Here is a 57,671-nt window from a genome sequence, read left to right on the forward strand (position 1 = left end):
CGACGGCGTGCACGTGACAGTGCTCGGGGCGGCGTTCAAACCGGACAGCGACGACACGCGCGACTCTCCGGCCCTGGCCGTCGCCGCCGCGCTCCGGGACCGCGGCGCGATCGTCACCGTCACGGACCCGGAGGCGATCGAGAACGCCAGCAGGCGGGAGCCGGACCTCACTTTCGAACCGGACCTCACGACGGCACTCCGCGGTGCGGGCCTCGTGCTCCTCCTCACTGAGTGGACACAGTATCGTGAGCTCGACCCCCACAGCGTGGCCGACCTTGTGGACCGACCGCGGATCCTCGACGGCAGGAACGTCCTCGACCCCGCACGGTGGCGCGGTGCGGGGTGGACCTACCGAGCGCTCGGACGCCCGTGAGCGCCGCCGGGCGCGGCACGCGCGGTCGACGGCCGGGGGAGGACGACACGGATTCGGAGATCGGCCTCGTCGTCGACTCGACGGTCCTCCTCACGGAGGGGGAGAAGCAGCGCATCGAGGCTGCGCTGAACGGGCGGTTCGCCGTCGTCCCGCTCTCCATCATCGTCGACGACGTCGAGCACGCGGACGGCCACCTGGCACCGTCCGAACTCTGCGCGGCCATGACCGCGGGTGCACAGGTGAGCACGTCTATGCCCACGACCACCGCGTTCCGGGAGGCGTACGCGGAACTGCGGGCGCGCGGCTGCGATCACATCCTCGTCCTCACCCTGTCCGCAGCGCTGTCGGGCACATACGACTCCGCAGTGTCCGCCGCGAAGGACGCCGAGGTCTCCGTCACCGTCGTCGACTCCCGGACGACGTCTGCGGCGGCCGGTGGCGCAGCGCTGCTCATGGCGGACGGCGCGGCGGAAGGCCGCGGAGTCGCCGCCCTGCGGGCCGCCGGGGAGGACTACCTGCGGGAGGAGACGTTCGTCGTCTTCTGCCCCGCCACGCTCGAGCATCTGGAGCGCGGCGGCCGGATCGGTCGCGCCGCGTCCCTGCTGGGCCGGGCGCTGTCGATCGTCCCCGTGCTCGGACTCACCGACGGTGTCGTCGACTCGATCGCCCGCGTCCGCACCGTGCGCAAGGCGCACGCCCGCATGATCACGGAATCCCTCACGGTCGCGAGAAGCCTGGCCGACTGCGAGATCACCGTGCTCGTGTCGGAGGGGTCGCTCGACGACGCCGACGGAGGGGCGGGCGCAGTCCACGCAGAGCTCGAGGAGGCAGCGCGCGCCGAAGGCTGGGGACTGAGTGCGGGGGTACTCTCACCGGTCCTCACGGCACACGTGGGGCCCGGAGCCGTCGGCATCGTCGTACGAGGTCGCAGCTGACCCACTGGCGGTCACAGCGAGGCCCCGTGCACGCAGTGGGATGCGAACGGGTTCCTGTGGACCCGCCTGCTGCCGTCCTCAGCTGACATCACCCCGATCACAGGACTGCACAGCGTGTCGAACATGAGTGCATGAGTCCCTCACCCGCCGAACGGTTCTCCGCACTCCTCGCCCGCAGCGGTGAGAAGGGCTGGTCGCCCGACGACGACCTCGGCGACGAGGGCGGAATCCACGACGACCGCCCTCCCGCCGACCGCAGGAACGTCCACCATCGGCACATCGACGTCGACGAGGACGATGTGGATGACGAGGACGGCGACCGTGTGCCGACAGGGGTGCGTCCGGGGCTGTCCCGGACGCTGCTGCTGTGCCTGCTGGGGGTGGCGCTCACCGCGGTCCTCGTCCTGGTGCTCGCTCCGTCACTGCTGCGGGGCGAGAGCCCGCTCGCAGGTCCGGAGGAGGGCTCCGGCTGGGAATCCACGCACGCGGAAAACACCAGTGACCCCACGGACGCCGCCGCGTCGCACGGAGCGGACCCGGACGACGCGGAGGCCACGGCCGTCTATGTGCACGTCGTCGGCGCGGTGAACAGTCCCGGCGTAGTCGACCTGCCCCCATCCTCCCGCGTGTCGGATGCCGTCGAGGCGGCCGGCGGGGCAGTGGCGGACGCGGACATCGACGCCCTCAACCTCGCACGCGAGCTGGTCGACGGCGAGCAGATCCGTGTTCTCCGGGTGGGCGAGGAACCCGCTCCCGCGGCAGAAGACGGCGGTGCCGGAGCCCCCGGAGTCGGAGTCGGAGGCGGGGGAGGGGATGGAACGGATGCGACCGCGGCCGGCGGGGGTCTCATCGATCTGAATGCGGCGGACGCCGCGCAGCTCGAGACGCTGCCGGGGGTCGGCCCCGTGACGGCGCAGTCGATCATCGACCACCGGGAGGCGATCGGCAGGTTCGGTTCGGTGGACGAGCTGCTGGACGTGACCGGCATCGGCGACGCGACGCTGGCCAGGATCCGCGAGAGCGTCACGGTCGGGTGAGGCGTCGACTGCGGGCAGCTCGGACGCGCGGTGAAGAGCTGCTGACGGCGCGCATCGGGACGGCACGGGCGCTTGCCGCCGCCGCGGCGACGTGGGTGAGCGTCGTCGCGGCGGGGATCCCGGTACTGGTCGCGGCGCTCGCGTGCGTGCTCTCCGGCGCCGCACTCCTGATGCGTCACAGCCGGACCTCCGGGCCGGCCGTTCAGCGTCGTGCGGGGCGGGCCACTCGGCGTCGTGCCAGCCGGGCCGTGATGGTGGGAGGTCTCCTGTGTGCGGCGGGTCTGCCGGCATTGCTGGCAGGCGCCCACGCGCTGAACCGTGCCGAGGCCCCGCGCCCGGAGGAGACTGTCGTCAGGATCGTCGCGGATGCGCAGGAGACGGAATCCGGACGGTGGCGCACGATCGGGGTGGGCGAATTCGGGCGGTCGACGCTCGTGGCGGACACGCCCCCGCCGGAAGCCGGCTCCGTCGTGCGCGCAACACTGGACTGGTGGGGCGAGGACATCGCGGGGATCGACGATGTCCAGGTGGTGGGCGTGCCAGCCGCGCAGTGGCAGGTGCGGTCCGCCTTGCGCACGGGACTCAGGGACGCCGCGGGTGTCGGAGCGCACCCGGGTGCGGACCTCCTCCCCGGGCTCGTCATCGGGGACGTCGCACACGTCGACGCGGAACTCACCGACGCGATGCGGACGGTGTCGCTCACGCACCTCACGGCGGTGTCTGGATCGAACATCCTCATCGTGGCCGGCGTGGTCGTCTTCCTCTGCGCGCGCCTCCGGAGCCCCTGGTGGGTGCGGATCCTCCCCGCAGCAGCTGTGACGGCGGGCTACGTCTTCGTCGTCGGACCGGAGCCCAGCGTCATGCGCGCCACCGCGATGGCCGCGCTCGTCGCGGTGGGACTGCTGCGGCCCGCGGGCACCCCCACACTCGCGGTGCTCTCCTCCGCGGTCACCGTCCTGCTCCTCGTGCGTCCGCACCTCGCGACTGAGATCGGCTTCGGCCTCTCGGTGTGTGCGACGGCTGCGATCGTCATGCTCGCCCCACCCCTCACACGTGCGCTCACCGACAGGCGGGTGCCGCGGCTCATCGCCGTGGCGATCGCCGTGCCGACGGCGGCCCAGCTTGGGTGCACACCCCTGCTCGTCGTCATGGACCCCAGGATGAGCCCGTGGGCGGTCCTCGCCAACGTCGCGGCCGCACCCGCTGTGGCCCCCGCGACCGTCCTGGGGCTGGCGGGCCTCGCCGGTGAAGGGGTCGCGACAGGGCTCACGATTCTTGCGGAACCTGCCGCAGGGTCCGGATCGCGGGCGGGAGCAGCAGTCGTGTTCCACATCGTCGCGCGAAGTGTGGGGGCGATGGGTGCCGCAGCCGCCTGGTGGATCACGGTCGTCGCCCGCGTCTGTGCGGTGCTGCCCGGAGCCGGTCTCGGATGGCCCGCAGGAGCCGCGGGCGTCGCCGTGGCCGTCGGCCTCGCGGTGGGGGTGGCGTGCGCACTCCTGGGGCGGCGCAGCCTGCGCGGGGTCGGCGCGGTCACCGCAAGCGCGTGCCTCGTCGCGGGGCTGGCGGCCCCCGTACTCACGGCGACGGGCCGCGGCTCCTGGTCCGCGATCGTGTGCGACGTGGGGCAGGGCAGCGCCGCTCTGTTCCGCAGCCGGGACGGACCCCGCGACCACGCGCTCCTAGTCGACACGGGGGACGATCCGGCGAAGCTCGCCTCCTGCATGGAGGGTGCGGGCATCAGTCGCCTCACCATCGCGCTCTCCCACTTCGACTCCGACCACGTCGCGGCGCTCCCCGAAGCGGTCGCCTCCGTCGACGAAGCACTGGTCATCCACCCCCTGGCGCTGGACGGCACCGCAGACGCAGCGCGGACGCGGCAGAGTGCGACCGTCGCCCCACCCGTGTCCGCCGGACAGGAGATCCCCTCCGACCTCCTGCCGACCGGGGTGACCGTCGACGTGCTGTGGCCGCCGCCCGACGCGCGGTCCGCGGACGACGGAAATGCGGCATCGCTGGTCCTGCTCGTCACCGTGGACGGTCTGCGTGTGCTCCTGCCCGGCGACGTCGGGGAGGCACAGCAGCTGCGCCTCGTGGCGGACCTCGCCCACCGCGAACCGATCGACGTCCTCGTCGCTCCCCACCACGGCAGTGCGGACACGTCACCGGCGTTCTTCCGGGCCGCCCGGCCTCGGGTGGGCGTCGTGTCGGTCGGCGCGGACAACACGTACGGACATCCGACCGCCCGAGCACTGGATGCATACGGATCCGTGCCGGTGCTGCGGACGGATCGCTGCGGCAGTGTCAGCTTCTCCGCGGAGCTCACGCTGCTGGGAGACGTCGCGGAGACCTGTGTGCCCCACGGACGATAGTGTTGATGCGTGGCAGCGAAGAAGACGGCAGTGGCGTGGCACCGGGCGGCACCGGCGCCTCTCGTGCTCCTGTCAGGCGGAGAAGACGTCCTCATCCGGAACGCGCGGACGCGGATCGTCCAGGCGGTGAAGAGGAAGCACCCGGACGTCGAGGCAGTGGGCCTCAGTGCGTCCGCATATGAGGCGGGAGCACTGTCCGGCGCTGCGGCACCGTCGCTGTTCTCCTCGCACGGTCTCATCCTCGTGAGCGATCTCGCGTCGATGAGCGACGATTTCCTCAAGGACGCCCTCGCCTACGTCGATGACCCGAACCCGGACATGGTCGTCGTCCTCGAGCACCGGGGCGGCCAGCGGGGTGCACGTCTGCTCAAGGCCCTCACCGCTGCAGGAGCCCCCACGGTGGACGTGGGAGTGCTGAAGAGCGAGGCGGATCGCTCCGCGTATGCGAAGGACGCGTTCGCGCGGGCGAAGCGGACGATCACCTCCGACGGACTCGCAGCGCTCATGAACGCGCTGGGTGCCGACCTGTCGGAACTGGACGCCGGGGTGCGTCAGCTCCTCACGGACACGGACGGGAGCATCGACGCGGACATCGTCGACGCGTACTACGGCGGCCGGATCGAGGCGACCGGCTTCAAGGTCGCGGACGCGGCGTGCACGGGCAGGACGGGGGACGCACTCTCGCTCCTCCGCCACGCGCTCGCGACAGGAGCGGACCCCGTCCCGGTCGTCGCCGCGGTCGCGATGAAGCTGCGGAACCTCGCGAAGGTCGAGGGGCTGTCCGGGTCGCCGGGGTCACTCGCAGCGGAACTGGGGATGGCCCCGTGGCAGGTGGATCGTGCGCGACGCGAATCCCGCGCGTGGAACCCCGTGGCGCTGGGCAGGGCGATCCTCGCTGCCGCGGACGCGGATGCCGCAGTGAAGGGCGGAGGCCGCGACCCCGTGTACGCGGTCGAGCACCTGGTGGCCTACGTCTGCCGCCAATCACGCGTGCGGTGAGTGGGCGTGCGGGCAGCGCACGCGGACAGCAGAAGGGCCGCTCCTCCGAAGAGGAGCGGCCCTTCTGACCGCGCGTCAGACGCTCAGCCGATCACGCTCCGAGAGCGTTGACCTGCTTCGCGAGGTTCGACTTGCGGTTGGCTGCGTTGTTCTTGTGCAGAACGCCCTTCGACACAGCCTTGTCCAGCCTGCGTGAAGCGTGCTGGAGGGCGGTCTGAGCGGAAGCGGCGTCGCCGGACGCGATCTGCTCACGGACGGAGCGGATCGCGGTCCTCACCTCGCTGCGGACCTCGCGATTGCGAAGCCTTGCCTTCTCGTTCGTGAGGTTCCGCTTGATCTGCGACTTGATGTTTGCCAACGTCAATACTCTTTCCTGCGGTGATCATGGTCGTGAGGGCTCTCCCACCGTCGACGTCGGACCAGCGGGGAAACACTGGCCGACCACAGTGAGAGGTAACGTCCGCCCGACCATCGATGAGACACTCACCACGGCGGACGTACAGCAGATGATCCTACAGGATCGGGAGCGGGCTGCGCGACCCGTCCCGCGGTCCGCCGGCCCCGACGCCGTCGTAAGACACCGGGTGAGAGGACTGAGGGATCGAGAGGTCGTCTCAGTGCGCGGCGAACCTCAGTGCGCGTCGATCGCGTCGACGACCGAGGAGAAGCGGTCCATCGGCATCACCGCGCCCTCGCGACGGACCGCGGACTGCTCGACGCGGATGATGCGGTCCAGACGCACCTCGGACGGTCGGCCCTGAGCATCCCAGCCGCCCGAGCCGATGTTGATGTACGGCGTGCCGTGCTCGTCGGTGTGGACGTCCCCCACCCCGCCGGGGATGTTGTCCTTGCTGGTGAGCATGAGGGCCAGCAGCCATCTGCCGTCACGGCCGATGACGAGCACCGGCCGGTCCTTGCCCCGGGTGTGGTCCTCCTCGTAGGGCACCCAGGCCCAGACGATCTCGCCCGGGTCGGCCTTGCCGTCCAGGTCCGGGGCGTAGACGGGCTTGATCGGCCCGCGGTAGTCGCCCGGGTAGCCGCCGTCCGGCCGCTTGGGGAACCGCTGGGCCGGCTTGGGACGGGTCGCCGAGCGCGAACGGTCGAACTCCGCACGCGTGTCGTCTGCGGCCTCCTCCGTCGTTCCAGGGAGGTCCTTCCGCTCCGCACCGCGGTCTCTACGCGTCGACGGCGCCGCGTCAGGGGTGCGGCGGCCGGGGGAGTGCGGGGGCGCTGTGCGCCGATCCTCCGACAGGAGCGAATCCACGACGCGCAGCGCGGTCGTGTCCTTCCCCGAACGACGCATGTAGCCGATGCCCTGGCGCACTCCCGTGCGCACGGCCTTCTGGGCGAGACGCTTCCAATCCATAGGGGAAGACTACTCGGCGGACGGGTCCTCCGACCCGGCGCGGTGGGGAGGCGAAACGTCCACGTCGGCACTCCATGCGAGCAGTGCCTGAACGGGGAAGTGGTCGCTGGGGAATCGGCCGGCGCGCGTGAATGTGTTGGTGACCACCGCGAGGGGAGCGAAGCCCTCGGTGTGAAGGATCCAGTCGATCCGGCGGCCTCCTCTCCTCACCCCCCGGTAGAAGTGGAAGGTGTCGACGTCCTCGTCGACCACCGTTCCCGGTGCGGCGGTCTCGATCGCGTCCGCGAGAAGCGGCCCCTTCGTCAGCAGACTCCAGAGGCGGTGGTGCTGATCGACGTTGAAGTCACCCACGACGACGGCCTCGGAGCCCGCATCGCGGGCTGTCCTCGCCTCCTCCCCGAGCATCCGGGCGGCATGGGGCCGCGCCCTGTCCGAGCGGTGGTCGACGTGGACGTTGACGAACCGGAACCGATGGCCCCCCACGCGGTCGCGGAAGTCGACGGATGTGATCGTGCGCGGGTGGGAGGATCCCCAGGAGCGGGAGCCCGCGACCTCCGGAGTCTCGGAGATCCAGCGGATTGCGACGGCCTCCGCATCGAGCCTGCGGGAGTCGAAGACGACCGCGGTGAATTCTCCGGCATCGCCGCCCGCACGCCCCTCACCGGTCCACACGTAGCGTTCGGGCAAGAGGTCGACGAGTGCGTCGAGCTGCTCGACGGTCCCCTCCTGTGTGCCGATGACGTGGGGCGTCTCCTCCCTCAGGAGCTCCGCCCACAGTGGCAGCCGTTCGGACCACGGGTGCTCATCGCGCGCCGGGTAGCGGAGATTCGCGGTCATGACGGAGAGTGCGCGACCTCGCGGGCGCAGGAATGCCATGGCAGAAGGCTAGCGCGCACGGGACCTGCACCGCGCGCATATGGCGCACGATGGTCCGACCGGTGTTCGCGGGTGGTGGTGGATCATGGGAGAATAAGTGATTGAGTCGGATGAGAGGACTTCGGAAACCACATGGCACCTCAGGTGAGCGCTGAATCGCGGAAGCGGATCGACGTCGCGGCGACCCCACCGGACCTGATCCGGAACTTCTGCATCATCGCCCACATCGACCACGGGAAGTCGACGCTGGCGGATCGGATGCTCCAGATCACGGGGGCCGTCCAGCCGCGCGACATGCGCGCGCAGTACCTCGACCGGATGGACATCGAGCGCGAACGCGGCATCACGATCAAGTCCCAGGCGGTCCGCATGCCGTGGGAGGTCGACGGGACACCGTACGCCCTCAACATGATCGACACGCCCGGTCACGTGGACTTCACCTACGAGGTGTCGCGTTCGCTCGCCGCCTGCGAAGGCGCGCTGCTGCTGGTGGACTCGGCGCAGGGAATCGAAGCGCAGACACTCGCGAACCTCTACCTCGCGATGGAGAACGACCTCACGATCATCCCGGTCCTCAACAAGATCGACCTGCCGGCTGCTCAGCCGGAGAAGTACGCGGAAGAACTCGCGAACCTCATCGGGGCGGACCCCGACGACGTGCTGCGAGTCTCCGGGAAGACCGGCGAGGGCGTCGAGGACGTGCTCGACCGCCTCGTGCGGGAGATCGCTCCCCCGGTGGGCGACGCCGATGCACCCTCCCGCGCGATGATCTTCGACTCTGTCTACGACACGTACCGCGGCGTGGTCACCTACGTCCGCGTGGTCGACGGCCGACTCACGCCACGGGAGAAGGTCACGATGATGTCGACGGGCACGTCGTACGAACTCCAGGAGATCGGGGTGTCCTCCCCTGAACCGGTCGTCTCGAAGGGCCTGGGCGTGGGCGAGGTCGGGTACCTCATCACGGGTGTGAAGGACGTGCGCCAGTCCAAGGTGGGTGACACCGTGACGAACGCGCGGAAGCCCGCGGACGCCCCGGTCGAGGGGTACTCCGAACCGAAGCCGATGGTATTCTCCGGCCTCTTCCCGATCGACGGCTCCGACTACCCTGTGCTGCGCGACGCGCTCGACAAGCTGAAGCTCAACGACGCGGCACTCGCATACGAACCGGAGACGTCGACGGCGCTGGGCTTCGGATTCCGCTGCGGATTCCTCGGTCTGCTCCATCTCGAGATCGTGCGGGAACGGCTGGAGCGGGAGTTCGACCTCTCACTCATCTCCACCGCGCCGTCCGTGGTGTATCGCGTCGTCATGGAGGACGGCACGGAGCACACCGTCACGAACCCGTCGGAATATCCGGAGGGGAAGATCAGCGAGGTCCACGAGCCGATGGTGCGGGGCACCATCCTCACGCCCAGTGAGTTCGTCGGGGCGGTGATGGAGCTGTGCCAGAACAAGCGCGGCTCGCTGCTCGGCATGGACTACCTCTCCGAGGACCGGGTCGAGCTGCGCTACCGCCTGCCGCTCGCAGAGATCGTCTTCGACTTCTTCGACGCACTCAAATCGCGGACCAAGGGCTATGCCTCGCTCGACTACCAGGACGACGGCGAGGACACGTCGGCGCTCGTCAAGGTAGACATCCTGCTCCACGGCGATCAGGTCGATGCGTTCTCCGCGGTCGTGCACAAGGACAAGGCATACAGCTACGGTGTCGCGATGGCGGGCAAGCTGCGCGGTCTCATCCCGCGCCAGCAGTTCGAGGTGCCGATCCAGGCGGCGATCGGTTCGCGCATCATAGCCCGTGAGACGATCCGCGCGATCCGCAAGGACGTCCTCTCCAAGTGCTACGGCGGCGACATCAGCCGTAAGCGCAAACTGCTGGAGAAGCAGAAGGCGGGCAAGAAGCGGATGAAGATGGTCGGCAGTGTCGAGGTGCCTCAGGAGGCCTTCATCGCAGCGCTGTCGTCGGACGACGCCCCCTCGGACAAGAAGTAGGCCGTGCCCGCTCAGCCGGAAGGCGATGTGCCGCCGTTGGACGGGACGCTGCCCCGCGACTCCGCCGCTCGCGCGGGCGGCGCCACGTTCAGCGCGTACGTCCACGTCCCGTACTGCCGTGTGCGGTGCGGGTACTGCGACTTCAACACGTACACCGCGGAAGAACTGGGCCCGGGTGCGAATCGTGCGGACTACCGCGAGCAGTTGGGCCGCGAGATCGCGGTGTCCCGCCGCGTGCTCGCCGGTTCACCGCTGGAGGACCGACCGTTCGACACCGTCTTCTTCGGCGGGGGGACCCCCACGCTCCTGCCCGCGACGGAACTCGCCGGCGTCCTCGACGACCTCCGGAGGGCCTTCGGCCTCGCGGAGGGCGCCGAAGTGACGACGGAGGCGAACCCGGACAGCGTCGACGCAGCGTATCTGCAGACCCTCGCGGACGCCGGGTTCAGCCGCGTGTCCTTCGGCATGCAGTCGGCGGTCCCGCACGTGCTGCGGACGCTCGACCGGACGCACGACCCTTCACGGGTGGGTGAGGTGGTCGCAGACGCGAGGGCCGCCGGCCTCGACGTGAGCCTGGACCTCATCTACGGGACACCCGGAGAGAGCCTCGAGGACTGGCGCACCAGTCTCGAAGCAGTGCTCGAGCACCGCCCCGACCACGTGTCCGCGTACTCCCTCATCGTCGAACCGGGCACCCGCATGGGTGCGCAGGTGCGGCGCGGTGAGCTCCCGATGCCGGATGAGGACGATCTGGCCGACAAGTACGAACTCGCAGACACCCTGCTCGCGGAGGCGGGCCTCACCTGGTACGAGGTCAGCAACTTCTCGACGAGCTCCGCCACTCGATGCGACCACAATCTCGCGTACTGGCGCAATGCCGATTGGTGGGGGTACGGGCCGGGCGCTCACTCGCACGTCGGCGGCGTCCGGTGGTGGAATGCGAAGCACCCACGCGCATGGTCCGACCGCCTGGGCGGAGGGAATTCGCCCGCAGTGGGGCGCGAAGTGCTCGACGCGGACACACGCGCGCTCGAGGACCTCATGCTGGCGGTGCGGATCGACGGGGAGTACCCGCTCGACCGGCTCGCCCCGTCTGCACGCGAGCACATCGCGCACCTGCTCGCTGAAGGGCTGCTGGCCCCGGCGACCGTGTCGACCGGGAGGATCCACCTCACCCGCGCCGGGCGCCTGATGGCCGACGGCATCGTCCGCACGCTCTCCGACCACCTGGCCTGAAAGGGCCCACCGGGCGCCTCGACGGAGGACGTCAGTGCTCCCGCCCGGCGGGCGTCGAATGGTCGACGCACGCCGGGCGACGAGTCACTTGATGATGTCGATGACGAACGGGATCCTGTACATCTCGCCGTTGTAGGCCTTCACCGCCGCGATGATCTGCAGCACCCAGCCGACGACGACCACGATCGGCAGCAGGACGAAGCCGATGAGCACGATCGTGAGGAGGCTGGAGACGAAGCCCGCGATGATGAGCATGATCTGCAGGTTGAGCGACTGTCGGGTGTGCTCGCGGACGAACGGCGAATCGTCCTTCTTGATGAGGAAGACGATCAGCGGCACGATCGCGCTCACGAGCATGGCTCCCACGTGGGACAGGACGGACATCGTCTTGTCGTCCTGAGAGGCCTTCCAATACGCGGCCGAGCCGTCGCCGTACGCGGCATCGGGGTGCGGGCCGATCAGCGGAGGGCCGGCGGGGGCGCCGAAGCCGGAAGCTGATCCGCCGTAGCTGCCCGGCAGGCCGTAACCGTTCGGTGGGCCGTACCCTCCCGGCTGACTGCCGGGGCCGCCGGCCTGCGGAGCGGGGGAGTCGTTCGGGGTGGTCATGGGTCCTCCTTGAGAGCGACTGTGGAACCGTGTGGTCCCCAGCCTCTCATCCCGGCACGGATGAAGCGACTGATTCGCAGCTGTTCAGCGGGAATCCACCCGCCGGACGGGGGTTCTCCCCCGTAGCGGCCTGGTCGGCGCCGGTTCACCCTGTGGGTGTGGGTCGACCGCGTCGGTCCCGGTGGTCCGCGTCAGTGCCGGTTGACCGTCACGAAGTCGATGAGCTCCTCGACACGACCGGACAGGGCCGGTTCGACGTCTGCGATCGTGGTGACCGACCGGAGGATGCGCGCCCAGGCCCGGGCGACGTCGCGGTGGTCGGCGTGGTCCCAGCCGATGCGGGCCAGCACTCCCGTCTTCCAGTCCTCGCCGCGGGGGACGACCGGCCATGCGCGGATGCCGACGACGGCCGGCCTCACCGCCTGCCACACGTCGACGTAGGGGTGACCGATGACGCGCACGCTGCCGGCCCACGCCGGATCGTCCATGACGCGACGGGCGAGCCGTGATTCCTTCGTGCCCTGGACCATGTGGTCGGCCAGCACGCCGACCCGGTGGTCGGCGTCGGGGGAGAACTCCGCGATCCGTTCCGGCAGGTCGTCCAGTCCGCCCAGGGGCTCGACGACGACCCCCTCGATGCGCAGGTCGTCGCCCCAGATGCGTTCGACCAGCTCCGCGTCGTGCTTGCCCTCCACCCAGATGCGGGAGCCGCGGGCGACGCGTGCCCGCGCGTCCGCGACGATCCGTGAACCGCTCGCGGTGCGGCCCGGTGCGGCACCGCGAGCCCCTCCCGTTCCTGCTCGCGGATCCGGAGACCCACCTGCGGACGGGGCCCGAGGCGCCGGTCGGGTGAGCGCGCACGGTCGCCCCTCGACGAGGTAGCCGGGGCCCAACGGGAAGGAGACGCGGGCGCCGTGCCTGTCCTCGAGCACCATCGCGATGCCACCCGGGGCCTTCTCGATGCGGACGACGGCACCGACGAATCCCGTCTCGACGACTTCGACGACGAGGCCGGGTTCGGCGGGGACCTGGGGAAGGGAGGGCCGCCGGTGCGTCCGTCCCCCGGACAGCACATCGGAACCGTAGCGATCATGGAACGACATCAGATCAGGCTAGCGAGGCTCCACTCGCGGATTCCGGAGGCGCGCCGGTCACGACCGCGCCGGACCGGCGGGGTCGACGCCCCCGGTGGAGGTCGAGGGCTGCGGGGAGTAGGATTGGCACTCGATTGCAGTGAGTGCCAGACGGCGGGGGTCCCGCCACGAGTCTGCGGTGAAGGGGGAGAGGTGAACGACGATCGTCGGGCGCGTGTCCTTCGCGCCATCGTCGAGGACTACGTCTCCACGAACGAACCCGTCGGTTCGAAGTCCCTTGTGGAGAAGCATCGGCTGGGGGTGTCGTCCGCGACGATCCGCAACGACATGGCGGCGCTGGAGCAGGAGGGCCTCATCGCCCAGCCGCACACGTCCGCGGGCCGCATCCCCACGGACAAGGGGTATCGCGCGTTCGTCGACCGGATCGACGAGATCAAGCCGCTGTCCGCAGCGGAGAAGCGTGCCGTGGCCCGCGTCCTCGAGCACCCGGTGGACGTCGACGACATCCTCGACCGCACTGTGAGACTCCTCTCACAGCTCACCCACCAGGTGGCCCTGGTGCAGTACCCCCGCCTGTCGCGCTCGCGGGTGCGGCACATCGAGCTCGTCGACATCGCCCCGTCCCGACTGCTGGCGGTCCTCATCACGGATGCGGGGCAGGTCGAGCAGCGGCTCGTCGACACGGGCCGGATGGTGTCGGACGACGAAGTCGCCGCACTGCGGTCCCTCTTCCTCGCCTCCCTCGTCGACAGCCCGGTGGGAGACGTGCCGCGCTTGGTGACGGCGATCGAGGCGCGTCCCGAGCTGCGCGGGCCCGCCGCCGCGGTGGGTGTGGTGCTGGGCGACCTGGCACGCAGCTTCCGCACGGAGCGACTCGTCATGGCGGGCACCGCGAACCTCGCTCGCGCGGGCCGCGAACTGGGCGAGCACATGGGTCCGATCCTCGAGGCCTTCGAGGAGCAGGTGGTGCTCCTGCGCCTCCTGTCGACGATGGCTGCGGAGGGTCCCGACGTCGCGGTGAGCATCGGGACGGAGAACCCCCTCGACACCTTCGTCTCGACATCAGTGGTCGCGACCAACTACCTTGCGGAGGGCGTCGAAGCGCGGATGGCCGTCGTCGGCCCCACCCGGATGGACTATCCCACGACCATGGCGGCGCTCCGCGCGGTCGCGAAGTACATCTCGACGATCCTGAGCGACTGACCCCCTCGACCGACACGACTGCGCCCCCGGGGCGCACAAGGAGAACCGACACCGGTGAGCGATCACTACGAAACGCTGGGCGTCTCACGCGACGCGAGCGAAGCAGACATCAAGAAGGCGTACCGCAAGCTGGCGCGCACGCTCCACCCGGACGTGAACCCGGGCCGCGAGGAGGACTTCAAGGCGGTCTCCCTCGCCTACGACGTCCTGTCGGACCCGGACAAGCGGAGGAACTACGACCTCGGCGGCGGTGAGAACGGCCAGGCCGGGCCGGGTGCCGGCTTCGGGGGCTTCTCCGACCTCTTCGAGACGTTCTTCGGCGGCGGTGCCGGTGGCGGCAGGCCGCAGCCGGCGTCGCGGGTGCGCCGCGGCAAGGACGCGCTCGTGGCCCTGCGCGTCGACCTGCGGACCGCTGCCTTCGGCGGAACGGCGGACGTCGAGATCGTCACCGCGGACGTGTGCGGGACGTGCGAGGGCGAGGGCACGCGTGAGGGCACCGGGATCCGCACCTGCTCCCTGTGCGACGGCCACGGCTCCGTCCAGCAGATGACCCGGACCCTGCTGGGCCAGATGGTGACGAACCAGACCTGCCCCCAGTGCGGCGGCTACGGCACCGTCATCGAGGACCCCTGCCAGAACTGCCACGGCGACGGACGCGTCCGCGCGAACGAGACGATCACCGTCAAGGTTCCCGCGGGTGTCCGCGACGGCAACCGCATCCAGCTGTCGGGACGCGGGGAGGTGGGTCCCGGGGGCGGTCCCCGCGGCGACCTGTACCTCGAGGTCATGGTCGAGGACCACCCGGTCTACACGCGCGACGGCTCGGACCTGCGGTGCACGCTCACGATCCCGATGACGGCGGCCGCTCTGGGCGCGACCATCCCACTCGAGACGTTCGACGGGGAGCAGGGCGTCGAGGTGAAGGCCGGCGCGCAGACGGGCGACACGATCCGGCTCAAGGGCCTGGGCGCGCAGCAGCTGCGCCGCGAGGGCCGGGGCGACATCTTCGTGACGCTCGCGGTGGAGACACCCACCTCGCTCACCGCGGACCAGCGCGCACTGCTGGAGCAGCTCGCGGAGGAGCGCGGTGAGACGGCACCCACCGGCAGCACGGGCGAGCCGCGCACAGGTCCGTTCTCCCGCCTGCGGGAACGCCTGGCCGGACGATGACCCGCGCGGTCTTCCTCGATCGGGGCCTTCCCCGCGCTGAGCCCGGGGACGTCGTCGAGGTGGCTGCCGCAGTCGCGCACCACGTGCGGGTGTCCCGCATCGCTGCGGAGGAGGAGTTCGATCTCGTCGACGGCACCGGACAGCGCCTGCGGTCCGTCCTGGCGGAGCTCGCCGCGACCGAAGCCGCACTCGTCGACGAGGCCCGCACAGGTCCGCGCGGTCGCACGGGCAGGCGCGGGTCGCGTGGGCAGGCGGACGCTCCACTCGCGGTGAGGGTGCTGGAGGTCACGACCGAATACCCGGGTGCTCCGGAGCTCGTGCTCGTCCAGGCGCTTGCGAAGGGCGACCGTGACGAGCAGGCCGTCGAGGCCGCGACGGAGATGGGCGTCGACCGCATCATCCCCTGGGCGGCGGCGCGATCGATCGCGGCATGGCCCGCCCACAAGGAGGAGAAGCAGGCCTCCCGCTGGCGGTCCCTCCTCGATTCCGCCACGCAGCAGTCCCGGCGCGCTCTCGCCCCGGAGCTCGAACCGCTCGCACGGGGCGGCAGGATCCTCGAGCGGCTGCGCCCGACGGACCACGTCCTCGTCCTCCACGAGGACTCCCACGACCACCTGGTCGACGAGCTGGAGGATCTCGCAGGGGACGCCCGGGTCTCCCGCATCGTCTGCGTAGTCGGCCCGGAGGGCGGCATCAGCCCCGAGGAGCTCGACGACTTCCGCGCGGCCGGTGCTCGGACGGTGCTGCTGGGACCCACCGTGCTGCGCGCCTCATCCGCGGGCCCGGCAGCCATCGCGCTGGCGCAGGCCGCGCTGGGCCGATGGCGGTCGCCCCTCGAGTGAAGCTCGGTAGAATCACATGACACGGCACGACCAACCGGAAGGACACCCCCTGGAACCCGACCACTTCCCGGGCCCTGACACCCGATCAGGCCCCGACGACCGCCCGGCGACGGCGACCCCCGACGACACCGCACCGCAGCGGACCACAGTGAGGCTCGCCCTCCCTGAAGACCTCGACCTCGTCGCCCTCTTCGGTCCGGCGGAGGTGAACCTGGGAGCGCTCGAGCAGTTGGCGCCGGACGTCGACGTGCACGTGCGCGGTCATGACATGGCGCTCACCGGACCGGAGGACGCCGTGTCCGCGCTGGTCGGCACCATCGGCGAACTCAAGCGGCTGGTCGCCTCCGGGGCGATCATCGACCCGGACACCGTCGCGCGCGTGGGTGCGATCGACCCGGAGGCGGCGTCCGCGTCGGACGTGCTCGGGGCGAGCATCCTGTCGACTCGGGGTCGCACCGTGAGGCCCAAGACCTTCGGCCAGCACGAGTACGTGCGGGCGATCCGGTCGCACACGATCACGTTCGGACTGGGTCCCGCGGGAACGGGCAAGACGTACCTCGCGATGGCGATGGCCGTGAATGCGCTGCAGCGACGCGAGGTGTCCCGCATCGTCCTCACACGGCCCGCGGTCGAAGCGGGGGAGCGCCTGGGCTTCCTGCCCGGGACGCTCAACGAGAAGATCGACCCGTACGTGCGGCCCCTCTACGACGCACTGCACGACATGATCGAGCCCGAGCGCATCCCACGGCTCATCGAATCGGGCACGATCGAAGTGGCCCCGCTCGCGTACATGCGCGGACGGACGCTCAACGACGCCTTCGTCATCCTCGACGAAGCGCAGAACACGACGGCCGAGCAGATGAAGATGTTCCTCACCCGCCTGGGCTTCGGGTCGAAGATGGTGGTGACCGGCGACACGAGTCAGGTCGACCTGCCGACCGGCACCGCGAGCGGCCTCCGCATCGTCCAGGGCATCCTCGAGGGAGTGGACGACATCGCGTTCTGCACCCTCACGAGCAAGGACGTCGTCCGTCACTCGCTCGTGTCCGCGATCGTGGACGCCTACGACCTGTGGTCCGCCACGGAGCAGCCCGGGACCGCAGGGCGGCCCCGGCACGTCGGCGCGGGGCGGAGACCCGCGTCCGGCAGGCCCGGATCGACAGGAGCCCGCGCATGAGCATCGAGGTAGCCGACGAATCCGGCGCGGGGATCGACCTCGACGCCGTCCACACGCTGACCGCGCACGTGTACGAGCAGATGCGGATCCACCCCGACGCGGACGTGTTCGTCCGCTTCGTCGAGGAGGGGCCGATGGAAGAGCTCCACGTCGAGTGGATGGGTCTGGACGGCCCCACCGACGTCATGTCCTTCCCGATGGACGAGCTGCGTCCCGGCGACGACGCGGAGCCCGGTGTGCTGGGCGACATCGTCGTGTGCTCCGCGGTCGCCGCGGAGCAGGCGGTGGCCGCCGGCCACAGCACGATGGACGAGGTGCTCCTGCTCGTCGCCCACGGTCTCCTCCACCTCATGGGCTACGACCATGCGGACGACGAGGAGAAGGCGGAGATGTTCGGTCTGCAGCGGCGCCTGCTGCTCACGTACTTCGCGGCGCGGGAACCGGGCCGCACAGACGTCCCGCACCCCACGGAGGGATGAGGTGGCGATCGCAGCGTTCTTCGCGGTCGCTCTGGTCTTCCTCGCCGTCGCCGCCGTGTTCGTCGCTGCGGACTCCGCGTTCGCGACCGTTTCCCGCTCCGAGGTCGAGCACGCGGCGGAGCAGGGCCGCCGAGGCGCCGCGAAGGTCCTGAGGGTCTTCACGGACCCGCTGGTCCACACGTACGTCCTCACCTTCACCCGGCAGCTCGCGGAAGCGCTCGCGACCGTCTTCATCGCGTTCGCGTACCTGCAGGTCTTCGACGTGGGCTGGGAAGTCGTCGTCTGCACCGTCGCGACGGCCTCGGTCGCGGTCTTCGTCGTCGCGGGGGTCTCCCCGCGCTCCGTCGCACGGCACTACCCGCTCCAGACGTCCCTCCTGCTGGGCGGCATGGTCTCCGGGCTCCGGGCCGCGCTGGGGCCCGTCGCGCTCGTCCTCGTGTGGCTGGGCAACATGCTCACACCCGCGAAGGTGAGCGGAGCGGGCGCACCGCTGTCCGAGTCGCAGCTGCTCGACTACGTCGACCGAGCCCAGGCCTCCGACGTGATCGAGGACGATGAGCGCGACATGATCGCGAACGTCATCTCCCTGGGGGACACCCGGGTGTGGAAGATCATGGTGCCCCGGACCGACCTCGTGACCGTGCGCGCGGGCACCAGCCTGGACGACGCGATGGTCCTGTTCCTGCGGTCCGGGTTCTCACGCGTCCCCGTCACGGGCGAGGACATCGACGACGTCCGCGGCTTCCTCTACCTCAAGGACATCGCCCGCCAGCTGCACATGCGGCCAGAGCTCAGCGTCGAGAGCATCGACGGGTTCGCCCGCGTCGCACGCTTCGTGCCGGACACCAAGCTGGTCGACGACCTGCTCCATGAGATGCAGGCCCGCAACACCCACGTCGCCGTCGTCGTCGACGAGTACGGCGGCACCGCCGGGATCGTGACGATCGAGGACATCGTCGAGGAGATCGTCGGCGAGATCGACGACGAATACGATGTGAGCGACGACGCGATGATCGGGGAGGACGGTGCGGCCGTCGTGAGCGCGCGGATGGACATCGACGACCTCGGCGACCTGTTCGACGTGCGGATCGACGACGAGGACGTCTCCAGCGTCGGCGGTCTGCTGCAGAAGCTCGTGGGGCACGTGCCGATCGCCGGCTCGCACGCGGCTGTCGCGGGCCTCCGACTCGAAGCCCTGCCCGGGGAGGGCCGGCGGCACAGGATCACCCGCGTGCATGTCGCACGCACGGACACGACCAACACCCAGGAGGATGACCATGGCTGACGACTCACAGGCCGACAGCGGCGAGACGGGTGCAGCGCCCGCGGCGGACGGGGCCGCCGAGCAGTCGCTGGACGACCGCATCGCCGCAGCACTGGGCCCCGGCGGCTTCCGCACGGATGTGCCGGAGAACTATCGTGCAGGCTTCTGCTGCTTCGTCGGTCGCCCGAACACCGGCAAGTCGACCCTCACGAACGCTCTGGTGGGCGAGAAGATCGCGATCACGTCCGACAAGCCGCAGACCACCCGGCACACCGTTCGGGGGATCGTCCACCGCGACGACCACCAGCTGATCCTCGTCGACACGCCGGGCCTGCACCGCCCCCGGACACTGCTGGGGGAGCGGCTCAACGACCTCGTCGCGGGCACCCTCGCGGAGGTCGACGTCATCGGCTTCTGCGTGCCGGCGGACGAGACGCCCGGCCCCGGCGACCGGTACATCGCAGAGCAGCTCGCGCAGTTCTCCGGCCGGACACCGGTCGTCGCGCTCGTGACGAAGACCGACCGCGTGTCCAAGGACGAGGTCGGGGCGGCACTGCTGCGCACCGCGGAACTGGGCGACTTCGCGGACGTCGTGCCCGTGTCCGCGACGTCGGGCTTCCAGGTCGACACCGTCGACGCCGTGCTCGCCGCGCACCTGCCGCTCTCACCGCCCCTCTACCCGGACGGCGAACTCACCGACGAACCCGAATCGGTCATGGTGGCGGAGCTCGTTCGCGAGGCGGCGCTGGAGGGGATCCGCGAGGAGCTCCCGCACTCCCTGGCGGTGCAGGTCGAGGAGATGCGTGCCCGCGAGGACCGGCCGGAGGACCGTCCACTGTGGGATGTGCACGTCATCCTCTACGTCGAACGGCCCAGCCAGAAGGCGATCATCATCGGACGCGGCGGGTCACGACTCAAGCACATCGGCTCGCAGGCCCGGAAGGGCATCGAGGCCCTCCTGGGGACCCCCGTCTACCTCGACCTGCACGTCAAGGTCCTCAAGGACTGGCAGCGGGACCCGAAGGCGCTCGGTCGTCTGGGCTTCGACTTCTCCTGAGCGGGCGCAGGCGGGCCGCGCGGCGTGCGCGGCCAGCCGGTACGTCCCGCGCCGCGGTCCCACCGTTCCGTCTCCCGTCCTGTGGAGTCTCTGAGAATCTGTATGCTTGACGGTCGTGAGCACCGCCCAGATCATCCACCTCGCAGAATCCGATCCGCGCATCTCCCCGGACGAGCTGATCGACGGTCTCGTACCGCCGCCGCAGTTCGAGGACGTGTCCTTCGACAGCTACCGACCCGACCCGGCCCAGCCCACGCAGACTGAGGCCCGAGACACGCTGAGGGACTTCGTGTCCTCCTCCGGCGGATCGTCGGGTCTGCTCGGCAGGCTGTTCGGCGGTGGGCGCCGCAGCAGGGCGAAGGGCGTCTACCTGGACGGCGGATACGGCGTCGGGAAGACGCACCTGCTCGCGTCGACCTGGCACGCGAGTGAGAAGCCCGCGACCTTCGGCACGTTCGTCGAGTACACCAACCTCATCGGCGCCCTCGGCTTCGTGCGCGCACGCGACGAGCTGTCGCAGATGAGGCTCGTCTGCATCGATGAGTTCGAGCTCGACGATCCCGGCGACACCGTCATGATGTCCCGCCTCATGCGGGAACTCACGGACGCGGGGGTGCGGATCGTCGCGACGTCCAACACCCTGCCCGGAGCGCTGGGACAGGGGCGCTTCGCCGCGCAGGACTTCCTGCGCGAGATCCAGGCGCTGTCGGACCAGTTCACCGTCGTGTCCATCGACGGCGACGACTACCGCAGCCGCGGTCTGCCCGAACCTCCCGAGCCGCAGACCGCCGAAGAGCTGGAGGCCGCACTCCTCGCAGCGGACGGGACGGTGGCACGCGACGTGTTCGCGGACGCCGTCGCCCACCTGTCCACGATCCACCCCTCGCGCTACGGGCGGATGCTCGACGGTGTCGACACGATCATCTGGGACGACGTCACGACGATCGAGAACGAAGGCGTCGCCCTGCGCTTCGTCGCGCTGGTCGACCGCATGTACGACCGCGACATCACCGTCTGCTCGAGCGGTGTGCGCCTGGACCACGTCTTCACAGACGACATGGTCGCTGGCGGCTACCGCAAGAAGTACCTCCGCTGCCTCTCCCGGCTCACCGCTCTCGCCCACAAAGCACGGGCATGACCCGCGGTCGCGGAACGTCCGCCGGACGGGCCGGGCCGCTCACCGACCCCGCGGGCGTGGCCGCACTGCTGCGCTACGACGCGGACCGAGGCCTCACGGGCGTCGACACCTCGTCGACGCCCGGTTTCGCAGGACGCAAGACCGACGGACTCCTCGCGCAGGACGCCGACGCCGGCCTGATCCGCCGCGCTCAGGAGCGTCTGCACGCGCATTCACTGCGGCCCGACGGTGCCAGGCGCGCACTCATCCTCGTCCTGCAGGGCCGGGACGCGTCCGGCAAGGGCGGGGTCGTGCGGCACCTGTCTGGGTCCGTGGGTCCGCACGGCCTCGAGACGACCGCCTTCGGCGTGCCCACCCAGGAGGAGGCTGCTCACCACTTCCTCTGGCGCGTGCAGCGCCGGGTCCCGCCGTGGGGACGGATCGCGGTTTTCGACCGCTCCCACTATGAGGACATCCTCGCCGTGCGCATGCACGGACTGGCGCCACGGAGCGTGTGGGAGCCCCGCTACGGGATGATCAGGGAGTTCGAGGACGGGCTCACCGCCAACGGGATCGACGTCGTCAAGGTGATGCTCACGGTGTCGCAGGGCGAGCAGGCTGAGAGGCTGAGGGAGAGGATCACCGTGCCGGAGAAGGCATGGAAGCACTCCGCCTCGGATCTGGCGGACCGCCTCCGCTGGCACGAGTACGCAGAGGCGTTCGAGGACGTCCTCCTCCGGACCGACGATGATTCCGCGCCGTGGTACGTCGTGCCCTCGAATCGCAAGTGGTACGCGCGGTGGGCTGTGGGGCGACTCCTCCTGCACCACCTCGACTCGATGGGCCTCGAGTTCCCCGCACCTGCGTTCGACCCGGCAGCCGCCGAGGAGGAACTCGATGCGACGACCGCGCTGATCACCCGCCCCTGAGGCCAGTGCAGGCCCGGCATGGAAGATCAGCGGAGGCCCGTCCACGCGGGCACCCAGTCCCGCGGCACCCACGTCGGCAGCCCGATCCCCAGCAGCACCAGCCAGACGGCGCCCACCACGCACGCGCAGGTGATGAGGGCGAGGCCCGTACCCACCGTCCAGTGGCTCGCCGCGACCCAGTGCGTCCAAGCCCGCAGCTTCGCCCGTGCGAACCGCAGGAGACGTCGCGCGAACTCGAATTCGGATGCGATGACCGCCACCCCGGTGAGGACGATGAGCCAGCCGGGCCCGGGCAGCGGGACGAGGATGAGGCCCAGCACGATGATGAGCGACCCGAGGACCCCGATGGTGATCCGGTAGGCCTGCGCGGTGCGCGGCCGCGCATCCAGCTGCACGCGCCACCGCAGGTAGGCGAGCCGCGTGCGCCTGAACCAGGGTCGTCCCTGCTTGTGACTGCGCGACAGCCACCCCTCCGGTCGCTGGGGTCCCTTCTCGTTCACACCCTGGATTCTAGGATGCACGACGGTGTGACCAGGACCACGTCAGGACGATTGGACTTGGCCGGGGGCGCCGTGTAGATTTATCTCTCGTTGCGGGGAAATCCTGCGGCACAGAGCAAATGCTCGTTGCGGATGTGGCTCAGCTGGTAGAGCATCACCTTGCCAAGGTGAGGGTCGCGGGTTCGAATCCCGTCATCCGCTCGGAGACAGGTCAACCGTCTCACGGTGGAGTGGCCGAGAGGCGAGGCAGCGGCCTGCAAAGCCGTATACGGGGGTTCGAATCCCCTCTCCACCTCGCTCAGGTCCCAGTGGGGCAGGGCGCGATTGGCGCAGCGGTAGCGCGCTTCCTTCACACGGAAGAGGTCACTGGTTCGATCCCAGTATCGCGCACAGCGGAGTGATCCGCGCACACCGGGAAACTGGTGACAACAGCAGAACAGCCTGCACAGCGGGCGCGATTGGCGCAGCGGTAGCGCGCTTCCCTGACACGGAAGAGGTCACTGGTTCGATCCCAGTATCGCGCACAGACGGAGCCGGGGTACGCGGAAGCGGACCCCGGCTCCTCGCATTCATCTGCCCTCCGGGATGCCTCTCCGAACCGCCGGTCCGGTTGACGGTGGCGCCCTGCTCACACGTTAGACTCGCACGTGGCGCGGGACCCGGTACGTCTCCGCCGTCTCTCACGCGTAAAGGAGCACCACGTGGCCCAGACCATCACCCTCGAAGGACAGTCGCACCCGTTCGAGGGGGGGATGACGGCCGCGCAGCTGTACGCGGATCGTCGCGACGTCGTCGCGATCCGCCTCAACGGCGAACCGGCGGACCTCAGCAGGGAGCTCGCACCCGGCGACGACGTCGCCCCCATCACCCTCGCGGACCAGGACGGGCTCGACATCCTCCGCCACTCGGCCGGTCACGTCGTCGCACAAGCGGTCCAGGAGCTGTTCCCCGGGTCGACGCTGGGGATCGGTCCCTTCATCACCGACGGGTTCTACTTCGACTTCGGTGACGTCGAGCCCTTCACTCCGGAGGACCTCAAGGAGATCGAGAAGCGGTCGAAGCGGATCATCAAGGAGGGGCAGACTTTCCACCGCGTCACCGTGTCGGAGGAGGACGCGCTCGCGAGGATGCGCGACGAGCCGTTCAAGACGGAGCTCATCACCACCCGCTTCTCCGCGGCCGACGACGAAGAGGCCTCCGTCGAGGTCGCCGCCGGTGATCTCACCGTGTACGAGAACCGCAATCGCAGGGGAGAAGTGGTGTGGCAGGATCTGTGCCGCGGCCCGCACCTGCCCTCGACGAAGCTCATCGGTCAGGGCTTCGCCGTCACACGGTCGTCCGCCGCCTACTGGCGCGGTGACCAGTCCCGTGATTCACTGCAGCGGATATACGGCACCGCGTGGGCGAACAAGGACGACCTCCGCGCCCACCAGGAGCGTCTGGCGGAGGCGGACCGCCGTGACCACCGCAGGCTGGGTGCGGAGCTCGACCTGTTCTCGTTCCCCGACGAACTGGGCTCAGGGCTTCCCGTCTTCCACCCCAAGGGCGGCGTCGTCAAGCGAGAGATGGAGGACTACGTCCGCGCACGTCATCTCGAGGAGGGCTTCTCCTACGTCGGCACTCCGCACATCTCGAAGGAGGAGCTCTACTACACCTCCGGTCACCTCCCGTACTACGGCGACAACATGTTCCCGCCGATGTCCGTCGACGAGGTGCGCGACGAGGAGGGTGCGCTCGTGAAGCCGGGCCATCCCTATCGCCTCAAGGCGATGAACTGTCCGATGCACAACCTGATCTACCGGTCCCGTGGACGCTCGTACCGCGAGCTGCCGCTGCGCCTGTTCGAGTTCGGCACCGTGTACCGCGACGAGCCGTCGGGCGTGGTCCACGGCCTCACGCGCGTGAGGGCACTCACCCAGGACGACTCCCACTCCTACGTCGCGCAGGAGGACGCGGGGCGCGAGATCCGCCACCTGCTCTCCTTCGTCCTCTCGCTGCTGAGGGACTTCGGTCTGGACGACTTCTACCTGGAGCTCTCGACGCGCGACGAGGACGGCCGGAAGAAGGACAAGTTCATCGGCACAGACGAGCAGTGGGAGACGGCCACGCGCGTGCTCGAGGAAGTGGCGCGCGAATCGGGGCTGGAGCTCGTCCCCGACCCCGGTGGCGCAGCGTTCTACGGACCCAAGATCTCCGTGCAGGCACGTGACGCGATCGGCCGCACGTGGCAGATGTCGACCGTCCAGCTCGACTTCAACATGCCGGAGCGCTTCGACCTCGAGTATCAAGCCGCGGACGGCAGCCGCCAGCGCCCCGTCATGATCCACTCCGCGAAGTTCGGATCGATCGAACGCTTTCTTGGCGTGCTCACCGAGCACTACGCCGGTGCGTTTCCCGTGTGGCTGGCCCCGGTCCAGGTCGTGGGAGTGCCCGTCGCGGATGCGTTCGTGCCGTACCTCGAGGAGATCGCGGCGCGTCTCACGGCACGCGGCGTCCGCGTGGAGATCGACGACTCCACGGACCGCATGCCCAAGAAGATCCGCACCGCGACGAAGCTGAAGGTGCCGTTCATCCTCATCGCCGGCGGAGAGGACCAGGAGGCCGGTGCGGTGTCGTTCCGCTTCCGCGACGGCACGCAGCGCAACGGTGTGCCCGTCGACGACGCGATCGACGAGATCGTGCAGGCGATCGAGACGAAGGCCCAGGTGTGAGCGCGGCGCACGGCAGGGGCGACGCGCACGCCGCACCCGACCACGGCCTCGGCGGCGGTGTGGACGGAACCGGTGCGGAGCCGGCTGCGGAGTTCGCGCGTCAGCCCGACGGCTTCGAGCGGCTCTGGACCCCGCACCGCATGGTGTACGTGGCGGGCGACGAGAAGCCGACCGGTGGGGCCGACGAGGACTGCCCGTTCTGCGTCGCGCCGGAGCGCGACGACGAGGACGGTCTGATCGTGGCCCGGGGCGACACGGTCTACGCGGTCCTCAACCTCTACCCGTACAACCCCGGACACCTGCTGATCTGCCCGTACCGCCACGTCGCCGACTACACGGACCTCACGGCGGAGGAGACTCAGGAGCTCGCCGCGTTCACGCAGGAGGCGATGCGCTCGATCAGGCGGGTGTCTGCACCCGCCGGTTTCAACCTCGGCATGAACCAGGGAGCGGCGGCAGGTGCGGGGATCGCCGCGCACCTGCACCAGCACGTGGTGCCGCGGTTCAGCGGGGACGCGAACTTCCTGCCGATCATCGCGCAGACCAAGGCGCTGCCACAGGTCCACGACGAGGTCCGTCGGCTGGTCGCGGGGGAGTGGGGCGCACATGAGTGAGTCGCGCGCACTGATCGAATCGCTCTACACCCTGTCCCGCCCGCGCGTCGAGGGCGACCGCGTCCGATTCGAGATCACGCGAGCGGACGCGGAGACCGACTCCTACTCGACACGCCTCCACGCCGTGCCCCTCGCGGCGCGGCCCGACGACGTGACCGGTGTGCGGCGGGTGTCGACCGGATGGTCCGACCGCGCGTATACGCGGAAGGGGTCCGTGACTGCCTTCCTCCGGGCGCCGCAGCGACAGTCACCCCAGTTGTGGGTGGCGGTCGACGACGGGCCGCCGCGGGCGGTGACGGACCTGCCGCTGGGAATCACGGAATACGTGCTGTCGGAGGACGGCACGCAGGCCTACGCCATCGCCCGCGACCCGGAGCAGGGCCGCTACGGCACGGATCCGGACGTGACGGCCGACGGGGAGCCGCCCCGGCGCATCACGACGCTCACCTACCAGTCGAACGGGGTGGGGTACGTCCTCGACCGGCCTGCCCGGCTGCTGAGAGTGCCGCTGGAAGACGAAGCGGATCCTGCCCCGGCCGGGGAGGTGCCGCTGCCGAGCGCCGACGAAGTGCTCCGACTCGCCGGCGACGTCCACGACCTGCAGGTCGACCACGGACGTGTATCGGTCATCGGTCCGACCGAGGCGCCCGGCACCCGCCCGGATCTGCGCTCGACCGTGTGGATCGCCACCGACGACGCACCGTACGCGGTGGACGTCGGCGACCTCAGCGTGGCCTCGCACGCGTGGATGGACCCCCACCGGATCGCACTCCTCGCGACGGACGTGGGGCCCAGCCGGACGGACTTCGTCGCGCAGGTCCCAGGCCTGCACATCCACGACGTGAGGAACGGGACGACCCACCGCCTCACGCCCGTCGACCACGGGGAGCTGTCCGGGGAGCTGCTCGCCGTCGACGACCGCGTGCTGTGCCTGCTCACGGACGACGGGGCGGAGCGACTGGCGGAGGTCTCCACCGCGGACGACGTGGGTGAGGACGACCGCATCCGCGCGCTCACACCCGTCGACTGGGCGGTCACCGGATTCGACCGGACCGCCGACGACGCGATCGTCGTGACTGCGGCGACCCCCGACAGCTGCGGGGAGGTCTTCCGGCTGGGCCCCGCGAGTGCAGCGACCGGCGGTGACCCGCACCCGATCGCGCTCACGGCCCTCGACGGCCGTGCGTGGTACCGCGCACGGCCGATCGCCGCGCAGACGTCCGGGGGAGAAGTGCGGGGCTGGTGCGCGATCCCGGCGGGCACCGGCCCGCACCCCGTGGTCCTGTCGATCCACGGGGGACCGTTCGCGCAGTACACCGCCGCGGCCTTCGACGAGGTGCAGGCCCTCCTCGACGCGGGCGTCGCGGTCGTCTGGTCGAACCCCCGCGGCTCGGCGGGCCGCGGTCGCGCCTGGGGCGCCCGGGTGCGCGGAGACTTCGCCGACCCCGCGTCCGAAGACGTGCTCGCCGTGCTCGTGGCGGCGCTGGAAGCCCACCCGCAGCTGGATTCCCGGCGGCTGGGTGTCCAGGGAGGCTCGTACGGCGGCTACCTCACTGCCATGATCATCGCCGATGACCACCGATTCACGGGCGCGATCGTGGAGAGGGGCTTCCTCGACCCCGTGTCGTTCGCCGGCACGAGCGACATCGGCGGGTTCTTCGGCCACGAATACGTGGGATCCGACCCTGCCGACCTTGCCCGCCAGTCGCCTCTGGCCCGTGTGGGCGATGTCCGCACACCCACCCTCGTCATCCACTCGGAGAAGGATCTGCGCTGTCCTCTCGAACAGGCACAGCAGTACTACGCGGGGCTGCTGCGCCACGGAGTGGAGGCGGAGCTCCTCGTCTTCCCCGGCGAGGACCACGAACTGTCCCGCAGCGGACGACCCCGCCATCGGATCGCGCGCTTCGAGGCGATCGCCGACTGGTGGTCGCGCCTCTTCGGCACCGGCCCCGCGCCCGGGGCCCCGCAGGACGGCTGATGCTCAACTCGATCGCGCGGGCCGCGTTCACCCGGCTGTTCACACCGCCGGCACAGCTGCTCCTGCGCATCGGCCTCACAGCCGACGCCGTGACCGTGATCGGGACGGTCGGCGTCTGTGCCGGTGCCCTCATCGCCTATCCGCTGGGGCATCTCTTCTGGGGCACCGTCGTCATCACGGTGTTCGTGCTGGCGGACATGCTCGACGGGATCATGGCGCGCATCGCCGGCACGCCGTCCGCATGGGGCGCCTTCCTCGACTCCACTCTCGACCGCGTCGCGGACTCCGCGGTCTTCGTCGGGTTGGCCCTGTGGTTCTTCCTCGGCGCCGACGACCCGCTCACCGCACTGCTGTCGCTCGTCTGCCTGGTCGCCGGCTCACTCGTGTCCTACGTGCGAGCGCGCGGTGAAGCCTTGGGAGTGGAGGCGGCGGGCGGGATCGCGGAGCGTGCCGACAGGCTGCTCGTCACTCTTGTCGTGACCGGCCTGGTAGGGCTGGGGCTCCCCGTCGTCACCCTCACGGCGGCGCTGGGAGTGCTCAGCCTCCTGTGCATCGTGACGGTGATCCAGCGGATGGCGGCGGTGCGGTCCCAGCTGGGAGACGCACCGACTGTAGAATGACATGTCACTCGACACGCATCTGAGACGCATCTGAATCGGAGGAACACACGTGGCAGGTCACTCCAAGTGGGCGACGACCAAGCACAAGAAGGCCGCGATCGACGCGAAGCGCGGGAAGCTGTTCGCGAAACTCATCAAGAACATCGAGGTGGCAGCGCGCAACGGCGGGCCGGACCTCGAGGGCAACCCGACACTGTTCGATGCCGTGCAGCGTGCGAAGAAGTCGTCCGTCCCCAACGACAACATCGACCGCGCGGTGAAGCGCGGCGGTGGACTCGACGGAGGCGGCGTCGACTACGAGACGATCATGTACGAGGGCTACGGCGCCGGTGGTGTCGCGCTCCTCATCGAATGCCTGACGGACAACCGCAACCGTGCGGCCTCCGACGTCCGCGTGGCAGTGACGCGCAACAACGGATCGATGGGGGACCCGGGCTCCGTCGCCTACAACTTCGAGCGCAAGGGTGTCGTCGCCGTGTCGAAGGACGCGGCGGACGAGGACACGATCCTCGAAGCCACCCTGGAGGCCGGGGCGGAGGAGATCAAGGACGCCGGCGAGCAGTGGGAGGTCGTGTCCGAGGCGACCGATCTCGTCGCTGTGCGGACGGCGCTCCAGGAGGCGGGTGTCGACTATGAATCGGCGGAGGCCGCGTTCGTGCCGAACGTCGAGGTGCCCGTCGACGTCGACGCTGCACGCAAGGTGTTCGGACTCATCGACGCACTGGAGGATCTGGACGACGTCCAGAACATCTACACGAACGTCGACCTGTCCGACGAGGTCCTCGCCGCACTCGACGAGGACTGATCCGTGCGCGTCCTGGGGGTCGACCCCGGGCTCACCCGTCTGGGACTGGGCGTGGTGGAGTCCGGCCGTCCGACGCGACCGGAGCTCGTCGCGGTGGGGGTGGTCCGCACTCCGGCGGACGAATCCGTCGACGTCCGTCTGGGTCGCATCGCGGAGTCCTTCGACCAGTGGATCGATGAGCATCGCCCGGACGTCGTGGCGGTCGAACGCGTCTTCGCCCGATCCGACGTCTCGACGATCATCGGCACAGCTCAGGCGTCCGGCCTCACGATGGGGCTCGCGGCCCGCCGCGGGATCCCCGTCGCGATGCACACCCCCTCGGAGGTGAAGGCGGCGGTGACGGGCAGCGGGCGGGCAGACAAGCAGCAGGTGACCCGCATGGTCACGCGGATCCTGCGCCTGGACGCTCCCCCGAAGCCGGCGGACGCCGCGGATGCGCTGGCACTCGCGATCACCCACCTGTGGCGCGGCGCGACCGCAGGCGCGTCGACACCGGGCAAGCGCAAGGACGTCCTCACGCGACGGGCAGCCGGCCGCCAGGGTTCGGGTCTCACCGCCGCGCAGGAGCAGTGGGCACGTGCACTCCGCGCGGCGGAGTCGTGAACGCGTCGCGCGCATGATTAGACTGGCAATCGCACACGTGTTCGATAGCAGTCCCGGAGGAGAACGTCGTTGATCGCGTACCTGTCAGGCACCGCCCGCTCCGTGCGAGCGGATTCGGTCATCATCGTCGCCGGTGGAGTCGGCAGGCTCGTCACCGTCACACCGGCGCACGCGTCGAAGGTGCGGGACGGGATGGAGGTCGAGCTGCACACCGATCTGGTCGTGCGGGAAGACTCGCTCACCCTGTACGGGTTCGAGTCCGCTGACGAGCGCTCCGTGTTCCAGATCCTCCTCACCGTGTCCGGTGTGGGGCCCAAGCTCGCGATGGCTGTCCTCGCCGTGCTCGGTGCTGACGGTCTGCGCGCCGCGGTCGCGGGGGAGGACAAGAAGACCCTCACATCGGTCCCGGGGATCGGGGCGAAGGGGGCCGCGCGCATGCTCCTGGAGCTCACGGGCAAGCTTCCCGCCGGGGGTGTAGGGCTCCCCGGCACGGCCTCGACGGCCGCTGTGGCGCCGGGCGACCAGGTCGTCGACGCGCTCGTCGGCCTCGGATGGAAGCAGGCGCAGGCGGAGAACGCGGTCGCGGACGCCCGTGCGGCGACGCCTGATGCGCCCGTCCCCGCGCTGCTGAAGGACGCTCTGCGCACGTTGGGCGGTCGCCTGTGACGGACCGCTCGTATGAGATCGGCTTCGACGACGACGGGCCGACGGGTGCGGAGCAGGAGCGCCTCACCCGCGCCGGCGCCGGGGAGCAGGAGCGCGCCGCGGAGTCGGCGCTGCGCCCCCGCGGCCTTCAGGAGTTCGTGGGGCAGCCGCAGGTCCGCGATCAGCTGTCGCTGGTGCTCGAAGCCGCCCGTGCCCGAGGCCGTGCACCGGACCACGTGCTGCTGTCCGGTCCGCCGGGGCTGGGGAAGACGACGCTCGCGATGATCATCGCCCACGAGATCGAGCAGTCGATCCGGGTGACGTCGGGGCCCGCGATCCAGCACGCGGGGGACCTCGCCGCGATCCTGTCGTCCCTGGAGGAGGGCGAGGTGCTCTTCGTCGACGAGATCCACCGCATGTCCCGTGCGGCGGAGGAGATGCTCTATGTCGCGATGGAGGACTACCGCGTCGACGTGATCGTCGGGAAGGGCCCGGGAGCAACCGCGATCCCGCTCGAACTGCCCTTCTTCACGCTGGTCGGCGCGACGACGCGCTCGGGCCTCCTGCCCGCGCCTCTGCGGGACCGGTTCGGGTTCACAGGGCACCTCGACTTCTACTCGACCGATGACCTGCTGCGCGTCCTCGTCCGCTCGGCCGGGAAGCTCGACATCGACGCCGCCTCACCGGGGCTCCAGGAGATCGCCTCCCGGTCGCGGGGGACGCCCCGGATCGCGAACAGGCTCCTGCGGCGGGTGCGCGACTGGGCGCAGGTGCGGGGCGACGGCACGATCACGATGGAGGCCGCGCGCTCTGCGCTGCTCGTGTACGAGGTCGACGAGATGGGGCTCGACCGACTCGACCGGTCCGTGCTCCACGCTCTCTGCACGCGCTTCCGGGGCGGTCCCGTGGGTCTCAGCACCCTCGCCGTGTCCGTGGCGGAGGAAGCGGAGACCGTCGAAGAGGTCGCTGAGCCGTTCCTCGTGCGTGAAGGGCTGCTCACGCGGACGCCGCGGGGCCGGGTGGCGACGGAGGCGGGGTGGCGGCACCTCGGCCTCACACCCCCGGACGGCGCATTCTGAGGGTGCGCCCCCGTACAGGCCCCTCCGCTCGATGTGAGAGACTCGAGCGGCCGCACTAGACTGGCACCCGGTCTTCTCGACTCCTCTTACGAAAGGCGGCTTCCGCCCCATGGAAATGATCCTCATCCTCGGATTCGGTGCTCTCCTCATCTTCTTCATGATGAACTCGCGCAAGAAGCAGCGCCAGCAGCAGGAGAAGCTGTCCTCCGGCCTCGTGATCGGAGCGCGGGTGATGACGACGTTCGGCGTGTTCGGCACCGTCGTCGACGTGGTCGAGGAGGAGAACAAGGTGACGATCGAATCCGGTCCCGGAACGATCCTCACCGTTCACCGCCAGGCGATCGGCACGATCGAGGAGCCGCTCGGAGCGATGGACGCGGACCTCGACGAGGCCGACCACGCGGACGCCGACCGGCTGGACGACGACCTGCGCAACACGGAGATCCCGGACGACCTCTCGTCGCTCACGCCTGATGATTCGGCTGAGGACCGCGACGCCGATGCGGAGGCGGACGCCGGTGCGGACGACGCATCAGCGGACACGGACGCGGCTGCGGAGGACGAGGCGACGACCGACGCCGGGGAGGCCCCGGATGCGGGCCTCGGCGACGGCGGTACCGACGTCCTCGACCCGGACAGCTCCGACTCGGAGGTCACCGATTCGGACGGGACGGACTCCGACAGCACCGACCCGGACAGCTCCGGCGACCGACGCTGACCCACAGACCACCTCACCCTTCCTCCCGAAAGCGATAACGTGGCCGCACCCTCCAACGAACCGCGCCCGGTCCTGTCCTTCATCTGGCTGGCCGTCGTCTCCGTGGCACTCGTCGTGCTCGTGGGCGCCGGCGCGATCTGGTCGACGGCGACCTGGGCGCCCAAGCTGGCACTCGATCTGGAGGGCGGCACCTCGATCATCCTCGAGCCCCAGGTCGACGACGGCACGAAGATCTCCAGCGAGCAGCTCAACCAGGCCGTCTCGATCATCCGTCAGCGCGTCGATTCGACAGGTGTGTCCGAAGCGGAGATCACGACGCAGGGCGACCGCAACATCGTCGTGAACCTGCCCGGCAACCCGGACGAGGAGACGCGCGAGCTGGTGCGGTCATCCGCGCAGCTCGCGTTCCGCCGCGTCGCCTTCGTGGGGGCGCCGGAAGCCGTGAGCGCGGACGACGAGCCTGCACCGGAGGAGACCGAGGACCCGATGGCGGATCTCAGTGATGAGGACCGCAAGCGGCTCGAGGACCTGCTGGAAGACGAGGACGCCGAGGACGCCCCTGCCGGGGGCGGATCGGTGACCGCCGACGACCAGTCCGCGGCGGTCGCCGCAGGAGAGACGGGCGCGCCGTCCGGCGAAGGGGAGGACGCCTCGGGCGAGGGCTCCGCGGCCGGCGAGGCGACCGACGAGGCGCCCGCCGACGCGACGGAGGACGCCCCCGCGACGGCACCCCGCTTCGACCCGATGACCGACATGTCATGGGCCGACGACGACGTGATGAACGCGTTCGCTGAACTCGACTGCACCGACCCCGCCAACCGCACGGGTGGCGAGTCCGGCGGCGACGACGACATGTTCGTGTCCTGCGCGCAGGACGGCAGCGCGAAGTACATCCTCGGGCCCGTCGAACTGGACGGGTCCCACGTGTCGGATGCTGACTTCGGCTTCGAGACGACGTCGACGGGCACGCAGACGAACCGCGTCGCCGTGACGATCGAGTTCGACAACGTGGGGCGCGAGGTGTTCGGTGAGATCACGACTGCCATCACCGGGCAGCAGCAGCCTTACGATCAGTTCGCGATCGTGCTCGACGGACTCGTGCTGTCAGCGCCGCAGTCCCGCACCCCCGTGACCGACGGGCGTGCCCAGATCACCGGCGACTTCACCCTGGAATCGGGGGAGACGCTCGCCAACCAGCTCCGCAACGGCGCGCTGCCCATCAGCTTCCAGGTGCAGAGTGAGCAGCAGATCTCGCCCACGCTCGGCTCCGACTACCTCGCCTACGGCATGCTCGCGGGGCTGATCGGTCTGGGCCTCGTCGTCGTGTACTCGCTCGTGCAGTATCGGGTGCTCGGCACCGTGACCGTCTCGAGCCTCGCGGTCGCGGGTGTGCTCACCTATCTCCTGCTGCTCCTCGTCACGTGGCGGTACGGGTACCGACTGTCGCTTGCGGGTGTGGCGGGTCTCATCGTCGGCATCGGTGCGGCAGCGGACTCGTTCATCGTGTACTTCGAGAGGATCAGGGACGAGCTGCGCGGTGGGCGGAAGCTCACGTCCGCGGTGGAGATCGGCTGGGACCGCGCGAAGCGCACGATCTTCGCGTCCAAGGCAGTCAACCTGCTGGGCGCCGTGATCCTCTACATCCTCGCCGTGGGCAGCGTGCGCGGGTTCGCGTTCACACTGGGCCTCACGGTCATCGTCGACCTGCTCGTCACCGTCCTGTTCACGCACCCGATGATGCAGCTGCTGGCCCGCACGCGCTTCTTCGGCGACGGCCACCCGATGTCCGGGATGGACCCGCGCCAGCTGGGGGTCACCCAGGCGTCCTACCGCGGCGCTCTCAATATCGACCTGGAGCGCGCGGAGCAGGCCGGGACGAAGAAGGGCTCATTCAAGGAGGCCAAGCGCAGGCAGAAGGATGTCGACCGGCGCGAAGCGCGCGCACGCACCGGGACGACACTCGCTGAGCGCAAGGCGAGGGCACAGGAGGAGACCGGTCCCGAACCGGCGACCAGCACCGACGGAAAGGCGGGGGACGCCCGATGAAGAAGTTCCTGTCATGGGGCAACGACCTCCACAGCGGTCGGACGTCCATCCCGTTCGTCGGCAGGGCGAAGCTCTGGCTGACGATCGCCGCGCTGCTGGGCCTGCTTTCGCTCGCGGTGCCCCTCATCTTCGGCTTCAACCTGGGCATCGCGTTCCGGGGCGGCTCCGAGTTCCAGGTCGACAAGGTCGCATCGACCGAGGCGCAGGTCGCGACCGAGGCCGTGAGCGACGTCGTCGGGGATGTCGGCACGACCGTCGTCCCGACGTCCGACACGTCCGTGAAGGTGACCACCGAGCAGCTCACCGACCCCCAGATGCAGGAGGTGCGGGACGCACTCGTCACGACGTACGACGTCTCCCAGGAGGACGTCACATCGAACTTCGTGGGCCCTGCCTGGGGCCAGGACGTGACGAGCAAGATGCTGCGCGCGCTCGTGATCTTCGTGGGGCTCGCGATGATCTTCATGGCCATCTACTTCCGCACGTGGAAGATGTCCGTGGCCGCGATCATCGGACTCGTGGCCGTCATGGTGGTGACCATCGGCATCTACTCCGCGACCGGGTTCGAGATCACCCCCGAGGCGATCATCGGGTTCCTCACCGTGCTGAGCTTCTCGCTGTACGACACCGTCGTGGTGTTCGACAAGATCCGAGAGAACACGCACGACTTCGAGGACAACGTGCACATGAAGTTCTCCGAACTGGTGAACCTGGGGGTCAACCAGACGACCGTGCGCTCGATCAACACCTCTGCGATCGCTGTGCTGCCGATCGCGTCGATCCTCTTCATCGGCGTGTTCATCCTGGGTGCCGGAACACTCACGGACATCTCGCTGTCACTGTTCATCGGCACGATCATCGCGGCCCTGTCGACCCTCTTCGTCGCGTCTCCGCTGTACGGCGTCCTGAGGCATCGGGAGCCCGCGGTGCGCGCACAGGAGGCCGCGGTCGACGAGCGCCGCCGGGCCAGGGGCCTGCCGGACCGCGCACCGGTGCTGGGCGACGAGGCGCCGGTGAGCGCGGGACGCTGAGCGCGGCGGTCGGCCTTCCCGCCGTTCTGGCCGTACCATGGTCGCACGGAGATCGGCGGATCACACCGCTTCGGTGAAGGGAGGGCCCTGTGGCTCATGTCGAGGAAAGCGCCGGCGCACGTCGTCGGGGACTCGGTCGGCTGGCGTTCTGGACTGCGCGCGCCCAGCAGGATCCGGCGCGTCCCAAAGCGCTGGGTCCTCTGCTGCAGGCGCTCGAGGTCAACCACCCCCGCAGCGACACCGGGCTCGTGCTGCGGGCCTACCGGGTGGCGGAGAAGGCCCACGACGGGCAGACCCGCAAGAGCGGTGACCCGTACATCACGCACCCCGTCGCCGTAGCGACGATCCTCGCGGAGATCGGGATGACCCCGACAACTCTCGCGGCAGCACTGCTGCACGACACCGTCGAGGACACGGACTACTCGCTGGACCAGCTCCGCGAGGACTTCGGCGAGGAGATCGCCGTCATGGTCGACGGCGTGACGAAGCTCGACAAGATCGAGTACGGCGCGGCCGCACAGTCGGAGACCGTGCGGAAGATGATCGTCGCGATGAGCCGCGACATCCGCGTGCTCGTCATCAAGCTCGCCGACCGCCTGCACAACGCACGGACCTGGAAATACGTGCCGGCGTCGTCGAGCGGCAGGAAGGCGAAGGAGACGCTCGAGATCTTCGCGCCCCTGGCACACCGTCTGGGCATGAACACGATCAAGTGGGAGCTCGAGGACCTCTCCTTCCAGGTGCTCTACCCGAAGGTCTACGACGAGATCGTCCGCCTGGTCGCGGAGCGGGCGCCGGAGCGAGAGAAGTTCCTGGGGATCGTGGCGAAGGAGGTGGGCGACGAACTCGTCTCGTCGAACATCGACGGGACGATCTCCGGCCGCCCCAAGCACTACTACTCGATCTACCAGAAGATGGTCGTCCGCGGCCACGAGTTCGCGGACATCTACGACCTCGTGGGCGTCCGCGTCCTCGTGGAGACCGTCCGGGAGTGCTACGCGGTGCTCGGCATCGTGCACGCGCGGTGGTCACCCATCGCAGGGCGGTTCAAGGACTACATCGCGATGCCCAAGTTCAACATGTACCAGAGCCTCCACACCACGGTCATCGGCCCGTACGGCAGGCCCGTCGAGATCCAGATCCGCACTCGCGAGATGGACCGCCGGGCGGAGTTCGGGGTCGCGGCGCACTGGAAGTACAAGGACCGGGGCGGAACCCAGGCGGGCGGACGGACCGCGAAGGTCGGCGACTCGGGCACCGTCGACGACGTCGCGTGGCTCCGGCAGCTCCTCGACTGGCAGAAGGAGGTGTCCGACCCGGAGGAGTTCCTCGACAGCCTCCGCTACGAGGTGAACTCCAAGGAGGTCTACGCCTTCACCCCGAAGGGCGACATCATCGCCCTGCCCGCGGAGTCGACCCCCGTCGACTTCGCGTACGCGGTGCACACGGAGGTGGGCCATCGGACGATGGGCGCCCGGGTGAACGGTCGACTCGTGGCTCTGGAGTCTGCGCTCGAGAACGGTGACGTCGTCGAGGTCTTCACCTCGAAGGACGAGACAGCGGGGCCCAGCCGCGACTGGCTGTCCTTCGTGAAGTCCCCGCGGGCCCGCAACAAGATCAGGCAGTGGTTCAGCAAGGAGCGACGCGAGGAGGCGATCGAGAACGGACGCGAGCAGCTCGCCCGCGCGATGCGCCGCCACGCACTGTCCGCGGAGCGGCTCATGTCCGCAGAGGGCCTGCTCTCCGTCGCTGAAGAGCTGCACCTGCCCGACGTCTCCGCGGTCTACGCGGCTATCGGGAACGGGACCACCTCCGCTGCGCACGTGGTCGACCTGCTGGCCAGAGCGACCGGTGCGGAGGAGGAGAAGCCCGTCGTCCTCGGTCCCTCCAATCGCACGGGACGCTCCAGCGGTCATCATTCGACGGCCGACGGTGTCCGGGTGAAGGGTGCGGAAGGGCTGCTCATCAAACTCGCCCGCTGCTGCACACCGGTGCCGGGCGACGAGATCGTCGGCTTCGTCACACGCGGCGCCGGGGTATCGGTCCACCGGAACGACTGCACCAACCTCGAAGCGATGCGGTCGGAGCCGGAGCGGTTCGTCGAGGTCGAATGGACCGGACGCACTCAGGGCCTCTACCTCGTGAACATCCAGGTCGAGGCGCTGGACCGCTCAGGGCTGCTGTCGGACATCACGAAGGTGCTGTCCGAGCTGCACGTGAACATCCTGTCCGCGTCGGTGGCGACGTCGCGTGCCCGTGTCGCGCAGTCGCGGTTCGTGTTCGAACTGGGGGACGGCACGCACCTGGACAACGTGCTCGCCGCAGTGCGGCGCGTCGAGGGTGTCTTCGACGTCTATCGCGTGAGCGTCTGACCCCCGAGGGATCCGCCCTCACGGGGATCTCCCTCGCGGGGCGGGTCTTCGAGAGTCCGGTCCTGGGAGGGTGCTGTCCCGTGCACCGTCGACCGGGACAGCGCGCGGATCCGTGCGATGAACGGTCGCCTCTCGATCCGGTCGAGCCAGACGAGGAACGCGCTGCGGTCCCCGGCAGGCACCCGCGCGAGAGTATGACGCGCCGCTGATTCCGGGTCGGGAGCCACGACCGCGTCGCGGAAGAGGTCGAAGAGGGTCCGCTCGGGAGACGTCACCCACGTGCCCGCGACGTCCAGGCGCTCCGGGGGCGGGACATCACGCTCGTACACCGTCCACCCGCAGGTCGAGGCCCGCATGCGCCTCCGCGACAGGGTGGTGTACTCGACGAGTGCCGGCGCACGCCCCGTCGCGGAACCCCACCACACCCAGTGGGCGGAGCGATGCGACAGAGCCACGCGCGGTCGCGGTGGGGATCCCAGCGCCCTGCTGCGCAGCGCCGGGTCCGGGATCGTTCCCTGTTCCACCCAGACCTCGTCCGTCATCCGCTGGAGCAGCCCGTCGTACTCCAGTGCGAGCAGTCCCGGCAGGGGGAGCGGGTCATCGAGCCGGTGGAACCCAATCATGGTCCCACTCTCGCGACAGCCCACCGTGCTGGCAAGGGGCCGGCGGCGCCTGTGGATACAGCACTCCACCGCCGGATCACCTGTGACGAGGAGTCGTCGGCTCAGCCTGTCAGCGCCGATCAGGAACCGTCAGGACAGCTCTTCCGCAGTCTGCGAGAGCTGAGCGAACCAGGCGCGCCTCGCCGCCAGGGCCTCCTCCGCCTGGGCGATGGACTTCGCATCACCCGTCTCGCGTGCCTTCTGCAGGGCCTCTTCCAGTTCGGCGATGGAGTCCTCCAGCTGTGAGAGCACGCCGCTCGTGCGCGCACGGGTCTCCGGGTTCGTCCGCTGCCACTCGGCCTCCTCCGCATCGGCGAGCGCCTTCTCGACACTGCGCAGACCGCTCTCGATCCGCGACATGTCGCCGCGGGGAACCTTCCCCGCGTCCTCCCACCTGTCCTGGATGGACCGCAGTGACACCTTCGAGGATTCGATGTCCGTGATCGGCAGCAGGGCGCGTGCTTCTTCCAGGAGCCCCTCCTTCACGACCAGGTTGCCGCGGTACTCGTCGTCGATCCGTGCGTTCTCCGCTGTTCGGGCGTCGAAGAAGATGTCCTGTGCCGCGCGGAAGCGCGCCCAGAGCGCGTCGTCGTCCCGACGGCCTGCCCGCGGCGCGGCCTTCCACTCGTCCATGAGGTCGCGGTACTTCGCAGCTGTGTCGCGCCAGTCCGTCGAGTGCGAGAGCTCCTCCGCGCGGGCGATGAGCTTCTCCTTCACCCGCTTGCCCTCCGCGGCACGGGCATCGAGGTCAGCGAAGTGCGCCTTCCTACCCCGGTCGAAGGTGGAGCGTGCGGCGGAGAAGCGGCCCCACAGGGCCTTGTCCTCGGACGCAGGGAGTCGCGGGTAGTCGCTCTGGACTGACTTCCACCGATCGAAGAGGGCGCGCATCCGCGCGGCCGACTCCTTCCACTGCGTGCGCGCGGGATCCTGGGCTGCGACAGCCTCCGCTTCGTCGACGATCCCCGTGCGCTTGGCGCGTCCCTCCTCGAGGCGCTCCGCGCGACGCGCTCGCGCCTCCGCCTGAGCTTCCTCCGTGTGTGCGATGAGTGCCGACAGCCGAGTGGTGAGCGAGGCGATGTCGCCGACCGCCGCGAGCTCAGGGAGCTCATCCAGCTGGGCCTGAGCGGACGTGCGCACTGCTGCGGCATCAGCCCCTGCCGTCAACCGCTGCTCCAGCAGGACTACCTGATCGACCACGGCGACGAAGCGGCCCGCGAAGTACTCGAGCGCCTCCTGCGGGGTGGCGTCGGGGTACTGACCCACTTCGCGCTCACCGTCGGAGGTCACGAGGAACACGCGCAGGTCGTCGTCGACACGGCCGTGCGCGGCGGCCTCGGCGACCGCCCTCGCCCAGTCGGCATCGGTCCTGGTGGGAGCGACGGGTGCGGCGGGGCGGCGCTGTGGGCCGGGCCCCGGGGCCGGCCGTGGGCCGGGGACGGGTGGCTTCGGCGGCGTGGGCTTGGTCATCGTGATCCTCGTGACTGCCCTCCGTCAGGATGGGCGGAGGGGGCGGAAAAGGTGCCGACAGGAGTGCCGACGCGGACCGCACCAGCATATCCGTCGGACGGGGCGCGGGTGGTCCCGGTCTAGACTCGTGGACATGGAGATCACGGGTGTGCGCGCTTCGCTGCTGGACGTCAACTGCTACGCCATCGCTGCCGGCGACGGAGCGGAGGGATCCGCGTGCGTCCTCGTCGATGCGGGATACGACTGCGCGGACGACCTCGCGGAGGTGCTGGCCGAGCTCGACTGGCATCCCGTTGCGATCCTCCTCACCCACGGACACGCGGACCATGTGCTCGGGCTGCCGAACCTGCTCGAGCGCTTCCCCGTCCCCGTCCATCTGGGACGGCCCGATCTGTACCGGCTCGAGGACCCCGCCGCGGGAGTGTCTGCGCAGTTCGCACAGGCTCTCGCGCCGCTCACACAGGGGTGGAGCGCGCCTGACGCGCATGCAGTCGATGACGGGGACGTCCTGGAGCTCGCGGGGCTCACGCTCACGGCGACGCTCGCCCCCGGTCACACCGAGGGCTCGACGCTCTACGCGATCGAAGACCCGGCGCCCGCAGGCGACGGGCCCGGAGAGGTGCTCGTGAGCGGCGACGTCCTCTTCGCCGGCAGCGTCGGACGGACCGACCTGCCCGGAGGTGACCCGACCGCGATGACCGCGACGCTCGCGGCGCTGCGCGACCGACAGGACACCCCCGTGCTCCCCGGACACGGCCCGGCGACCCGCCTTTCCCACGAGCTGTCGACCAACCCCTTCCTCTGACCCAGTCTCTTCCTCTGATCCACCCACCAGGAGTCCACCCATGGCACGAGCCGCCAAGCTCTCAGGCTTCCCCGAATGGCTGCCCGCAGACCGCATCGTCGAGGAGCGGGTCATCGACCTCCTCAAACACGTCTTCGAACTCAACGGCTTCGCCGCGCTCCACACGCGTGCGATGGAACCGATCTCCAGCCTCGCGAAGGAGGGGGAGATCGACAAGGAGGTCTTCGCGGTCTCGCGCCTGCACGGAGAGCCTCAGGACTCGAAGAACCCCCTGGGCCTCCACTTCGACCTCACCGTTCCGTTCGCCCGGTACGTCGTCGAGCACGCCGGCCATCTCGCCTTCCCGTTCAAGCGCTACCAGATCCAGCCCGTGTGGCGGGGCGAGCGGCCCCAGGACGGAAGGTTCCGGGAGTTCATCCAGGCGGACATCGACATCGTGGGGGAGGACACTCTCCCCGACCACTTCGAGGTGGAGGTCCCGCTCGTCATGGCGGCGGCGTTCGAAGCACTCGGGGAACTGGGCGTGCCGCCCGTGCGGATCCTCGCGAACGACCGTCGACTGATCGAGGGGTTCGCACGCGGTGCCGGCCTCGATGATGTCCCCGCCGTGCTCCGCAGCATCGACAAGCTCGACAAGATCGGCGAGGAGGCGGTGGCACGCCTGCTCGCCGAACAGGCAGGGGCGACGACCCGCCAGCAGGAGCTGTGCCTGGCGCTCGCGCGGATCGAGGGCGAGGACGCGGGCTTCGCCGACGAGGTCGAGGCGCTGGGCGTGACGCACCCGCTCCTCGACGAGGGGCTCGCCTCCCTCACTCGACTGCTCGACGCGGCGCACCACCGGGCACCGGGCACCGTCCGGGCGCAGCTGAAGATCGCGCGAGGCCTCGACTACTACACCGGCGCGGTCTACGAGACGCAGCTCGTCGGTCACGAGGACCTGGGATCCGTGGCGTCCGGTGGGCGCTATGACGCGCTCGCGACGAGTGGGAAGCGCGTCTACCCCGGGGTGGGGATGTCCGTCGGCGTGTCGCGTCTCATGTCGCGCCTGGTCGGCGCCCGCCGCATGGTCGCGGCGACCCGGGACGTGCCGACCGCGGTCCTCGTCTCCGTGACGGACGAAGCGCACCGCGACGAGTCGGACCGTGTCGCAGAGGTCCTGCGGGGCCGTGGCATCCCCACCGACGTCGCCCCGGCCGCCGCGAAGTTCGGCAAGCAGATCCGCTACGCGGACCGCAGGGGAATCCCGTACGTCTGGTTCGTCGACGCGGAGACCGGACACGAGGTCAAGGACATCCGCTCCGGCGAGCAGCAGACGGCGGACCCCGCGGTCTGGACGCCGCCGTCGGAGGATCTGTGGCCGCGCGTCGAGAGGGTAGGCGGCGACGCACCGACTGGCGGGTGATCCCGCGAACGGCGGCAGCCGCTGTGTGATATCCGTCTCAGACGCGGCTGGGTGACATCGGTCTCAGCAGCGCTCCGAGTGTGTGGTGGGCGGGTGTCAGCGGCGGGTGCGACGCTGGGGCCTTCGCTCCACGGGGTCGGGTGCGAGCGAGCCGTCGGGGGCGATGTGCTCGAAGATCTCCTCGACCATCGTCACGACGTGCGGATCGTCGACCGTGTAGATGATCCGTCGGCCCTCCCTGCGCGACCCCACGAGTCCCGCCAGCCGCAGCTTCGCGAGATGCTGCGACACAGCCTGCACGCTCACGTCCGCCAGGTGCGCCAGCGACGACACGTCGTGCTCCGCATCGACGAGGATCCTCACGATGAGGAGCCGCGTCGAGGACGACAGCATGCGGAACGTCTCCGCCGCCACTTCGACCTGTGCCGACGTGGGCAGTGTGTCCTCGTGCGCCGTGTCCTCGTATGTCTCGTCCCTGCTCATGGGTGCCTCCCGCCTGTCAGTACCGCCTCGTCCACTGTGACTATCATGGACGTGCATCCCCCTCCCGACCTATCCGAGGAGTCCTCTTCGTGTTACGCACCCACTCAGCCGGAGTCCTCCGCGCCTCCGACGCCGGATCCACAGTCACACTCGCCGGATGGGTGGACCGGCGCCGTGATCACGGCGGTGTGGCCTTCATCGATCTGCGCGACGCGTCGGGGATCGTCCAGGTCGTCGTCCGCGAGCAGGTGGCGGACCAGCTGCGGAACGAGACGGTCGTCTCCGTCACCGGGACGGTGTCCGTCCGGCCCGAGGGGAACACGAACCCCGCCCTGCCGACCGGGGACATCGAGGTCGTCGACACGGACGTGACGATCCTGTCCCAGGCCGCAGCCCTGCCGTTCCAGGTGTCGGACCACGCGGAGGACTCCGGTCAGGTGGGAGAGGAGACGCGCCTGCGCTACCGGTACCTCGACCTGCGCCGGTCCGGCCCCGCGAAGACGATCCGGCTGCGCTCCGCGGTGAACCGGGCTGCGCGGGAGGTCCTCGACCACCACAGCTTCGTCGAGGTGGAGACCCCGACACTCACACGGTCGACGCCGGAGGGCGCCCGCGACTTCCTCGTGCCCGCACGTCTGCGTCCGGGCTCCTGGTACGCGCTGCCGCAGTCGCCGCAGCTGTTCAAGCAGCTGCTGCAGGTGGGCGGGATCGAGCGCTACTACCAGATCGCCCGCTGCTACCGGGATGAGGACTTCCGTGCGGATCGTCAGCCGGAGTTCACCCAGCTCGACATCGAGGCCTCGTTCGTCGAGCAGGACGACGTCATCGGACTGGCGGAGGAGATCCTCCGCAGCCTGTGGAAGCTCGTCGACGTCGACATCGAGGGCCCGATCCGGCGGATGACCTATCGCGAGGCGATGGCCCGGTACGGCTCAGACAAGCCGGACCTGCGGTTCGACATCGAACTCGTCGAGCTCACGGACTACTTCAAGGACACCCCGTTCCGCGTCTTCCGCGCGCCGTACGTGGGCGCGGTGGTCTATCCGGGTGGGGCGAAGCTGCCGCGCCGCCAGCTCGACGGGTGGCAGGAGTGGGCGAAGCAGCGCGGGGCGAAGGGCCTCGCGTACGTCCTCGTCCAGCCCGACGGTGAACTCACCGGCCCCGTCGCGAAGAACCTGTCGGAGGAGGAGCGCGCCGGACTCGTGGACGCGGTGGGCGCCGCCCCCGGGGACGCCATCTTCTTCGCGGCCTCGGACACCGGTTCTGCACGCGGACTCCTGGGCGCCGCCCGCAAGGAGATCGCGGTCCGGGAGGGCCTCTTCGACGAGTCCGAATGGTCCTTCGTCTGGATCGTCGACGCACCGATGTTCGAACCCGCTGCGGACGCGGAGGCCGCCGGCGACGTCGCCGTGGGCGAAGGAGCGTGGACAGCGGTCCACCACGCCTTCACGTCCCCCAAGCCGGAGTTCCTCGACTCCTTCGACAAGGAGCCGGGGGAGGCTCTGGCGTACGCCTACGACATCGTCTGCAACGGCAACGAGATCGGCGGCGGGTCGATCCGCATCCACTCCCACGACGTGCAGGAACGGGTCTTCGAGGTCATGGGGATCGCGCCGGAGGAGGCGCAGGAGAAGTTCGGCTTCCTGCTCGAGGCGTTCAAGTACGGAGCTCCTCCGCACGGCGGCATCGCGTTCGGCTGGGACCGCATCGTCGCCCTCCTCGCGGGAGCGGACTCGATCCGCGACGTCATCGCGTTCCCCAAGTCCGGCGGCGGCTACGATCCGCTCACGGACGCGCCCGCCCCGATCACCGACCAGCAGCGGGCGGAAGCCGGCGTCGACCATGTCGACGACGAGGACGACGCCCCGGCCGGGGACACCCCGGTCGAGGCGATGGCGGCCTCCGACTCCTGACCGACGTCCCTGCCGTCCTGCAGCAGCAGGCCGAAGCACGGAGAGGATTGCCCTGACTGCCGACCTGTTCAGCGACTCACCCGACGCGGGGCGGGCATTGGACCCGCTCGCGGTCCGGATGCGCCCGCGCACTCTGGAAGAGGTCGTGGGCCAGGAGCACCTCACCTTCCCCGGGTCTCCGCTCCGGCAGCTGGTGGAGGCACGCGCCGACGCCAGGACCGGGCCGGCCTCGGTGATCCTGTGGGGACCGCCGGGGGTCGGAAAGACGACGCTCGCACACGTGATCTCCCACGCGGAGGGACGCAGCTTCGTCGAACTGTCCGCGATCACAGCAGGGGTCCGGGACGTGCGGCACGTGATCGACTCCGCACGGACGGAACGAGAGCTCCACGGGCGGACGACCGTGCTCTTCCTCGACGAGATCCATCGCTTCACGAAGGCTCAGCAGGATGCGCTCCTGCCGGCGGTCGAGAACCGACTGGTGGTCCTCGTCGCGGCGACGACGGAGAACCCGAGCTTCTCCGTCATCGCCCCTCTGCTGTCCCGCTCCCTGCTGCTCACCCTGCGGCCGCTGGACGACGACGCGATCACGGGCCTGCTCGATCGGGCGGTCACCGATCCCCGCGGCCTGGCGGGGGAGTACAGGCTCACGGACGACGCCCGGTCGATGATCGTCCGGGTCGCCGGGGCCGACGCGCGCCGGTCCCTCACCGTGCTCGAGGCCGCGGCGGGCATCGCTCGTGCGCGCGGCGCAGCGGTGGACGGGGCGCCGGACAGCGCGGACTCGGACGAGGAGGCCCCGGACGACGGGGACGCTCCGCCGTCGTCCTCCGCGGCGGTCGTCACGGAGGAGGATGTCGCGGAGGCGAGCGCGGAGGCCGTTCTGCGCTACGACCGCGATGGCGACCAGCACTACGACGTCGTCTCCGCCTTCATCAAATCGATCCGCGGCTCCGACCCCGACGCCGCGCTGCACTACCTCGCGCGCATGATCGTGGCGGGGGAGGACCCGCGGTTCATCTGTCGGCGCGTCGTCATCTCCGCTGCCGAGGACGTCGGCATGGCCGACCCGCATGCGCTCACAGTCGCGGTGTCCGCTCACCAGGCGGTCGAGCGGATCGGCATGCCCGAAGGCCGCATCCCCCTCGCGGAAGCCGTCGTGTACCTCGCGACCGCACCCAAGTCGCCCGCCTCGTACCGAGCGCTCGACGCGGCGATCGCGGATGTGAAGGCGGGGCGCAGCGGCCAGGTGCCCCTGCACCTGCGGGACGCGCACTACCCCGGTGCCAAGGGCCTCGGCCACGGCGAGGGGTACCTCTATTCCCACGACTGGCCGTACGGCGTCTCACCCCAGGAGTACCTCCCGGACACGCTGCGCGGGACCACCTATTACCAGCCCACTGCCAACGGCGCGGAAGCGCGCATGGCGGACCGTCTGGCATCTCTCGAAGCGCTCCGTCGCGAAGACCTCAAGTAACTTGTGAGTAATACGACTGTCGTGTCGTGCGAGTTTCGGGCTGAACATACGCTACGATCTTCGGTGTAGTGCTCGCGTGTGCGGGCACGGCCCCGACCGCTGCGTGAACCGGAGACCACTGTCGTGACTCTTGAGACCCTTGTGTCCGCGAAGGGACTGACCGTCCACTACGGTTCGTCGACCGCGATCGACTCCATCGACCTGTCGCTGACGCGCGGCGAGATCCTGGGGGTCGTCGGCACGAACGGCGCGGGGAAATCGACTCTCATGGGCGTCCTCTCCGGCGCGATCGTCCCGGACGAGGGCAGCATGACGCTCGCGGGGGAGGCGTACACCCCGGAATCCGTGGACGAAGCGCGCGCGGCCGGCGTGGGCTATGTGCCTCAGCGGATCGAGATCGACCCGGAATCCACCGTGGCGGACGCGATCTTCCGAACCTCGTTCCGGGGCTCCCTCGACAGCGCGGAGAAGGCGGAGGAAGCCGCCGTGCTCCTCGAGGACTACGGCGTGGTCATGCAGCCGGAGGACCTCGTCGGTGCGCTCGTCCCTGCAGAGCTCGCCACCGTCGAACTGCTCCGACTCGCGTGCGAGGAGACCCAGGTGATCCTCCTCGACGAGGTCTCTGCCAGCTTCGACGACCACGAGATCTCCCTCTTCCACGCACTCGCGCAGCGGCTGGCCCAGGACGGTCGGGCCATCATGCACGTGTCGCACCGGATCGACGAGGTGCAGGCGCTCTCCGACCGCGTCGCGGTCCTGCGCGAGGGTCGGCTGCACAGCATCCTCATCCCACGGACGACCACCCGCGCCGCACTGATCGACGAGATGTTCGGCGAGACGTTCGCGATCCAACGGCGTCCCGTGACGGCCGGGGGCAGCGACGAGCTCATGCTCCTCGACGCCGTGTCGCAGGGCGAGCGGCTGCAGGATGTCACGCTGTCGATCCGGGCGGGCGAGGTGCTGGGTGTGACCGGGCTGCGGCGCTCGGGCATCAGCGAGCTCGCAGAACTTCTCGCCGGCGACAGGAAGCCGACTGTGGGGAAGGTCGTCCTCCGCGGTGAAGAGGTCACGCTCGGCTCGGAGGACGACGCGCTCGCGCAGGGCATCGCCTACATCCCGGAACGGGACGCGGACCGCGACCTCAACGAACACGACTCCGTCACGAAGTCCCTCGTCGGCGACGTGGGGAACCAGGGCCTCAGCTTCGTCGGCGAGACGAAGCGACTCCGTGAGGTCATCGACACGGTGCAGCGGTTCGGCATCCGCACAGCAGGCATCCACGGCGAGGTGGGAAGCCTGTCCGGAGGCGACCAGCAGAAGGTCGCGCTCGCGCGCACCCTGTCGCGCACCGCCCAGGTCTTCGTCCTCAACCAGCCCACCCGGGGGATCGACGAACGGGCGCGCCAGGACGTCTACGCCCTGATCGACGAAGTATGTGCGCTGGGGTCGGCGGTCGTCCTCGTCTCCTCCGACATGAGCGAACTGGTGAGCCGATGCCACCGCGTCGCGATCATGCGCGACGGCGAATTGGTGGACGTCTACGCGAACGAAGACCTCACGGAGGACACGATCATGGTCCTCGCGCTGGGCCACAACTGGTTCGCGGACGAATCCGAACGTGTTCACTGACCTACCAGCGACGACGAGAGGAAGAGGGGAACGTGCCACTTCGCTTCTGGCGCCGCGAGACACCTGAGCCCGAACCCGCGCGGGACGGGGACGCGGAGCTGTTCGACTCGCCCGAGGAGAGCCCGGGCCCGCCCGGTGCGGTCCGTGAGAAGGCGGTCTGGCCGACGGCTCCGCTCGTCGACGACCCCGGAGCGGCGACCGCCCGACTGCCACTGGATGCCGTGGGCCCGGCGGAGCCGGTCGAGCGGACCCCTGCGCAGCGCGAGCCGCCTGCACGGGAGCCGAGCGCGCCGGCACCAGCCGCGCCGGAGTCGCCCGCGCCGGCATCGGAGGTTCCCCCGTCCCCGCCACCCCAGCCTCCCGCCGCCACGCGGCCGCAGTCGGTGTCCGAGCGACGCGCGGCGCGGTCGCAGTCGCTCACCGACTCCGCGCGGCGCGGGGCGGGTCCGCCCACGGAACCGCTGCCGCAGTCGCATCTCGTCCCCGTCTTCGCAGACACGCCGCTCCTCACGGAGTCGGTGAAGACGGAGGACACGGAGCCGGAACGGGTCCGTGCACTCCACAGACGGTCGTCGCCCTCGCACAGCGGCGCGACGACACTCACGATCCCGCGGGGAGAGCTCGGCAGAGAGCCGCGCCTCACCGTGTCACCGAACACCCCTCTCGCCGCACCGGCGACAACAGAAAAGGAAGAACACATGTCCCAGATCGACACCCACATCTCCGAACTCCTGGCGATCGACGGCGCGACGGGCGCCGCAGTCGTCGACATCTCCTCGGGGATGGCGCTCGCGACCGGGGGTGCGCCCGGATTCGACCTCACCGTGGCCGCTGCGGGGAACTCCAACGTGGTGCGCGCGAAGCTCGCGACGATGAAGGACCTCGCCCTCCCCGGCAAGATCGAGGACATCATGATCACGCTGGAGAATCAGTACCACATCGTGAACGTCCTCAACACGACGGACACGGAGGGGCTCTTCATCTACCTGGTGCTCGACCGTGCGAAGGCGAACCTCGCCCTGGCCCGTCACAAGCTCACCCGCATCGCGGCCGCTGTGAGCATCTGACACCCGAGCACGGCTCCCCACGCGGGACCATCTGACTCCTGAGCGTGACCATCTGCGGGCGGGGCGAGGGAATCCTCCCTCGTCCCGCCCGCGTGGTAACGTGGTGCGTTGCTGTGCCTCGACCAGAGGCGGTCGGGCGGAACCGGACTCGCGGATCCGCCCCTCTTTCCCGTCAGGAGGGAAACAGCTGTCCGACCCCCGGCGGGTCCACCGGCCCGGACGACACACACGAAGAAAGGCATCCCATGACTGCACCCGCACGTCATCGTCGCCAGGTGCGCCTGTCGCGCGCACTCGGCATCCCGCTCACGCCCAAGGCGGAGAAGTACTTCGAGCGGCGCCCGTATCCTCCGGGCGAGCACGGCCGTGCTCGCCGCCGCAATGATTCGGACTACTCGGTCCGCCTCAAGGAGAAGCAGCGCCTCCGCGCCCAGTACGGCATCCGCGAGGCGCAGATGCTCGCCACCTACAAGGAGGCCAAGCGCCTCCCGGGTCTGACCGGTGAGAACATCGTCGAGATGCTCGAGATGCGTCTCGACGCACTCGTCCTGCGCTCCGGCTTCGCCCGGACCATCGCGCAGGCCCGCCAGTTCGTCGTGCACCGCCACATCATGGTCGACGGCCAGCTCGTCGACCGTCCGTCCTTCCGCGTGAAGGAGGGGCAGCTCATCCACGTGAAGCCCCGTTCGGCTGAGACGGATCCCTTCCAGGTCGCGGCGGCCGGTGCGCACCGCGACGTGCTGCCCCCGCTGCCGGGCTACCTGAAGGTCGATCTCGAAGCACTCCAGGCGACGCTCCTGCGTCGTCCCAAGCGCTCCGAGGTCCCGGTGACCGCTGATGTCCAGCTGGTCGTCGAGCACTACTCGCGCTGATCGGTCCCCACAGGACCTGACGCGCACGCGGGCCGTCGCACACCTCGAGGGTGTGCGGCGGCCCGTTCGCATCACCCCTCCACTATGCTGTGAGGCGGTTCGTCGACCCGCGGCGGCCCGCCGCACGAAAGGATGTCACCCGGATGAGGACTGCAGAGATCAGGGAGCGCTGGCTCACGTTCTTCGAGGAGAACGGCCACACCGTGGTCCCGTCCGCATCGGTCATCAGTGATGATCCGTCGATCCTGTTCAACATCGCCGGGATGGTCCAGTTCATCCCCTACCTGTCGGGTCGGGAACCCGCGCCGTTCGCGCGGGCGACGAGCGTCCAGAAGTGCGTGCGGACCCAGGACATCGAAGAGGTCGGGAAGACGACGCGCCACGGCACGTTCTTCCAGATGAACGGCAACTTCTCGTTCGGGGACTACTTCAAGGCCGACGCGATCCGCTTCGCATGGCAGCTGCTCACCCGCGCCGAATCGGAGGGTGGGCTCGCCTTCGATCCCGACCGTCTGTGGGCGACGGTGCACCACGACGATGCGGAGACGGTCGATCTGTGGCTGGAGCAGACCTCGATCCCGCGGGAGCGCATCCAGTTCCGCGGCAGCGACGACAACTTCTGGCACACCGGTCAGCCCGGGCCCGGGGGCTACTGCTCAGAGATCTACTACGACCGCGGTCCGGGCTACGGGGTCGAAGGCGGGCCGGTGGCGGACGAGGACCGCTACATCGAGATCTGGAACCTCGTCTTCATGGAGTTCGAGCTGTCCGCCGTGCGGTCGAAGACGGACTTCGACATCAAGGGCGACCTGCCTGCGAAGAACATCGACACCGGCATGGGTCTGGAGCGCGTCGCCTTCCTCAAGCAGGGCGTCGAGAACATGTACGAGATCGACGAGGTCTTCCCCGTCATCGAAGCGGCGAGCCGCCTCTCGGGCCGCGCGTACGGGGCGGACGGGGACGACGACGTCCGCATGCGGGTCGTCGCGGACCACGTGCGCTCGGCCCTGGTCATCATCGGAGACGGTGTGCGGCCCGGCAACGAGGGCCGCGGGTACATCCTCCGCCGCCTGCTGCGCCGCGCGGTCCGCGCGATGCGGCTGCTGGGTGTGACGGAGCCCGTCGTCCCACACCTGCTGCCCGTGTCGATGGAGGCGATGAAGGCCTCGTACCCGGAGCTCGAAGCTGATTTCGACCGGATCTCGCGCGTCGCGTACGCGGAGGAGACCGCGTTCCTGCGCACGCTGGAATCCGGCACGCAGCTGCTCGCCGGTGCGGTCGACCGTGTGGGAACAGGTGGGGCGATCGCCGGCGACATCGCGTTCGCGCTCCACGACACGCACGGCTTCCCGATCGATCTCACACTGGAGATGGCGTCCGAGCACGGGGTCACCGTCGACGAAGAGGGCTTCCGGTCCCTCATGCAGGAGCAGCGGGATCGTGCGCGTGCGGACGCCCGCGCGAAGAAGGGCGGGGCCGCCGACCTCAGCGCCTATTCGCAGCTGCTGGACGACGGCGCCTCCGAGTTCGTGGGTTACGACGCGCTCAGCGCGGACGCACGCGTCCGCGGGCTCGTGTCCGACGGCGGTGCGGTGGACCGCGCCGCGGTGGGAGACACCGTCGACCTCGTGCTGGACGTCACCCCGTTCTATGCCGAATCCGGCGGTCAGCGCGCTGACCAGGGGCTGATCCGCGGCGACGGCTTCCTCGCCCGCGTGCTGGACGTGCAGGCTCCGGTCAAGGGGCTGCCCGCGCACCGCGTCGAGGTGCTCGACGGGGAGATCGCACCCGGTGCGGACGTGTTCGCGGAGGTCGACTCCGCACACCGCTTCGCCGCCGCGCAGGCGCATTCGGCGACCCACCTCGTCCATTCGGCGCTGCGGACGGTCCTGGGACCGCACGCGGTACAGGCCGGTTCGCTCAACCAGCCGGGCTACATGCGCTTCGACTACGCCTTCCCCGACGCTCTCACCCCGGCGATGCGCGCGGAGATCGAGGACGCGGCGAACATCGCCGTCCGCGACGACTTCGACGTGAGCTATGAGTACCTCCCGCTGGACGAGGCGAAGCGCTCCGGCGCGCTCGCGCTGTTCGGGGAGAAGTATCCGTCTGTGGTGCGGGTGGTCGACATCGGGGGGCCCTTCTCGCGGGAGCTGTGCGGCGGCACGCACGTGGCGCGCACCGCCCAGGTGGGTCCCATCTCACTCCTCTCGGAGGCCTCCGTCGGTTCCGGGACCCGTCGCGTCGAAGCGGCGGTCGGCCTCGATGCTTTCCGCGGGCTGGCCCGGGAGCGGACGATCCTGCAGTCGCTGTCGGAGATGCTCAAGGTCCCCGGCACGGACGTGCCGGAGCGCGTGTCGTCACTGCTGGGCCGCCTCAAGGAGGCGGAGCGGACGATCGCGGAGCTGGGACGGGCCCGCGTGCTCGCAGCGGCGGCCGACGCCGTCGCGAACACCCGGGACATCGGCGGAGTGCGCTTCTCCGCGACGGAGCTGGGCGACGTGGCGGACGCGGGTGACGTCCGCAGCTTCGTGACCGACGTCCGCAACCGGATCGACGCGGACGCGGTCGTCGTCGCAGCGGTCGGCACCGTCGGCGGGAAGCCCAGTGTGGTCGTTGCGGCGGACGAGGGTGCCCAGTCGCGCGGTCTGCGTGCCGGAGACCTCGTCAAGCGTGCGTGCACCGAACTGGGCGGGGGCGGCGGGGGCAAGCCGGACCTCGCCCAGGGCGGCGGACAGGACGCCGCACGCATCCCGCAGGCGCTCGACGCGGTCGCGACGGCGATCGCGGAGGCATGAGCGGCTTCCGACGCGGGCGCAGGCTCGCACTCGACGTCGGAAGCGTGCGCGTGGGCGTCGCCTCGTGCGACCCCGACGGGATCCTCGCGACACCCCTCGAAGTTGTGCGACGCGACGACGACGCACAGGCCGTCGCGCGTATCCGCGCACTCGTGGAGGAGCATGACGCACTCGAGCTCGTCGCGGGTCACCCGCGGTCGCTCGACGGCGGGGACCGGGCCGCAGTGGGGGCGGCGGAGGAGTTCCTCCGGGCCGTCTCCGCGCAGGTCGATGTGCCCATCCGGCTCGTCGACGAACGCTTCACGACGGTGCAGGCGCACGGCGTGCTGCAGGCTGCAGGGCGGAACTCCCGGCAGCGGCGCGAGATCGTCGATTCCGTGGCCGCCGTCCTCATCCTGCAGACCGCACTCGACACGGAGAAGCGCAGCGGCGCGCCTGCCGGCACCACTTTCGACGGGGAGGAGTAGGTCCCATGGACGAGATGGAAGACCTGGGAGACGATGCGTTCCTCACACGGTCGGAGCTGCGGGAGCGCAGGCGTCGACGGATGATGCGCAGGCGCCGCACGACGACGATCGTCGTCGGGGCCCTTCTCGTGCTGGGGATCGGCGGCATCGCCGCGGTCAGTGTGACGACGGGCGCAGTCCAGGAGATCCTCGGGAGGTCCGACGACTACGAGGGCGACGGCAAGGACCCCGTCCTCGTGGAGGTCCTGCCGGGCACCTCCACGACACAGATCGCGAACCAGCTGGTCGACGAGGACGTCATCAAGTCGTCGCGGCCCTTCATCAAGGAGATCGAACAGCGGGAGGCGTCGCTGCAGGCGCGGACGTACTCCATGCGGACGCAGATGAGTGCCGAGGCCGCGGCGGAGGCGATGGTGAATCCGGAGACGGCGCCGCAGGTGGTCATCCCCGAAGGGCTGGCGCTGCAGGCGATCCAGGCCCGGATGATCGAGGCGGGGATGGCGGACGACGACGTGCTCACCGCGATCGAGGACCGCACGCCGTCCGATTACGGGCTGGACGTCGACGCGCCGAACCTCGAGGGCTATCTGTTCCCCGCGACGTACGACGTGCGGCCCGGTGCCACCGCCGAATCCGTGGTCCAGGAGATGGTCGATCGGACGAAGCGCGAACTCGACGACGCGGGCGTGCCCCTGGACGAGGCGCACGAGGTGCTCACCCTCGCGAGCCTCGTGGAGATCGAATCGCCCGCGGATCCTGAGGTGAGGCGCAAGGTCGCCCGTGTGTTCCTCAACCGCACGGGAGACGACTCGGAGACGAACGGCCTGCTCCAGTCCGACGCGACGGTCGCCTACATCCACGGCGCTCGCAGCGACCTGACGACGACGGCGGAGGAACGTGCGGACGACAATCCGTACAACACCTACAAGCACCCCGGCTTCCCTCCGGGACCGGTGAATTCGCCGGGGCGCAGTGCGGTCGACGCTGCGCTCGACCCCGCGGACGGCGACTGGCAGTTCTTCGTCGCCGTCGACCCGGACACCGGGGAGACCCGTTTCGCAGACACGTACGAGGAGCACCTGGAGAACGTCGAGGAGTATCGGGAGTGGCTGCGCGACCGCAGTGCAGGCGACGACGACCCGGGCGGCGGCACGGGCGGTGGTCAGGATGGCTGAGTTCGGCGTCCTCGGGTCGCCCATCGCGCATTCCCTCTCCCCGCTGCTCCACACTGCGGCGGCGTCCGCGATCGGCCTCACGGATTTCCGGTACGCCAGGTGCGAGGTCGTGGAGGACGGCCTCGCCTCGTTCCTGGACGCGCATCCCGGCCCTGGGGGTCTCTCGCTCACGATGCCGCTCAAGCACCGTCTCATCGCACTGGCACGCGAGCGCGGGTGGCGGATCGATGCGGATGCGGAGGCGACCGGGGCCGGCAACACACTGCTGCGCGGACCGGACGGCCACGCCGAGGTCCTCAACACGGACGTCGTGGGGATCACGGCCGCTGTCGACGAAGCGCTCGACCGCGCCCGTCTCGCAGCGGCACCGTGGGGTGGGGACGCGGACGTCCTGGGTGCCGGCGCGACTGCCGCGTCAGCCGTCACCGCGGCCGCCCGGCTGGGTGTCACGCGCGTACGTCTCTTCGTCCGCAACCGCACGCGGGCGGGGTCCGCGCGTGCCGTTGCGGAGTCCCTGGGCCTCGAAGCGATCGTCTGCGACCTGCCCGACTGGGTGCCGGGGGAGCGCGGCCTCACACTGTCGACACTGCCGGCGGGAGCGCTCGACCCGGCGGTCCTGCCGCTGAGGAACCGTGTCGACACCCTCGTGCTCGACGCCGCGTATGCGCCGGAATCCGCTCCGTTCCAGCGAAGCCTCACGGAACGGGGTGCGCTCGTGATCGACGGCAGTCGGATGCTCCTGCACCAGGCGGTCGCCCAGCACGTCCGATTCGCCGAGGTCGCGGGGCTGTCCGCACGCGACGCGGCGGCTGCCGCTCCCACCATCCTCGCCGCGATGGACACCGCACTCCGGGACCGCTGATGGTCCTCCTTGTCGTCGCCGCGCTGACGGCGGCTGCGGTGGGCTGTGTGTTCGTGCGCCTGCTGCCGGTCCTCATCGCGGACGACGCGGGAATGCGCCTGCTCCGGCCCTCGCCACGGCGGTGGAGTCCGGAGCCCGTGCTCGTCTGCTGCGGCATCGTTCTCGCCGTCGCAGCGCCTGTGGCGTTCGCGGCTCTTCGCTCCGGCGGAGGGCTCACGATGGCAGCGCTGCCGTCCGCCGTGGCGCCCACCGGCATCGGCGGCGTGGTCGCCGTGGTCTGCACGGGTCTGGGGATCGGCGCTGCCGCAGGATCGAGCCCGGTGCTCGCATGGATCGACGTGCGGATCCATCGTCTCCCCGACCGGATCGTCCTGCCGCTCCTGGGGCTGACGGCGGCGTGCTGGACGGTCGCCGCGCTGAGCGGCGGCACCGCTCTCATCGGCTCCGGTCATGGTCTCCCCGACCAGGGCCTCGTCGGTCACGGTCCGGGCCTCGCCCTGGTGATCGGCGCGGTGTGCGGTGGGCTCGTCCTCGTCGTGTCGGTGATCGGCGGGCGGGGCCGGGGACTGGCGATCGGCCTCGGAGACGTGAAGCTCGCCATCCTCGTCGGCGCGCTCACGGGTCTCGCCGGCACGGGGGCCGTCCTCACCGCCTTCGTCGTCGCCCAGCTGTCCGCATGCGTCGAGGCGGCGTGGCAGGTGCTCGTCGCGAGGCGTGGGCTCGCGACGCGGCTGGCCTACGGCCCGCACCTGCTCCTCGGCATGTGGACCGGGCCGCTCGTGCACGCGGCTCTTCGGTAGACTCCCAAGAATGTTGCGTTGGCTTACTGCAGGCGAGTCCCACGGCGAGGAACTCGTCGGAATCATCGAGGGCATACCCGCCCATGTCCCGATCACGCGCGAGGACGTGTCCTCGGCTCTTGCCCGGCGTCGGCTGGGCTACGGCCGCGGCGCCCGCATGAAGTTCGAAGCGGACGAGATCCGCTTCCTCGGGGGAGTCCGGCACGGTCTCACCATGGGCGGACCCGTCGCGATCGAGATCGGGAACACCGAATGGCCGAAGTGGGAGCGCGTGATGAGCGCGGACCCGGTCGATCCCGAAGAGCTCGAGGGGATGGCGCGGGCGGCGAAGCTCACACGTCCCCGTCCGGGTCACGCGGATTTCGTCGGCATGCAGAAGTACGGGTTCGACGAGTCCCGGCCCGTGCTGGAGCGGGCATCGGCCCGCGAGACCGCGACCCGTGTCGCGCTGGGCACGGTCGCACAGGCGCTGCTGGCCGAACTCGGGATCCGGCTCGTCTCCCACACCGTGGCGATCGGTCCGATCGAGGGGGAGCGGGACGCTGCGATCCCGTCGTTCGCGGACCTCGAGGCGCTGGATGCCGATCCCATGCGGTGCTTCGACCCGGAGCTCTCCGCGCGGATGGTCGCGGAGGTCGACGACGCCCGCCGCTCCGGCGACACCCTGGGCGGGGTCGTCGAGGTGATCGCGGAGGGGCTGCCCCCCGGGCTCGGCTCGTACGTGCACGGTGACCGCAAGCTCGACTCTCGTCTCGCCGGGGCACTCATGGGGATCCAGGCCATCAAGGGAGTCGAGGTGGGCGACGGCTTCGAGACGACTCGCCGGCGCGGGTCGGCAGCACACGACGAGATGGTCCCCGGTGAGGGTGGCATCCGCCGCCTGTCCGACCGGTCCGGTGGGATCGAGGGCGGCATGTCGACGGGCGGCCCGCTGCGCGTGCGCGCGGGCATGAAGCCGATCGCCACCGTGCCGCGGGCTCTGCGGACCGTCGACGTCGCCACGGGTGACGCCGCGACGGCCCATCACCAGCGCTCGGACGTGTGCGCGGTCCCCGCGGCGGGTGTCGTGGCCGAGGCGATGGTCGCGCTCGTGCTCGCCCAGGCGGTGCTCGAGAAGTTCGGCGGCGATTCCGTCGCAGAGGTCGATCGGAACATCCGCACCTACCGCGATGCGCTGCCGCTGAGCGCGGAATGAGGTGCGGTCAGTGACACCGGGAGAGGAGCATCCGCTCCCTCGGCCCGTTCCTCCGCTGGACCCCGCGCCCGCCTCCGGCGCGCGCATCGTGCTCGTCGGTCCGCCGGCGGCGGGGAAGTCGACGATCGGTCGGCTGCTCGCCGTGCGGCTGGGCCTGCCGCTGTTCGACACGGACGCCCAGATCGTCGCCGCACACGGACCGATCCCGACGATCTTCGCGGATCGGGGCGAGCCCCGCTTCCGCGAGATCGAGCGGGAGGTCGTCCGGCGGACGCTCAGGCGCCTCCTCGACGAACCGGCCGTCGTGTCGCTGGGCGGTGGAGCGATCCTCAACAGCGGGACCCGCGCACAGCTGCGACACCCGGCGCTCAAGGTCGTGGGCATCGAGATCGACGAGGAGACGGCCCTCCTGCGACTGGGCGGGTCGACGCGCCCCCTGCTCGCCGGGGACGACGACCCGGTCACCCGGTGGAAGGCACTCGTGGAGGAGAGACGGCCCCTGTACGACGCGGTGGCCACCGCGCAGGTCACCGCGTCCCACGGGCCTCCGTCGACGGTCGTGAATCGGATCGTCGATGTGCTCACGGGGCTGCAGAGGGCGGAGGAGTACGCCCGCTACCAGGACATGCCTCCACGCGAGGACACGGACGAACGCCCGCACGAGGGCGACAGGAGAGCTGACGCATGACGGAACGCACCACACTCGAGATCACCGGCGACACACCGACGACCGTCGTCTTCGGCACCG

52 protein-coding genes and 4 tRNA genes (2 of these 56 running past the window's edge) are annotated in these 57,671 nt (G+C 69.9%); 47 read left to right on the forward strand and 9 right to left on the reverse strand.

The window, feature by feature from the left end; genetic code table 11:
- The 5 genes from JFC09_RS06395 to holA form a co-directional block, all read left to right on the forward strand.
- Nucleotides 1-373, forward strand: the 3' end of a protein-coding gene (locus tag JFC09_RS06395; RefSeq protein ID WP_198393157.1) for a UDP-glucose dehydrogenase family protein. The gene continues 938 nt to the left of window position 1, outside the view; 373 of the gene's 1,311 nt are visible here — the last part of the coding sequence; its start codon lies off the left edge, out of view; its stop codon occupies nt 371-373.
- Entirely contained in the window at nt 370-1,308 is a 939-nt protein-coding gene (locus tag JFC09_RS06400) for a DegV family protein (RefSeq protein WP_332839678.1), read from the forward strand. Before JFC09_RS06395 ends, JFC09_RS06400 begins: the two co-directional genes overlap by 4 nt.
- A 131-nt stretch (nt 1,309-1,439) precedes the next feature.
- Nucleotides 1,440-2,345, forward strand: coding sequence for a ComEA family DNA-binding protein (locus JFC09_RS06405; protein ID WP_198393158.1), 906 nt, complete (start codon nt 1,440-1,442; stop codon nt 2,343-2,345).
- Entirely contained in the window at nt 2,342-4,714 is a 2,373-nt protein-coding gene (locus JFC09_RS06410) for a ComEC/Rec2 family competence protein (protein ID WP_198393159.1), read from the forward strand. The genes JFC09_RS06405 and JFC09_RS06410 overlap by 4 nt, the downstream gene beginning before the upstream one ends.
- Nucleotides 4,715-4,723: 9 nt before the next feature.
- Complete coding sequence (gene holA / locus JFC09_RS06415; RefSeq protein WP_198393160.1) at nt 4,724-5,713, forward strand: DNA polymerase III subunit delta; 990 nt, start codon at nt 4,724-4,726, stop codon at nt 5,711-5,713.
- Nucleotides 5,714-5,804: 91 nt separating this feature from the next.
- Here holA and rpsT read toward each other — a convergent pair whose 3' ends face one another.
- The 3 genes from rpsT to JFC09_RS06430 form a co-directional block, all read right to left on the reverse strand.
- The gene (gene rpsT / locus JFC09_RS06420) at nt 5,805-6,071 is read right to left on the reverse strand and encodes a 30S ribosomal protein S20 (RefSeq protein ID WP_198393161.1); all 267 of its coding nucleotides are present in this window, start codon (nt 6,069-6,071) and stop codon (nt 5,805-5,807) included.
- A 273-nt stretch (nt 6,072-6,344) separates the two neighbouring features.
- The gene (locus tag JFC09_RS06425; RefSeq protein WP_198393162.1) at nt 6,345-7,079 is read right to left on the reverse strand and encodes a type II toxin-antitoxin system PemK/MazF family toxin; all 735 of its coding nucleotides are present in this window, start codon (nt 7,077-7,079) and stop codon (nt 6,345-6,347) included.
- Nucleotides 7,080-7,088: 9 nt separating this feature from the next.
- The gene (locus tag JFC09_RS06430; protein WP_198393163.1) at nt 7,089-7,955 is read right to left on the reverse strand and encodes an endonuclease/exonuclease/phosphatase family protein; all 867 of its coding nucleotides are present in this window, start codon (nt 7,953-7,955) and stop codon (nt 7,089-7,091) included.
- A 132-nt stretch (nt 7,956-8,087) separates the two neighbouring features.
- Between JFC09_RS06430 and lepA the strand changes: the two genes are divergently transcribed.
- Together lepA and hemW are read left to right on the forward strand one after the other, a co-directional pair.
- A complete protein-coding gene (gene lepA / locus JFC09_RS06435) occupies nt 8,088-9,950 on the forward strand; it encodes a translation elongation factor 4 (protein WP_232483216.1) in 1,863 nt (620 codons plus the stop codon).
- A gap of 3 nt (nt 9,951-9,953) precedes the next feature.
- Nucleotides 9,954-11,186, forward strand: coding sequence for a radical SAM family heme chaperone HemW (hemW, locus tag JFC09_RS06440; RefSeq protein WP_198393164.1), 1,233 nt, complete (start codon nt 9,954-9,956; stop codon nt 11,184-11,186).
- An 84-nt stretch (nt 11,187-11,270) separates the two neighbouring features.
- Here hemW and JFC09_RS06445 read toward each other — a convergent pair whose 3' ends face one another.
- Together JFC09_RS06445 and JFC09_RS06450 are read right to left on the reverse strand one after the other, a co-directional pair.
- Entirely contained in the window at nt 11,271-11,792 is a 522-nt protein-coding gene (locus tag JFC09_RS06445) for a DUF4870 domain-containing protein (RefSeq protein WP_198393165.1), read from the reverse strand.
- Nucleotides 11,793-11,983: 191 nt separating this feature from the next.
- Entirely contained in the window at nt 11,984-12,895 is a 912-nt protein-coding gene (locus JFC09_RS06450) for a DUF3097 family protein (protein WP_198393166.1), read from the reverse strand.
- Between the two features lie 183 nt (nt 12,896-13,078).
- Here JFC09_RS06450 and hrcA point away from each other — a divergent pair, with 183 nt between their 5' ends.
- From hrcA to JFC09_RS06495, 9 genes are all read left to right on the forward strand, one after another.
- Complete coding sequence (gene hrcA, locus JFC09_RS06455) at nt 13,079-14,089, forward strand: heat-inducible transcriptional repressor HrcA (RefSeq protein ID WP_198393167.1); 1,011 nt, start codon at nt 13,079-13,081, stop codon at nt 14,087-14,089.
- 54 nt (nt 14,090-14,143) lie between these two features.
- Complete coding sequence (dnaJ, locus tag JFC09_RS06460; RefSeq protein ID WP_198393168.1) at nt 14,144-15,259, forward strand: molecular chaperone DnaJ; 1,116 nt, start codon at nt 14,144-14,146, stop codon at nt 15,257-15,259.
- Nucleotides 15,256-16,101, forward strand: coding sequence for a 16S rRNA (uracil(1498)-N(3))-methyltransferase (locus JFC09_RS06465; protein ID WP_198393169.1), 846 nt, complete (start codon nt 15,256-15,258; stop codon nt 16,099-16,101). Before dnaJ ends, JFC09_RS06465 begins: the two co-directional genes overlap by 4 nt.
- A 16-nt stretch (nt 16,102-16,117) precedes the next feature.
- Entirely contained in the window at nt 16,118-17,278 is a 1,161-nt protein-coding gene (locus JFC09_RS06470) for a PhoH family protein (RefSeq protein WP_198393170.1), read from the forward strand.
- On the forward strand, nt 17,275-17,757 hold the full coding sequence (gene ybeY / locus JFC09_RS06475; protein ID WP_198393171.1) for an rRNA maturation RNase YbeY: 483 nt from the start codon (nt 17,275-17,277) through the stop codon (nt 17,755-17,757). Before JFC09_RS06470 ends, ybeY begins: the two co-directional genes overlap by 4 nt.
- A gap of 1 nt (nt 17,758) precedes the next feature.
- A complete protein-coding gene (locus JFC09_RS06480; RefSeq protein WP_332839679.1) occupies nt 17,759-19,042 on the forward strand; it encodes a hemolysin family protein in 1,284 nt (427 codons plus the stop codon).
- The gene (gene era, locus JFC09_RS06485; RefSeq protein ID WP_408610942.1) at nt 19,029-20,078 is read left to right on the forward strand and encodes a GTPase Era; all 1,050 of its coding nucleotides are present in this window, start codon (nt 19,029-19,031) and stop codon (nt 20,076-20,078) included. The genes JFC09_RS06480 and era overlap by 14 nt, the downstream gene beginning before the upstream one ends.
- Before the next feature lie 115 nt (nt 20,079-20,193).
- Nucleotides 20,194-21,216 carry a cell division protein ZapE gene (gene zapE, locus JFC09_RS06490; RefSeq protein WP_198393173.1) on the forward strand — a complete coding sequence of 341 codons (1,023 nt, stop codon included), beginning with the start codon at nt 20,194-20,196 and terminating at the stop codon, nt 21,214-21,216.
- Nucleotides 21,213-22,124 carry a PPK2 family polyphosphate kinase gene (locus JFC09_RS06495; RefSeq protein WP_198393174.1) on the forward strand — a complete coding sequence of 304 codons (912 nt, stop codon included), beginning with the start codon at nt 21,213-21,215 and terminating at the stop codon, nt 22,122-22,124. The genes zapE and JFC09_RS06495 overlap by 4 nt, the downstream gene beginning before the upstream one ends.
- A 26-nt stretch (nt 22,125-22,150) precedes the next feature.
- Here JFC09_RS06495 and JFC09_RS06500 read toward each other — a convergent pair whose 3' ends face one another.
- Nucleotides 22,151-22,624: a TIGR02611 family protein gene (locus tag JFC09_RS06500; protein WP_332839680.1), complete on the reverse strand. Its 474-nt coding sequence runs from the start codon at nt 22,622-22,624 to the stop codon at nt 22,151-22,153.
- Between the two features lie 128 nt (nt 22,625-22,752).
- Between JFC09_RS06500 and JFC09_RS06505 the strand changes: the two genes are divergently transcribed.
- The 16 genes from JFC09_RS06505 to JFC09_RS06580 all read left to right on the forward strand — a co-directional run bounded on the left by JFC09_RS06505 (nt 22,753) and on the right by JFC09_RS06580 (nt 37,849).
- Nucleotides 22,753-22,825, forward strand: a tRNA-Gly gene (locus JFC09_RS06505).
- A gap of 23 nt (nt 22,826-22,848) precedes the next feature.
- Nucleotides 22,849-22,919: transfer RNA gene (locus JFC09_RS06510), tRNA-Cys, on the forward strand.
- Between the two features lie 23 nt (nt 22,920-22,942).
- Nucleotides 22,943-23,014, forward strand: a tRNA-Val gene (locus tag JFC09_RS06515).
- A gap of 62 nt (nt 23,015-23,076) precedes the next feature.
- Nucleotides 23,077-23,148, forward strand: a tRNA-Val gene (locus tag JFC09_RS06520).
- A gap of 228 nt (nt 23,149-23,376) precedes the next feature.
- The gene (gene thrS, locus JFC09_RS06525) at nt 23,377-25,335 is read left to right on the forward strand and encodes a threonine--tRNA ligase (RefSeq protein WP_232483302.1); all 1,959 of its coding nucleotides are present in this window, start codon (nt 23,377-23,379) and stop codon (nt 25,333-25,335) included.
- 59 nt (nt 25,336-25,394) lie between these two features.
- Nucleotides 25,395-25,949: an HIT family protein gene (locus tag JFC09_RS06530; protein WP_332839706.1), complete on the forward strand. Its 555-nt coding sequence runs from the start codon at nt 25,395-25,397 to the stop codon at nt 25,947-25,949.
- Nucleotides 25,942-27,930 (forward strand): S9 family peptidase, encoded by a 1,989-nt coding sequence (locus JFC09_RS06535; protein ID WP_198393176.1) that lies wholly within the window; start codon nt 25,942-25,944, stop codon nt 27,928-27,930. The genes JFC09_RS06530 and JFC09_RS06535 overlap by 8 nt, the downstream gene beginning before the upstream one ends.
- Nucleotides 27,930-28,550: a phosphatidylinositol phosphate synthase gene (pgsA, locus tag JFC09_RS06540; protein ID WP_198393177.1), complete on the forward strand. Its 621-nt coding sequence runs from the start codon at nt 27,930-27,932 to the stop codon at nt 28,548-28,550. Before JFC09_RS06535 ends, pgsA begins: the two co-directional genes overlap by 1 nt.
- 49 nt (nt 28,551-28,599) lie before the next feature.
- Nucleotides 28,600-29,355, forward strand: a complete 756-nt coding sequence (locus tag JFC09_RS06545) for a YebC/PmpR family DNA-binding transcriptional regulator (protein ID WP_198393178.1) — start codon at nt 28,600-28,602, stop codon at nt 29,353-29,355.
- Between the two features lie 3 nt (nt 29,356-29,358).
- Nucleotides 29,359-29,958: a crossover junction endodeoxyribonuclease RuvC gene (ruvC, locus tag JFC09_RS06550; protein ID WP_198393179.1), complete on the forward strand. Its 600-nt coding sequence runs from the start codon at nt 29,359-29,361 to the stop codon at nt 29,956-29,958.
- Nucleotides 29,959-30,027: 69 nt separating this feature from the next.
- Nucleotides 30,028-30,624, forward strand: coding sequence for a Holliday junction branch migration protein RuvA (ruvA, locus tag JFC09_RS06555; protein WP_198393180.1), 597 nt, complete (start codon nt 30,028-30,030; stop codon nt 30,622-30,624).
- Nucleotides 30,621-31,682 carry a Holliday junction branch migration DNA helicase RuvB gene (ruvB, locus tag JFC09_RS06560; RefSeq protein WP_198393181.1) on the forward strand — a complete coding sequence of 354 codons (1,062 nt, stop codon included), beginning with the start codon at nt 30,621-30,623 and terminating at the stop codon, nt 31,680-31,682. The genes ruvA and ruvB overlap by 4 nt, the downstream gene beginning before the upstream one ends.
- A gap of 109 nt (nt 31,683-31,791) precedes the next feature.
- A complete protein-coding gene (gene yajC / locus JFC09_RS06565) occupies nt 31,792-32,400 on the forward strand; it encodes a preprotein translocase subunit YajC (protein WP_198393182.1) in 609 nt (202 codons plus the stop codon).
- Nucleotides 32,401-32,439: 39 nt separating this feature from the next.
- Nucleotides 32,440-34,446: a protein translocase subunit SecD gene (secD, locus tag JFC09_RS06570; RefSeq protein WP_198393183.1), complete on the forward strand. Its 2,007-nt coding sequence runs from the start codon at nt 32,440-32,442 to the stop codon at nt 34,444-34,446.
- Nucleotides 34,443-35,477 (forward strand): protein translocase subunit SecF, encoded by a 1,035-nt coding sequence (secF, locus tag JFC09_RS06575; RefSeq protein WP_198393184.1) that lies wholly within the window; start codon nt 34,443-34,445, stop codon nt 35,475-35,477. The genes secD and secF overlap by 4 nt, the downstream gene beginning before the upstream one ends.
- A gap of 89 nt (nt 35,478-35,566) precedes the next feature.
- Complete coding sequence (locus JFC09_RS06580; protein ID WP_198393185.1) at nt 35,567-37,849, forward strand: RelA/SpoT family protein; 2,283 nt, start codon at nt 35,567-35,569, stop codon at nt 37,847-37,849.
- On the opposite strand, the gene JFC09_RS06585 is transcribed toward JFC09_RS06580, so the two are convergent.
- Together JFC09_RS06585 and JFC09_RS06590 are read right to left on the reverse strand one after the other, a co-directional pair.
- Nucleotides 37,831-38,472, reverse strand: coding sequence for a hypothetical protein (locus JFC09_RS06585; RefSeq protein WP_198393186.1), 642 nt, complete (start codon nt 38,470-38,472; stop codon nt 37,831-37,833). The genes JFC09_RS06580 and JFC09_RS06585 overlap by 19 nt on opposite strands.
- 129 nt (nt 38,473-38,601) lie before the next feature.
- Nucleotides 38,602-39,978 (reverse strand): DUF349 domain-containing protein, encoded by a 1,377-nt coding sequence (locus JFC09_RS06590; RefSeq protein WP_198393187.1) that lies wholly within the window; start codon nt 39,976-39,978, stop codon nt 38,602-38,604.
- A 133-nt stretch (nt 39,979-40,111) separates the two neighbouring features.
- Here JFC09_RS06590 and JFC09_RS06595 point away from each other — a divergent pair, with 133 nt between their 5' ends.
- Nucleotides 40,112-40,783, forward strand: a complete 672-nt coding sequence (locus JFC09_RS06595; RefSeq protein WP_198393188.1) for an MBL fold metallo-hydrolase — start codon at nt 40,112-40,114, stop codon at nt 40,781-40,783.
- Nucleotides 40,784-40,823: 40 nt separating this feature from the next.
- A complete protein-coding gene (gene hisS, locus JFC09_RS06600) occupies nt 40,824-42,185 on the forward strand; it encodes a histidine--tRNA ligase (protein ID WP_198393189.1) in 1,362 nt (453 codons plus the stop codon).
- Nucleotides 42,186-42,281: 96 nt separating this feature from the next.
- Here hisS and JFC09_RS06605 read toward each other — a convergent pair whose 3' ends face one another.
- Complete coding sequence (locus JFC09_RS06605) at nt 42,282-42,668, reverse strand: ArsR/SmtB family transcription factor (RefSeq protein ID WP_198393190.1); 387 nt, start codon at nt 42,666-42,668, stop codon at nt 42,282-42,284.
- 89 nt (nt 42,669-42,757) lie between these two features.
- Between JFC09_RS06605 and aspS the strand changes: the two genes are divergently transcribed.
- The 13 genes from aspS to aroB all read left to right on the forward strand — a co-directional run.
- Nucleotides 42,758-44,581: an aspartate--tRNA ligase gene (gene aspS / locus JFC09_RS06610; protein WP_198393191.1), complete on the forward strand. Its 1,824-nt coding sequence runs from the start codon at nt 42,758-42,760 to the stop codon at nt 44,579-44,581.
- Nucleotides 44,582-44,699: 118 nt separating this feature from the next.
- Complete coding sequence (locus JFC09_RS06615; protein ID WP_232483219.1) at nt 44,700-46,058, forward strand: replication-associated recombination protein A; 1,359 nt, start codon at nt 44,700-44,702, stop codon at nt 46,056-46,058.
- A gap of 123 nt (nt 46,059-46,181) precedes the next feature.
- Entirely contained in the window at nt 46,182-47,687 is a 1,506-nt protein-coding gene (locus JFC09_RS06620) for an ATP-binding cassette domain-containing protein (protein WP_198393193.1), read from the forward strand.
- A 32-nt stretch (nt 47,688-47,719) separates the two neighbouring features.
- On the forward strand, nt 47,720-48,754 hold the full coding sequence (locus JFC09_RS16380) for a roadblock/LC7 domain-containing protein (RefSeq protein ID WP_232483220.1): 1,035 nt from the start codon (nt 47,720-47,722) through the stop codon (nt 48,752-48,754).
- Nucleotides 48,755-48,999: 245 nt separating this feature from the next.
- Nucleotides 49,000-49,626 carry a 30S ribosomal protein S4 gene (gene rpsD, locus JFC09_RS06630; RefSeq protein WP_198393194.1) on the forward strand — a complete coding sequence of 209 codons (627 nt, stop codon included), beginning with the start codon at nt 49,000-49,002 and terminating at the stop codon, nt 49,624-49,626.
- Nucleotides 49,627-49,769: 143 nt separating this feature from the next.
- Nucleotides 49,770-52,424: an alanine--tRNA ligase gene (alaS, locus tag JFC09_RS06635; protein WP_198393195.1), complete on the forward strand. Its 2,655-nt coding sequence runs from the start codon at nt 49,770-49,772 to the stop codon at nt 52,422-52,424.
- Complete coding sequence (ruvX, locus tag JFC09_RS06640; RefSeq protein WP_198393196.1) at nt 52,421-52,891, forward strand: Holliday junction resolvase RuvX; 471 nt, start codon at nt 52,421-52,423, stop codon at nt 52,889-52,891. Before alaS ends, ruvX begins: the two co-directional genes overlap by 4 nt.
- A 5-nt stretch (nt 52,892-52,896) precedes the next feature.
- Entirely contained in the window at nt 52,897-54,066 is a 1,170-nt protein-coding gene (gene mltG / locus JFC09_RS06645) for an endolytic transglycosylase MltG (protein ID WP_198393197.1), read from the forward strand.
- A complete protein-coding gene (locus tag JFC09_RS06650) occupies nt 54,059-54,928 on the forward strand; it encodes a shikimate dehydrogenase family protein (protein WP_198393198.1) in 870 nt (289 codons plus the stop codon). The genes mltG and JFC09_RS06650 overlap by 8 nt, the downstream gene beginning before the upstream one ends.
- On the forward strand, nt 54,928-55,728 hold the full coding sequence (locus JFC09_RS06655) for an A24 family peptidase (protein ID WP_198393199.1): 801 nt from the start codon (nt 54,928-54,930) through the stop codon (nt 55,726-55,728). The genes JFC09_RS06650 and JFC09_RS06655 overlap by 1 nt, the downstream gene beginning before the upstream one ends.
- A 10-nt stretch (nt 55,729-55,738) precedes the next feature.
- The gene (gene aroC / locus JFC09_RS06660; protein WP_198393200.1) at nt 55,739-56,923 is read left to right on the forward strand and encodes a chorismate synthase; all 1,185 of its coding nucleotides are present in this window, start codon (nt 55,739-55,741) and stop codon (nt 56,921-56,923) included.
- A 10-nt stretch (nt 56,924-56,933) separates the two neighbouring features.
- A complete protein-coding gene (locus tag JFC09_RS06665; protein ID WP_332839681.1) occupies nt 56,934-57,611 on the forward strand; it encodes a shikimate kinase in 678 nt (225 codons plus the stop codon).
- Nucleotides 57,608-57,671 carry the 5' portion of a 3-dehydroquinate synthase gene (gene aroB / locus JFC09_RS06670; protein WP_198393202.1) on the forward strand. Its footprint extends 1,055 nt past the window's final position, so 64 of the gene's 1,119 nt are visible here — the first part of the coding sequence; its start codon is at nt 57,608-57,610; its stop codon lies beyond the right edge, outside the window. Before JFC09_RS06665 ends, aroB begins: the two co-directional genes overlap by 4 nt.

It is taken from the genome of Brevibacterium yomogidense (assembly GCF_016107685.1).
Lineage (GTDB): Bacteria > Actinomycetota > Actinomycetes > Actinomycetales > Brevibacteriaceae > Brevibacterium > Brevibacterium yomogidense.

Excerpts from the sequence above, each read along its gene's own strand:
- JFC09_RS06405 (WP_198393158.1), top strand. The coding sequence starts at position 1,440 with ATGAGTCCCTCACCCGCCGAACGGTTCTCCGCACTCCTCGCCCGCAGC.
- JFC09_RS06425 (WP_198393162.1), bottom strand. The coding sequence starts at position 7,079 with ATGGATTGGAAGCGTCTCGCCCAGAAGGCCGTGCGCACGGGAGTGCGC.
- JFC09_RS06430 (WP_198393163.1), bottom strand. The coding sequence starts at position 7,955 with ATGGCATTCCTGCGCCCGCGAGGTCGCGCACTCTCCGTCATGACCGCG.
- lepA (WP_232483216.1), top strand. The coding sequence starts at position 8,088 with ATGGCACCTCAGGTGAGCGCTGAATCGCGGAAGCGGATCGACGTCGCG.
- JFC09_RS06445 (WP_198393165.1), bottom strand. The coding sequence starts at position 11,792 with ATGACCACCCCGAACGACTCCCCCGCTCCGCAGGCCGGCGGCCCCGGC.
- JFC09_RS06450 (WP_198393166.1), bottom strand. The coding sequence starts at position 12,895 with ATGTCGTTCCATGATCGCTACGGTTCCGATGTGCTGTCCGGGGGACGG.
- JFC09_RS06465 (WP_198393169.1), top strand. The coding sequence starts at position 15,256 with ATGACCCGCGCGGTCTTCCTCGATCGGGGCCTTCCCCGCGCTGAGCCC.
- JFC09_RS06470 (WP_198393170.1), top strand. The coding sequence starts at position 16,118 with ATGACACGGCACGACCAACCGGAAGGACACCCCCTGGAACCCGACCAC.
- ybeY (WP_198393171.1), top strand. The coding sequence starts at position 17,275 with ATGAGCATCGAGGTAGCCGACGAATCCGGCGCGGGGATCGACCTCGAC.
- era (WP_408610942.1), top strand. The coding sequence starts at position 19,029 with ATGACCATGGCTGACGACTCACAGGCCGACAGCGGCGAGACGGGTGCA.
- JFC09_RS06495 (WP_198393174.1), top strand. The coding sequence starts at position 21,213 with ATGACCCGCGGTCGCGGAACGTCCGCCGGACGGGCCGGGCCGCTCACC.
- thrS (WP_232483302.1), top strand. The coding sequence starts at position 23,377 with ATGACGGCCGCGCAGCTGTACGCGGATCGTCGCGACGTCGTCGCGATC.
- JFC09_RS06535 (WP_198393176.1), top strand. The coding sequence starts at position 25,942 with ATGAGTGAGTCGCGCGCACTGATCGAATCGCTCTACACCCTGTCCCGC.
- pgsA (WP_198393177.1), top strand. The coding sequence starts at position 27,930 with ATGCTCAACTCGATCGCGCGGGCCGCGTTCACCCGGCTGTTCACACCG.
- yajC (WP_198393182.1), top strand. The coding sequence starts at position 31,792 with ATGGAAATGATCCTCATCCTCGGATTCGGTGCTCTCCTCATCTTCTTC.
- secF (WP_198393184.1), top strand. The coding sequence starts at position 34,443 with ATGAAGAAGTTCCTGTCATGGGGCAACGACCTCCACAGCGGTCGGACG.
- JFC09_RS06585 (WP_198393186.1), bottom strand. The coding sequence starts at position 38,472 with ATGATTGGGTTCCACCGGCTCGATGACCCGCTCCCCCTGCCGGGACTG.
- JFC09_RS06590 (WP_198393187.1), bottom strand. The coding sequence starts at position 39,978 with ATGACCAAGCCCACGCCGCCGAAGCCACCCGTCCCCGGCCCACGGCCG.
- JFC09_RS06595 (WP_198393188.1), top strand. The coding sequence starts at position 40,112 with ATGGAGATCACGGGTGTGCGCGCTTCGCTGCTGGACGTCAACTGCTAC.
- hisS (WP_198393189.1), top strand. The coding sequence starts at position 40,824 with ATGGCACGAGCCGCCAAGCTCTCAGGCTTCCCCGAATGGCTGCCCGCA.
- JFC09_RS06605 (WP_198393190.1), bottom strand. The coding sequence starts at position 42,668 with ATGAGCAGGGACGAGACATACGAGGACACGGCGCACGAGGACACACTG.
- JFC09_RS06615 (WP_232483219.1), top strand. The coding sequence starts at position 44,700 with ATGCGCCCGCGCACTCTGGAAGAGGTCGTGGGCCAGGAGCACCTCACC.
- rpsD (WP_198393194.1), top strand. The coding sequence starts at position 49,000 with ATGACTGCACCCGCACGTCATCGTCGCCAGGTGCGCCTGTCGCGCGCA.
- alaS (WP_198393195.1), top strand. The coding sequence starts at position 49,770 with ATGAGGACTGCAGAGATCAGGGAGCGCTGGCTCACGTTCTTCGAGGAG.
- ruvX (WP_198393196.1), top strand. The coding sequence starts at position 52,421 with ATGAGCGGCTTCCGACGCGGGCGCAGGCTCGCACTCGACGTCGGAAGC.
- mltG (WP_198393197.1), top strand. The coding sequence starts at position 52,897 with ATGGACGAGATGGAAGACCTGGGAGACGATGCGTTCCTCACACGGTCG.
- JFC09_RS06650 (WP_198393198.1), top strand. The coding sequence starts at position 54,059 with ATGGCTGAGTTCGGCGTCCTCGGGTCGCCCATCGCGCATTCCCTCTCC.
- JFC09_RS06655 (WP_198393199.1), top strand. The coding sequence starts at position 54,928 with ATGGTCCTCCTTGTCGTCGCCGCGCTGACGGCGGCTGCGGTGGGCTGT.
- aroC (WP_198393200.1), top strand. The coding sequence starts at position 55,739 with ATGTTGCGTTGGCTTACTGCAGGCGAGTCCCACGGCGAGGAACTCGTC.